Genomic DNA, 56,670 nt, shown 5'->3' on the forward strand with positions numbered 1-56,670 from the left:
CATCGGCGCCGCACACGACGGGCTCGGGGATCGGCAGCGAGCACTGGCCTACTACCGGCAGGCCCTGCCCATCCAGCGTGCGGTCGGCGATCGCGCCGGCGAAGCCGTCACTCTCACCAACATCGGCGCCGCACACGACGGGCTCGGGGATCGGCAGCGAGCACTGGCCTACTACCGGCAGGCCCTGCCCATCCAGCGTGCGGTCGGCGATCGCGCTGTCGAGGCCACCACCCGGTACAACATCGCGATGATCCACTGGGCGGAACGGAATCTCGACCAGGCGGTCGACGAGCTTGAAATCGTCGTCGACCTCCACCGCCAAATCGGCGACCCGGAGCTCGAATCCGACATCGCCGAGCTCGAACAGGTGCGCCGGGAACGAGGAGACATCGGAGAGTGACCTGATCACTCGATCAATCGGTGTGGCCGAGAATCCGAAGGCGCGCTGACCGATCCGGCCATCCGGTGCCGTCCGGCATTCCGGGTCGTTCGCGCCGGGCCGTCAGCTTCGATGCCCGCGCGGTCCGGAGTCTGTCGGGATCCGGCGATCCGCGCCCGTCGATCGGGTCTGCTGGCCGGGCAACCGATCAGCTTGATCGCGGATCGACACAGGGGAGGAACATCGATGCTCAGGAACCTTCGCAGCGGGTTCGCGGCCATGCTGGTGGTGCTCGCCGTCGGGGCCGGCGTCAACGTCGTCGCCGCCGCCCCGGCCGCGGCCGTCGGCGGCTGGTCGTGCTCCGGGCTCGGCGTCGGCTTCGGCCATGACGCCTACTTCGCCGGCGACATCACCATCAGCGGCATCAAGTACGGCGAGTACCGGTGGGGTGTCTCATCGAACGGGGGCTGGGACTCCAGCAACAGCGTCGCGGTGCTCGACACGCGCGCGGACGGCAAGCCGCCGTACGTGTACATCTCCCACAAGGCCGGCATCAACGGCAACATCAACACTCCCCGGCTGCACAACTACCAGGGCGTTGGTGGCGGCTGGGAGTGTCACCAGCGGTCGCTGACCAACGGCAGCTTCCTGAACCCGTACACGGAGATAAGCCTCTGGGCGAGCGTCGACAACGCGCCGTCGGTGCCGAACCTGCGCCTGGCCCGGTGGTACGTGCCCGGCACCTGATCAGTCCCTGATGCTCGGGACCGGCTGCCGACGATGCAAGGTTACTGCGGTGAAACGTCGGCTATCTATGCTGCGCGGATGGACGAGCCGCGGACGGTCGAGGTGCACGGGCACGCTCGCGCCTACCGGTTGCTGGGTACCGGCCCGACCGTCCTGCTGCTCGTGCACGGCATCGGATCCGACGGCGTCACCTGGGACACGGTCGCGCCGGCGTTCGCCGAGCGGTACACGGTGATCGTGCCCGACCTGCTCGGACACGGCCGGTCGGCGAAGCCGCGGGCGGACTACAGCATCGGCGGGTATGCCAACGGCATGCGGGATCTGCTCGACGCGCTCGACATCGACCGGGTGACCGTGATCGGTCACAGCTTCGGCGGCGGCGTAGCGATGCAGTTCGCCTACCAGTTCCCGGAGCGGACCGACCGGCTGGTCGTGGTCGCGGGCGGTGGGCTCGGTTCGCAGGTGAGCGTGGCTTTTCGCGCGCTGACCCTGCCGGGCGCTTCGGTCGTGCTGGGGCTCAGCCACCTGCCGCCGTCCCGCCTGGCCCTCGGCGCGCTGCGCGCGGCCGCCGGGCTGGTCGCGCCGGCCGCGCTCGCGGCCGACCTGAATGAGGCGTACACCGTGCACACCGGACTGCGTGACCCGGCCGCTCGGTCCGCGTTCCTGCATGTCTTGCGGCACGTCGCGGATTGGCGCGGTCAGCTGATCACCGTGCGGGACCGCGCCTACCTGGCGCAGGGTCTGCCAACGCTGGTCGTCTGGGGCGACCAGGATCACGTCCTCCCGGTTGGGCACGCCAAGGCCGCCGCCGAGCTGATGCCCGGGGCGCAGTCGGTGGTTCTGCCCGGCGTCGGGCACTTCCCGCACCGGGAGGCGCCCGGGGAATTCGTCCGGGCGGTGACCGGCTTCGTCGAGGAGACCCAACCGAAGCGCTGGGACGCCCGCCGCTGGCGCCACCTGCTACAGACCCACTCCGGGGCCTCTCGGGCCGTGGCTGCCGAGGGTGCGGTTCAGTAGACCGATCGGCTGGACCTGAGCGAGGACCACCTGATCGGCCATCCGGTGCCGTCCAGCGCGCCGCGCCGGGGAATCACCCGGTTTCCGGGCGCCGGTAGGTGCCGATCAGGAGGACGACGCTCAACAGCAGGACCCACACGGGCATGACGATTTCTGCCCACGGCGCGTAGCTGGAGCCGATCAGCAGGGTCAGTCCGAGGACGAAGCCCAGGAACGCCAGCCAGCGCGGCAACGACGCGGACCGAACCGCGATGGTCGACGTCGAGATCATGAAGACGGCCGCCATCTTCACCGTGTAGATGCTGGTGAGGATGTGTGCCGTGGTCTGGGCGAGAGTGGCGACGTCGTCCCCGACGGTCCCGCTGGAGTAGGTCACGACCAGCGCGGCCGAGATGCCCATCGAGGTGTAGAGCATCGCCAGGAACAGCAGGCCGCTGCCGAGGAACACGGTGGCGAAGAGCCGGTCCTCGCGCTCGCCGACGTTGTCGCGGATCACGCCGATGAACCAGAGGAACGTGATTCCGGCGAACGGCGCCAGGTTCAGCGCGAGCCGTAGCGAGTTCCGCCGGGCCGCGTCGTCCATCCAGGCGACGGAGTCGGCCGATCCCGGGGGCACCGCGAGCCGGATGAGGATGAGCGATGCCCGCGACGGCCGCCGCCCGCGGCGCGGTGAGCGCATGCCGGATCGCCCGGCGCAACCTGGCGTGCGACGCTCGCCGGGCTTCACTCACGTCCGCCACCCTTGATGATCCGTTTTCGCCTCGCCGGAATCCCGCCGAGCTAAGCCAATTGTCGCGGAAGTCGGATAACTCGGGGTCACCATCGGCGGATCAAATGGCTCTATGCTGCGGCGCATCGAACTGCAACGGGGAGGATCGATATGCCAGAGACCCGATGGCGGCTACGTGCCGCGGTGACCCTTGCCGCGGCCGTCGCCGTCTCCGCAACGCTGTCCATGGGCGGCTCGCCGGCGCGGGCCGTCGGCAAGGCCGGCCTGCTCGCCGTCGTCGACGGCACGGTCGTCGAGTACAAGGCGGCCAAGGGGAAGCAGAGCGGGATCACGCTGACCCGTACGGGCAACACGATCACGGTCGACGACCGGGTCGCCATCAAGGTCGGGGCGGGCTGCCGGCGGGTCAAGGGCGACAAGACCAGGGCGCGCTGCACGCCGGCCGCGGCGCCGACCCGGGTGCGTGTCTACGCCTACGACCGTAACGACACGATCACCAACAACACCGACCTTCCGGTCACCGCCGACGGCGGCACCGGCAGCGACAAGCTCACCGGCGGCCCGGGCCACGACCGGCTGTACGGCCGCTCCGGCAACGACGTCCTCAAGGGCCGCGGCGGCAACGACGCCCTCTACGGCGAGGCCGGCAACGACAAGCTCTACGGCTCGGCCGGCGACGACGCGCTCGACGACGGCCCCGGCACGGACGTGGCCTGGGGCGGTACGGGCAGCGACGGCTTCACCAACGGCACCGGCAACGACAGGTTCTACGGCGAGGCCGGCGACGACTACTACAACTCGCGGCAGCACGCGGGCCGGGACGCCGACCGCTACCTGGGCGGCCCGGGCGTCGACTCGGCCGGTTACACCCACTACAAGAGCGCGGTGAGCCTCGACCTCGACGGCCGCAAGGGCGACGACGGCCGCAAGGGCGAGGGCGACACCATCGGTGCCGACGTGGAGAACCTGCTCGGCGGTCTCGGCAAGGACCGGCTGGTCGGCAACGGCAAGGCGAACTACCTCGACGGCCGTGAGGGCAACGACACGCTGCGCGGCGGCGGCGGGAACGACACCCTGCTGGGCCGCCAGGGCGCCGACAAGCTGTACGGCGACGCCGGCAACGACATGATGCTGGGCCACGAGGGCGTCGACAAGATGTACGGCGGCGCCGGCGACGACTGGCTCGACGGCAACTACATTCCCGGCGTCTACGAGGACTACGACGAGGTGACCGACTGGCTCGACGGCGGCACGAACACCGCCGTCGGCGACACCTGCGTCAGGCTCGACCTCCGTTACACCACCACCGGTTGCGAGAACCACTGACGGTTCACGAGGAAGCCTTGGCCTTCGCCCTGCGGTGCAGGGTGAAGGTCATGACCAGCACGATCAGCGCGCCGACGAGCAGGCCGAGGATTGCGCTGGCCGTGGTGTTGACGAGCCAGCCCACGACGCCGCCGGCCGCGTCGTGGGCGGCCTTCTCCAGGTGGTGCACGGCCTCGTACAGGAAGTGCAGCCCGAGGTCGTTGGCGCCGGCCAGCAGGATGTGCCCGCCCACCCACAGCATCGCGGCGGTGCCGACCACCGTGAGCACGGTGAGCACCCGCGGCATCGCCTTCACCAGGCCGCGGCCGAGGACGGCGACGGCGCCCGAGCGCTCCGCCAGGCGCAGCCCGGCGTCGTCCATCTTCACGATGAGGCCCACCACGCCGTACACCAGGACGGTCATGACGACGGCGACGAGCGACAGGATCGCCAGCCGCGACCAGAACGGCTCGTCGATCACCTCGTTCAGCGTGATGACCATGATCTCGGCCGAGAGGATCAGGTCCGTGCGCACCGCCCCGGCGATCAGGACCTTCTCGTCCTTGGCCGCCCCGTCGTCCGCGCCGTGCGCGTCGTGGTGTGCGATCCGGGCCCACACTTTCTCGGCGCCCTCGTAACAGAGGTAGGCGCCGCCGAGCATGAGGATCGGGGTGAGCAGCCAGGGCGCGAACTGGCTGAGCAGCAGGATGGCCGGCAGGATGACCAGGAACTTGTTGCGCAGCGAGCCGATGGCGATGCGCTTGACGATCGGGATCTCACGCTCGGCGGCCAGGCCCCGCACGTACTGCGGCGTGACGGCGGTGTCGTCGATGACGACGCCCGCGGCCTTGGTGCCGGCCTTCGCGGCGGCCGCCCCGACGTCATCGATCGACGCCGCGGCGGCGCGAACCAGCACCGCGACGTCGTCCAGCAGGGCAACGAGTCCACCGGCCAAGGGAGGGTCCTTCCAGGCGTGAGCACAGTTCGTACTTGCTCATTGTCGCCTAGGTGCCTTTCGCGGTCGGCGCTCGGGGAGATGGGTCGCCCTACCAGCCGCGGGGCGTGGGCTGCACGAGACCGGGGCCGCCGAGGTGCGGTGCCGGAACGTGTTCCGAGTGTGCCGGCGGGAGCGCCGCCAGGCACGTCGCGGAGCAGGCGTTGACCAGCATCGGCAGCACGTCGGTGGCGACCGCCAGGGAGATCCATCGCTGGTGCAGCTCACGATCGACCGGGCCGGCGCACACGCCGCAGCTACTCACCGCGTCCGCGCCCCATACCCGCGGATCAAGCCGGGTGAGGTCGGCCTCGGCCGCGGTGGTCACCGGGCGCAGTCTCGGGAACGGCGGCCGGTTCTTGACGTTGCCGTACAGCGCGCGGGTGCTGACCGTGCTGGCCCGCAGCCCTGCGCACCGCGTCAACTCGTACGGGTACCAGTGCAGCCGGTGCGAGGTGTACGGCTCGAACACCTCCAGGCTGGTCATCGCCCCGATCTCCGGTGGCAGCCGTACGAGGTTGGTGCCGTACAGGATGAATTGCCTGACGTGGGTGAGCGTGGCAATCGTCGGCGGCAGGGTGATGATCTGGCGACGCTCATCGGCACTCAGCTCGGCGAAGGGCTTGAAGACGGTCCGGCGGTCGGCCGCCGCCTCGTCGATCAGCGTCAGCAGGCGCTGCCAGCCGCGGCTCGCGGTGTCCTGACGGTCGGCATGGAAGGTCACTCTCGTCGAGCGTTTCACGCACCGGCAGAGGTCCCGGTCCGGCCGGGTGCCCGACGCCGGCCCCACGGCGTCGGCGAACCTGTTCGTGAACACCCGCGGCTTGGCCTGCTCGTCGCCCATGATCCCGGAGGCTACGCCGGATGCTCGCCGGTGACCTAGGGTGCTCGCATGAACGGACTTGCCGTCGCCTGTCGCCGGGTGGTGCACATCTACCGGGCCGAGGCGAGTGACGTCGTCGCGCTCGCCGGCGTCGATCTGTCGATCGCGCCGGGGGAGACGTTGGCGCTGGTCGGGCCGTCCGGCTCCGGCAAGTCGACGCTGATCGCGTTGCTCGCCGGGCTGATGCGGCCGTCGGCCGGGCGGATCAACATCGGCACCTACGACATGGGCAAGCTGTCCGACGGCGAGGTCTCCCGGCTGCGCGGCACCGAGATCGGCGTGGTTCTGCAGGGCGGGGGGCGCAACCTGCTGCCGTACGCCTCGCTGCACCGCAACATCTGGCTCGCGCAGCGACGGGCCGCGCACACCCGGGGCATCAAGCTGGACGATCCGGACCGCATCCTCGACCTCGTCGGCCTGCCCGGCCAGGGCCGCCGGCGCCTCGCCGACCTGACCCCGGGCGGGCGGCAGCGGGCCGCGCTCGCGGTCGGCATCGCCGCCGGGCCCGGGCTGCTGCTGGTCGACGAGCCGACGAGCCGGCTCGACGCGGCCGGTCGCGACGAGGTGCTCGCCGCGATGGAGACGGTGAACGCCGAGCGGCAGACGACGATCGTGGTGGTCACCCACGACGACGAGGTCGGCGCGCGGCTCGGGCGTGCGGTGACGATCCGGGACGGGCGGGTCGGCGCCGAGGGGCGCGATGGGCAGGACTTCGCCGTGGTGGCGGGCGACGGCACGGTGCAGCTGCCGCCGGAGGTGCTGGGCAGCTATCCGCCCGGCACGCTGTTCACCGTGCAGCACCTCGACGGCGAGGTCACGCTGGTGCCCGGCGGTACCGAACACGTCGCCTGACACGACCGTTCAGGGGCGCGCCCAGACCGCCTCGCCGTCGGCCAGGTGCAGCTCGCGGTCGCAGGCGGCGGCCGCCTCCGGGTCGTGGGTGGCGAGGACGACCGCGGCGCCCCGGGTCGCCTCGGCGCGCAGCAGCTCGATCACCCGCTGGCGGTTCGCGGCGTCCAGCTCGCTGGTGATCTCGTCGGCCAGCAGGATGTCGCCGCGCAGCGCCAGCCCCCGGGCGATCGCCGTGCGCTGCTGCTGACCGCCGGAAAGCTCGTCGATCAGCTGGCCGGCCTGGCCGGAGAGGCCCAGTGGCTCCAGCGACTCCGCGGTGCGCCGGCGCGCCTGGGCCGGCGTACCGCCGGTGGCGATCACCGCGACCGAGATGTTCTCGGCCACCGTGAGGATCGCGGCCAGCCCGTTGTCCTGCGGGATCAGCACGACGCCCAGCGACACGGCGTGATCGCGGTCGCCGAGCGGCGTACCGTCGATCAGCACCTGCCCGCTCGCCGGCGGCAGCAGTCCCGCCATCGCGCTGAGCAGCGTGGTCTTGCCCGCGCCGGACGTACCGGTGACGGCCAGGATCTCGCCGGGCCGGGCGCTGACCGAGACGGCCGTGAGCACCGGCCGGTCGCCGTTCCAGGCCAGGTCGGCACCCTCGACGGTCAGCGTCCTCACGATGGTCTCCTCGTGGTCGGGCGGTCGGCGCAACGGCCGCCGCCGGGCGCGGGGTCGATGCGCCGGTGCAGGTCCCAGCCCGTCGCCACGGCCACGGCGACGAGCATGAGGAACACCACCGCGGCCGTGATCAGCACGGTCGCCGGCCGGGGCCAGGCCGGCAGCGGCAGCGGTGGCGGCGCGAGCCCGGCCAGCGGCAGCGCCCAGCCGGTCAGCGCCCACGCCGCCACCGCGATCAGCGTGCCGAGCACGGCCGCGATCGCGACCAGCGCCGGGTACGTCCACAGCGTCGCCCACGCCGCGGCCGGCCGGCGCAGGCCCTGTGCGCGCAGCGCCGACAGGTCCTCGACCCGGCGGCCCCGGTCGACCGCCGCGGCCAGCACCAGCGTGCCCGCGCCGAGCAGCACGGACAGGCCGCCGGCCAGGAGGTAGAAGTACAGCGACAGCGCCGGGCCCTGCCCCGCGAGCCGCTGCCGCACCTGCTCGGACCGGGTGTCGCCGACGACCGTGAGCCCCTGGTCGGCCAGCCGGTCCAGGATGTCCGCGGGCGCGTGCGCGTTGAGCCAGACCTGCGGTTCGACGGCCAGGGACGCGTCGGCCGCGAGCCGGTCGGCGTAGTCGAGGTCGACCAGCGTGGCGTGCGTGCCGAGCCGCGGCACGGCCGGCAGGCGATCGGTGAGGCGTACCGGAAGCGTCGTGCCGTCGAGGCCGGTGACCGTGCCGGCGGCGGGCGGGGTCCCGGCGTGCGCGGCGGGCAGCGGCGAGGGCGCGGCCACCGGCCGGACCAGGATTCCACGCGGGAGGCCCGCCGGGGCGGTCGCGTCGATCATCAGCCCGGCCGGCGAGGCCGAAAGCCTGCCGAGGTCGCCGATCCGCCAGCGGGCGGCGTCGGTGAGGCCGGCGGTCGTCCGCGCCGGGCCGACCGAATTGATCTCCACGCGGCCGGTCACGCCGGCGCCCCTGGTCGGGTCGGTGACCTCGATGCCGTTGAGGCGGCAGCGTTGCCGGCAAGCCGACACCCGCTGCTGGTACCTCGATCGGCCGTCGCGCAGTATGCCGAGGTCGACCCGCTGGTCGCCGAGGCCCGCGAGCGAGGAGACCACGGCCACGAGCCGGAGCTCCCGGCCCTTGGTCATGCCGCTGACCGTGGCCTCGATCGCGAGGTCCTGCCCGTCGAGGACGACCGGGTCGGCGGCCGCGGGGTGCAGCCGGGCCGCCACCTCGCGGGCGCCGGGGCCGCCGCCGGGCCAGTAGGCCACCGTGGCGAGCCGGCTGGTGTCGACGGCGAGGCCGGGCACGTCGCCGGCCGACGACTGAGGCAGGCGCGCGACCGCCATCGCGAACCTGCCCTGCGGGTCGACCTGCGAGACGGCGTGCAGCAGCCGGCTGCGGTGCACCGGGCCGACCGAGAGCACCCGTTCGGCGCCGGTGCCGAGCCCGGCCTGCACGTCGCGTCCCCGCGACGCCACGTCGACGGCGCAGGCCGCGTACCCGGCCACCGCGACGGTCGCCACCAGCAGCGCGAAGAGGCGTTGCGCCCCGGCGCGGCGGGAGAGCTGGAATCCGGCGAGCGCCGGGCCGAGCCGGCCGGCCCGCAGCGCCCGGGTGGCGTAGCGGGTGACGGCCGGGAGCAGTGCCCGGGCCGCGAGCAGGGACATGGCGAGGATGCCGAACGCGGGCGCGAGCAGACCGATGCCGGCCAGCGCGCCGCCGGAGACCGCGAGCTGGACGCCGCTGACCACCGCGAGCAGCACGACGACGGCCTCGAGGGCCCGCGTACGGGAGCCGCCCGCCGGCTCGGGGTTGCGGTGCAGCAGGGTGGCGACCGGGCTGATCAGCTGGCGGCGTTGGGCGAGCACGGCCGCGGCGAGGGCGGCCAGCGCGGCGACCGGGGCGTAGCGCAGCGACGACCAGCCGGCGGGCACGCCGACGTGCGGGAACCAGAGGGCCGCCACGGCGTCGACGAGCAGCCGGCCGACGACGCATCCGGCGGCGGCGCCGGCCAGGATCGCGATCAGGCTCTCCCCGGTCGCCAGCCACCAGCGGGTCCACCAGCGGGTGCCGCGTAGCGCGACGATCGCGAGCTCGGGCCGGCGGCCCTGCGCGCCGTAGCCGACCGCGAGGAAGATGCAGAAGCAGGCGAGCAGCACGAGCGGCACGGCCATCACGGGCACCAGCAGGCGGGCGTCGGAGCGGCCGGTCCCGATCCGGTCCAGCAGGTTCGGCAGGTCGGTGTTGACCTGCACCGACGGGCCGATCTGACGCGCGCCGACGGTGAGCGCCTCGAGATCGGCGCGCAGCGTCGGCAGGCGGTCGATGTCCAGGGCGCCCGGGCCGGCGGTACCGTCGATGGCCAGCTCGGTGCGGCCGCGGTCGATGGCGGCGAACGTGGCCGAGCCGGCGAAGACGGGCTCGCCGGGCGCGTACGCGGGCACCGCGGTGAAGTAGCCGTGCGTGCCCCAGTACGGCTCGCTGGGCTGCGGCACGGTGTAGACGCCGGCCACGATCAGCCGCTCGGGGTCGCCGTCGGGCAGCCACAGCGGGTTGTCGTCGTCGTTGTTGTTCCTGGCGAACCCCAGCGTGATCGCCTCGCCGGCGGCGAGGTGGAGCCGCTCGGCGGTCCGGCTCCCGATGATCACCTCTCCCGCGCCGATGAGGCAACGGCCCGCGACGATCCGCAGGTGCGCGCAGGCGTCCTGACGGAAGACGACCCGCGAGGCGTTCACATTGTCGGCCTCGATGCCGACGGCGGGGAATTCGGCGGAGTACAGGTAGTGGAAGCCCGGCAGGTCGGCCAGGGCGGCGCCGACGTTGCTGAACTCCGGGTTGCCGTTGTTGCCGACCCGCATTCCTGCGCGGCGCTGATCACGATGCCGCGCTCGGCGGGCGTTGCGGTGGCGATCTGCTCGGCGGCGACGGCCCGGTCGGCGGCGGCCAGGTAGGCCGGCGAGGCGACGGCGGCGGACACCGCGAGCAGCGCCAGCAGGGCGAGCGTCAGCGCCTGCCCGCGCCGGGTCCACACCATCGCGAGCACCAGCGAGATCATGCCGCCGGCCCCCGTCGCAGGCCCCGGGCCAGCGACAGCACCGCGAGCCAGCCCGTCACGCCGAGCAGGACCAGCGCGATCAGCCCGGCGAACGCGAGGGCGGGCAGGCCGAGGGCGCCGGGCCGCGGGAGCACCTCCCAGCCGTCGGTGAAGGCGGGGACGGTGATCCCGACCAGCGGCCGCGCCAGCGCGGCCGCCGACAGGCCGGCGAGCAGGCCGACGAGAACGAGTGCGGCGGTCCCCGCGTACGCCGTGCCGACCGCGACCCGCGCGGGCAGGCCCTGCACGCGGAGCGCGCGCAGTTGTTCGAGCCGTGGCCGGCGGTCCACCGCGCCGGCGACCCCGAGCGCGGCCGCCGCCAGCAGCAGCGCCACCGCGCCGGCGAGCAGCGAGAAGCGGGTCACCGCGGCGGGCGCCTGATCGTCGAGTTCGCGGGCCCGGGCGGCGACGGACTCCTCGGCGCCGACCGTCAGGCCCGCCCTGGTGAGCGCGGCGACGATGCCAGGCCGGGCGTCCGCGCCGAGCCACACCTGGAACCGGCCCGGGGACGCGGCTTCGCCGATCGCCCGCCGGGTGGCGTCGAGGTCGACGAGCACGCCCCGGCCGCCGAGGACGGGCAGCGCGGTCGCGGCGGCGACGACCCGCACCGGGGTCGGCTCGCCGCCGAAGGCGAGCAGGGTGGGCTCGGTGAACTGCCACTCCGGTGGGGCGGCGCCGGCCAGCACCACCGGCAGCGGCAGGGCCGTGTCCACGGCGTACGCGGATATGCCGGCCCGGTCGGTCGAGAGGGTCAGCGCGCCGGCCGTCGCCGTCAGTTCGAGCGCGTCGCCCGCGGTGCCGGCCCGCCACAGCGCGATGTCGCCGAGCCGGGCCGGGTCGAGCACGACGCCGGAAGGCTCGAGCTGGTCGAGCCCCCGTACGGAGAGCGTGGCACCGGTCAGCTCCCAGCGCAGGATGCGGCAGCCCGGCGGTTCGGCGCAGCCGGCCGCGTCCGCCTCGAGGGTCCGCTCGCCCGGCGCGACCTCGCCGAACCGCACCGGCACGGGCGCGCCGGTCCCCTCGTGCGCGAGCACCAGCGTGAGCCGCGCCGGCACCCGACCCGGGTTCGCGACGCGGACGGCGAGCCGCCGGCCGGTGATCGGCGGCAGCCCGGACGGCGCGGACGCGGGTGCGGAAGCGGCCGGCACGGTGTCGAGCGGGCCGTACTCGGGCCGCCACCGCGCGACCGCGCCGAGCCGGCCGCTGTCGACGGCGAGCACCGGCGGGTCGCTTGTCGTATCGACCGCGACCGCCATCGCCTGGTCGCCGGCCGGGTCGGCGGCGCGCACCGCGGCCAGCAGGGCGGTGCGGTTCGCCGCCTGCACGTTCAGCACCCGGGCCGCGCCCAGCTCGGCGGCGCTGCGCTGCGCGCGGGCCGTGCGCTCGCCCGCGTAGCCGCCCACGGCCGTGGCGAACACCGCGACGGCGACCACGACCAGCGCGAACACCCGGTCGATGCCGGGACGGCGGGAGACCTGCACGGCGGTCAGGCCGAGCCGCAGCCGGCCGGCGCGCACCGCGGCGCCGCCACCCCGGTCGGCGACCCGGCCGAGCAGCCGGGCCAGCAGCAGCGCCACGGCCAGGGCCACCAGCGCGGGCGCGGCCAGCGCGAGCCCGGCACCGGCCGACCCGGCCCGGGACTGGTAGATGCCGGCCACCGCGACCGCGAGCAGCAGCACGTCGGCCAGCCCGGAGCGCCAGCCGCCGCGGCCACCGTCGGCCTCGCGCAGCAGGTCGGCGACCGGGCGGCGCAGCGCCACGGCCTCGATCGCGGCAAGCACGGCGAGCCCGCCGACCAGCACGGCACCCGCCGCGGCGATCGACGGAACCAGGGCCTCGGCGGAGGGCGGCGGGCCGGCGAGCAGGCGGGCCAGCGCGTACCCCAGCGGCAGGCCGAGCAGCGCGCCGAGCACCAGCGGCACGAGGTGCTGCCCCCAACCCAGCCCGAGCAGCGCGCCGCGGCCGCCGCCGCGCAGCTTGACCAGGGCCGCGTCGCCCCGCCGGTCGCGCCAGGTGTAGTGCCCGGCCAGCCCGATCGCGAACCAGGCCAGCACCACCACCTGTACGGCCGCGACGAGCACGCCGCGGCCGATCGCGGCGCGGTCGCGGGCGACAGTGTCCAGCAGCGGGCCGGTCGAGTAGACCAGCCGCAGCGAGGCCCGCGCGAGGTCCTGGTCGGCCTGGCGCAGCACCGACGCCAGGTCGTAGCCGTCGTCGCCGCGGATCAGCCGGTCCGGCACCCGCACGTCGTAGCTCACCGCGGGCGAGTCCAGCGGGTCGGCGCGGAAGGTGCCGAGCGCGGTGAAGGCCGGTTCGTGGCCGCCGTCGGCGGCGAACTGCGTGTTGCTCCAGTACGGGCCGTCCGGGTCGTCCAGCGCGTACGTCGCGACGATGCGCAGCGACACGGGCTTCGCGTCCGGCGCCGGGCGCAGGTCGAGCCGGTCGCCGCGGCCGAGGTTGAGCCGCAGGGCGGTGTTCACGCTGATCGCGGCCTCGAACGGCGCGGCCGGGCAGGCGCCGTCGAGCCGCAGGTGGTCGCACATGCCCTGGCGGTAGGCGACCGCCATCGAGGCGTCGTCCGTGACGTACAGCGGCACCACCAGGCCGCCGACCGGGTCGGAGGCGGGCAGCGGGATCATCCCGCGCACATCCGCCGCGAACCGGTCGAGCGTGCCGCCGGGGTCGCCGCCGGTCTCGGTGATCCGGCGAACGGACAGCGTGCGCTCGGCGGCCGGTGCGCTCGCGACGTCAGCCGCCGCGGCCCGGACGCTGCCGGCGGCGGCGAACCACGGGCCCGCCGACGCCACGGCGCTCGCCAGCGCGGTGAGGAACAGGACGGTCAGCACCTGGGCCCGCCGCGCGCGCACCGCGCCCCAGACCAGTGCCAGCATCCGACCCCCCGCCGCGAATAACCCGGCACGTTACGCCAGGCCGCCTCGGCGGGCCACTCAGTCGGGCGGGAGGGCCCAGGACAGTGCGTCGCACAGTCGGTCGCGCCAGTTCACCCAGGTGTGCCCGTCGTTCGACTCGACGTATCGGACCCGCATGCCGACGGATCGGAAGGTCTCCAGCATCGGGGGCTGCCGGACGATCAGCGGCTCGAAGGCGCCGCAGCTGACGAACACCCGGTCCGCCACCCGGGTGGGCCGCCGCCGGTAGTCGTCGACGAACGCGACCACCGGGTCGAACGTCGGGCCGCCACCGTGTGGCGCCCCGTCGGGGCGGGAGGAGACGAACGAACCGGACAGCAGCGCCAGCGACCCGTACGTGCCGGGGTAGCGGCGGGCCATCGACAGCGACGCGACCGCCCCGAAGCTGGAGCCCAGCAGGCACCGGGTCGACGGCGCGCCGGCGAGCGGGAAGTCGTTCTCCAGCAGCGGGAGCAGCTCACGGGTGACGAACTCGGCGTGCTCGGCCGAGTCGGCGTACTCGTTCAGCCGGTCCTTCGGGTGCAGGAACGCGACCACCGTCTCGGCCATCTGCCGCCGGTGGATCAGGTTGTCCAGCACAGTGCGCGCGGCCGCGTACCGGAGGAAGTCGCCGCCGTCGTGCACGACCAGGAGCCGGTAGTTGCCGGTCGGGCAGCAGCCGGCCGGGCGGTACAGCGTCACCGGGTAGTCCCGGGTCAGGGTGTCGCTGTGCACCACCAGATCGTCGAGCTGCCCGGGCGGCGCCTCGGGATCCGGCACCGTCCAGTCGGGAGCGACGTAGCCGGGCCCGAAGCAGACCGACGAGCTGCCGACCGGGCTGTGCGCCAGCTTGGGGTTCAGCGGGTCGTTGTGACACTCGGTCCGGCCGTCCCGGACCACCTCGAGCTGGTATTCGACCCGCGAGTCCGTGGGCATCTCGACGATCACGTACCACAGGTCCGTGCCGGGCAGCCGGTGCATCGGCAGCCGGTCGGGCAGGCCGATGATCCGCTGGGCGAGGCGTACGGCGTCGGCCTCGCCGCGGTAGAGGAACGTGCAGAATCCGCCCTCGACCACCGGCGCGGAGTAGCGGGCCAGGAACCGGTCGACGGTGGCGTCGTCGACCCCGGACTGCCGGCGCAGGCGGTTGATCGCGAGTCCCGGGTCGCCGTGGGCGACGACGCGCACGCTCACCCCGCATGCACGTGGACGGTGCGGCCCACGTCGTCGAGGAGTTCCCGCAGCGTGTCGTAGTCCGGGTGGCGCATCCGGACGTACGCGTTCGCCCAGTAGCCGGCCTCGACCGGCTGGGTGGGTGTGCCGGGCGGCGGCAGGTGCGCGTCGATCACCCACTGCCCGGAGCGGGCCTGCACCTCGTCGACGCCGGAGTAGCCGGTGATGGTGCCGTCGCGGTCCGGGCGCAGCGCGACGATCCCGGTGGCGAACTGCCGGGATGCACCCGTGGCGATGTGCCCGTGCACCACCGCGTTCGCCCACTCGCGGTAGATGTCGAGGTCGTTGCCCGCCGAGTAGAGGTCCCAGGCGCCGACGCCGGGCGGCCGGCAGCCGATCTCGGAGAACCGCAGCCCCTTCGGCCCGAAGAACCACTCCATGTGGGTGGCGCTGGTGCCGATGCCGAGGGCCTCGTTGACGCGGGCGCCGAGCTCGCGCAGCTCGGCGTAGTCCGACGACGGGGAGTCGACCCGGTTGGTGGAGACGAACTGCGGCGAGATCCACCGGGTACGCATCGCCTCCAGGACGTTCGGGTAGTAGTGCGAGACGAAGTCCAGGGCGGGGCGGCCGTCGATCGACACGGTGTCGTAGAAGCCCTCGTGGCCCTCGACGAACTCCTCGACCGCGATCGACGAGACGTCCTGGGCGCCGAAACGGCCGAGCGCCTCGTCCAGCTGCTCCCTGGTGTCGACCCGGATGGTGTCCTGCGCGCCGGCGCCGGTCCGCGGCTTGAGGATCAGCGGGTACCCGACCGCGTCGGCGAAGTCGTGCACCTGCTCGGCGGTCGACGCCGCGGTAGAGGCGGCCGTCGGCACCCCGGCCGAGCGCAGCACCTCCTTCATCGACGGCTTGTCGCGGCACAGCCAGGCCGTGCGCACCGACGTGCCGGGGATCGTGCAGTTCTCCCGTACCTGGGCGGCCGCGAGGGTGTGCGCCTCGATCGTGGCCTCGAGCCGATCGACCCAGACCTTGTCCTGTATCCACCGGACGGCGTCGGTCAGCTGGCCGACGTCGGTCACGTTCGACACCTGGTGGTAGTGCGTCATCCAGCCCTTGAGCTGGTCGTCGAGGGCGTCGCGGTGGCGTTCGCCGACGCCGATCACCGTCGCACCGACCTCCGCGAGGGCGCGGGCGAAGTGGCGCTGCGTCGGGGGGAACGCCGGCTCTACGAGGACGATGTTCACCATGCGGATGCTACCCGTGGCACCCGGTGGTCGCCCGCGGGCGGAAACCGCCGCGGACCGGTAGCGTCCAGTTCGTGGTTGTCGCTGCGTTCGTAGCACCGTTCCTTTTGGAGGCCACTACCCGGTTCGTGGCCACCGCCGCCGCGCTGCCCGGGGTCCGGCTCGCGGTCATCACTTCCGAGCCGGCCGAGCGGCTGCCGCCCGTCCTCAAGGAACGCCTCGACGGACACTGGCGTGTCGACGACGCGTTCGACCCGCGCCAGCTCGCCGAGGCGGTGACCGGTCTCGGCGGTCAGCTGGGACGGGTCGAGCGCCTGGTCGGCGCGCTGGAGCAGCTGCAGGTGCCGCTCGCGCACGTGCGCGAGGCGCTCGGCATCGAGGGCATGGACGTGCGGACCGCGCTCAACGTGCGGGACAAGGACCGGATGAAGTCGGTGCTGCACGCCGCCGGTGTGCCGTGCGCCCGGCACCAGCTGGTGACGACGCCCGCCGAGGCGCTGAGCTTCGCGGACGCGGTCGGCTTCCCGCTGGTGGCCAAGCCGCCGGCCGGCGCGGGCGCGCAGGCGACCTACCGGCTCGACGACCCGTCCGCGCTGCGGAGCTGGCTCGCGGCGCTCACGCCCGGCCCGGGCGAGCCCGGCCTGCTCGAGGAGTTCCTGGTCGGCGAGGAGCACACCTTCGACAGCGTCACGGTCGGCGGGCAGACGATCTGGTCGTCGGTGTCGGACTACCTGCCACCGCCGCTCGAGGTGCTGCGCAATCCCTGGATCCAGTGGACGGTGCTGCTGCCGCGGGAGACGACCGACCCGGCGTACGAGGGGATCTGGTCGGCCGGGCCGGCCGCGCTGCGGGCCCTCGGCGTCCGCGACGCCCTCACCCACCTGGAGTGGTTCCGCCGCCCGGACGGTTCGGTAGCGATCTCCGAGGTCGGTGCCCGCCCGCCCGGCGCCCAGCTCACGTCGATGCTGGGTTATGTCCACGATGTCGACTTCTATGAGGTCTGGGCGGAGCTGATGCTGCTCGGCCGGTTCCATCCGCCGGAGCGCAGGTTCGCCGCCGGCACGGCCTATCTCCGCGGCCAGGGCCGCGGCCGGGTGCGCGCGGTGCACGGCGCCGAGAAGCTGCAGGCCGAGCTCGGCCACCTCGTCGTGGAGGCCCGGCTGCCGCAGCCCGGCCAGCCGGCGAACACGAGCTACGAGGGCGAGGGGTACGTGATCGTCCGCGACCCGGACACGGAGGTGGTCCGGGACGCGCTGCGCCGCATCGTCTCCGGAATTCGCGTCGAACTCGTGGAGCAGCAATGAACGTCGTGATGCTGTCGCCCGGATACCCGGCCGAGATGGCCTACTTCACCCGGGCGCTGGCCGAGGTCGGCGCGACGGTGATCGGCGTCGGCGACCAGCCGCCGTCCGAGCTGCCGCCGGCGGCCCGGTACGCACTCGCGCACTACGAGCACGTGTCGCTGGCCGACGATGACGCGGTGCTGGCGGCCCTGCACGGCCTCAGCGGGCACGCCCGGATCGAGCAGGTGGAGTGCCTCTGGGAGCCGTACATGCTGCTCGCCGCGCGGATCCGGGAGTCGTTCGGCCTGCCCGGCCTGTCGGTCGCGCAGACCGTGCCGTTTCGGGACAAGGAACGCATGAAGCAGGCGATCGACGCCGCCGGCATCCGCACGCCCCGGCACGCCGCCGCGACCAGCGTCCACGGGGTGTGGGAGGCCGCCGAGCGCATCGGCTACCCGCTGATCGTCAAGCCGATCGCCGGCGCCGGCTCGGCGGACACGTACCGGATCGACGGCCCCGAGGAGCTGTCCACAGTGCTGCCGCTGCTGCGGCACGTGCCCGAGGTCAGCGTGGAGGAGTTCGTCGACGGCGAGGAGTTCACCTACGACACCATCTGCGCGGACGGCGGCGTGCTCTTCGAGCACATGCTCTGGTACCGGCCCCGCCCGCTGCAGATGAAGCAGCACGAGTGGATCAGCCCGGTGTCCATTTCGCTGCGCGACCTGGACGTACCGGACCTGCGGGCGGGGCGGGAGATGGGCGCGGCGGTCATCGCGGCGCTGGGCTTCACCACCGGCTTCACCCACATGGAGTGGTACCGCAAGGACGACGGCGAGGCCGTCTTCGGCGAGATCGGCGCGCGGGTGGCCGGCGCCCGGGTCGCCGACCTGATGAACTTCGCGACCGACGGCGACGTCTACGTCGCCTGGGCCGAGGCGGTCGTGCACGGCCGGCTCTCCCGGCCGCTGGAACGCCGGTACAACGCCGGCGCGGTCTTCAAGCGGGCGCAGGGCGCCGGGGCGATCACCCGCGTCGAGGGACTGGAGAAGCTGCTCGCCGAGTACGGCGACGCGGTGGCGCTGATCGACCTGCTGCCGGTCGGCGCGCAGCGGCGGGACTGGCAGGCCACCGTGGTCAGCGACGGCACGGTCATCGTGCGGCACCCCGAGCTGCAACGGGTGATCGAGATGACCGAGCGGTTCGCCACCGACCTGCAGCTGCACGCCGGCTGAGATGCCGGACCTGCGCGCCGCGGTCGCCCGGGTGCTGCCCGGCGTCCGGGCCGACCTGGAGTCGCTGGTCCGTATCCCGTCCGTCTCGGCCGACCACACCAGATCCGCCGCCATGCGGGCAAGCGCCCGGGCCGTGTCCGGGTTGCTGGCCTCGGCCGGACTGGACGCCGACGTGGTCCGGGCCGAGGGCGGGCAACCGGCGGTGATCGGCCGGCGGCCCGCGCCGGCCGGGGCGCCGACCGTGCTGCTGTACGCCCACCACGACGTACAGCCGGCCGGCGACCCGGCGGACTGGGACAGCGACCCGTTCGAGCCGGTCGAGCGCGGCGGCCGGCTGTACGGAAGGGGCGCGGCCGACGACAAGGCCGGCATCGCGCTGCACCTGGCCGCGCTGCGCGTGCTCGGCGACGACCTGCGCGTCGGGGTGACCGTGCTGGTCGACGGCGAGGAGGAGATCGGCTCGCCGACCCTGGGCCGGATCCTCGACGAGCACCGCGACCGGCTCGCCGCCGACGTCGTCGTGATCGCCGACTCGACCAACTGGCGGGTGGGCGTGCCCGCGCTGACCACCACGCTGCGCGGCGGCGTCGCGGCCGTCGTCGAGGTGCGCACGCTGCGGCACGCGGTCCACAACGGCGTGTACGGCGGCCCGGTGCCGGACGCGCTGACCACCATGGTCCGGCTGCTCGCCACGCTGCACGACGAGCGCGGCGACGTGGCCGTCGCCGGCCTGCACCGGGGCACGGCGGACCCGCTCGACCTGACCGACGAGCGGCTGCGGGCCGACGCGGGCCTGGCCGACGGCGTACGGCTGATCGGCACCGGCGCCCTGACCTCCCGGCTGTGGGCCGGCCCCGCGATCTCGATCGTCGGCATCGACGCGCCGGCCGTCGACTCCGCCGCGCTGACGCTGGTCCCGGTCGCCCGCGCCAAGGTCTCGCTGCGTACCGCACCCGGCGACGACGGCCGGGCGGCGCGCGACGCCCTGGTCGCGCACCTGCGCGCGCACGCGCCCTGGGGCGCCTCGGTCACGGTGACCGCGGGAAACCCGGTCGAGTCGTTCGCGGCCCGCACCGACGGCCCGGCCTACGCGGCGGCGCGGGCGGCGCTCGCGCAGGCGTGGGGAGTGCCCGCGGTCGAGATCGGCGTCGGCGGGTCGATCTCGTTCGTCACGACGATGGCCGAGGCGTTCCCGGCCGCCGAGATCCTCATCACCGGCGTCGAGGATCCCGACACGCGCGCGCACGGCGCCAACGAGAGCCTGCACCTGGCCGACTTCGAGCGGGCCTGCCTGGCCGAGGCGCTGTTCCTGTCGTCGGTTCAGCAGAACCGCGGCAGGTGGTGAACGAACTGCCGGCGCCACCACGGCCAGTCGTGCGCCACGTCGTGGCCCCACACGTCCAGCTCGTGCGGGATGCCCTTGGCGGCCAGCACCGCGGCGAACGCCCGGGTGCTCTCCAGCGTGCCGGTGGTGTCCTCCCACATGCCCTGCCCGCAGACCAGCGTCAGGGACACCGTGGAGCGCAGCCAGTTCAGGTGGTCTCCGTCCATGTTGGGCACGTAGTCCATCGGGTTGTTGAAGTACGCCGCCTCGCCGCGCTCACCCCAGCCGCCCCAGCGACTCGGGTCGTAGTTGCCGGACAGGCACAGGGCCCGCGACGCGAGGTGGCCGTGCTTGAGGGTGAAGTTCGCCGCGTGGAAAGCGCCCATGCTGCACCCGGTGGTCAGGATGTCGACCGGCCCGCCGCAGTCGCCGTGTATCCACGGCACCACCTGGTCGACCAGCCACGACTCGTACGCGTTGTGCCGACGCGCCCGCTCCTCCATCGGCGCGGCCTTGGCGGACCACGACTGCGAGTCGATGCTGTCCACGCAATAGACCTTCGCCCGCCCGGCGTCGATCAGCTGGGCGACCGCGTCGACCATGCCCCACGACGCGAAGTCGTGCGCCCCTCCCGCCTCGGCCGGGAACACCAGCACCGGCCGTCCCCAGTGCCCGTACGCGATCACGGTCCCGGCGCCGCCGATCGCCGGCGAGTGCAGCTGCTCGACCCGCGTGTCCACGTCCCTAGTCTCCGACAGGTCGGGCGGATCTGCTCGGCCGCCGCATTCCGCCCGACCCGGCGGCCGGCGACGGTTAGCCTGATCATTGGCCACAAATCGCACATAATCCCCGCTAGGAGTGCAGCTCGATGACCACCTACAAGGTCGGATACCTCGTCGGCAGCCTTTCGTCGACGTCCGTCAACCGGGAACTGTCCACGGCGCTGATCCGCCTGGCGCCCGACGACCTGGAGTTCACCGAGATCCCGATCCGGGATCTGCCGCTGTACAGCCCGGACTACGACGCGGACTATCCACCGGAGGGGCGCGCGCTCAAGGACGCGATCGGCCGCTCGCAGGCCATCCTGTTCATCACGCCCGAATACAACCGCTCCATCCCCGGCGCCCTGAAGAACGCCATCGACTGGGCGTCGCGGCCGTGGGGCCAGAACTCCTTCGATCACGTACCCGCGGCGGTGATCGGCGCCTCGATCGGTGACATCCGGACCGCGCTGGCGCAGCAGAGCCTGCGCGCGGTGCTCAGCTTCTGCAACGCCCGGCAGATGACCTCGCCCGAGGCGTACCTCAAGTACACGCCGGAGCTGTTCCCCGGCGACGGCAAGGTCACCGACACGTCGACCGAGGAGTTCCTCGCCAAGTTCCTGCAGGAGTTCCGCGACCACATCGTCCGGGTACTCACCGTGCTGCCCCGGTAGGACGCCGTAGACAATGCCCGCATGACATCGGAGAACCCGGCGATGCCCGACGCAGCGTACTTCGACCAGTGGTACGCGGACATGGCCGGCTCGCAGGCCCGCGACGCCATCATCGCCCGCGCCCTAGGCATATCGCCGGACCTGCGGTTCGCCGGAGTCCTCACCCTGCCGGGCATCGCCGAGCTGACCGGGGAGCTGCGCCTGCCGCAGGACGGTCTGCTGCTCGACATCGCCTGCGGGCGCGGCGGGTACGGCGTCGAGGTCGCCCGGCGTGCCGGTACCCGCCTGATCGGAGTGGACTTCTCCGCCGTCGCCCTCGAACAGGCCACGGAGGTCGCCGTCCGTCGGCTGCCCGCCGGCCGCTCCGAGTTCCGGGTCGGCACGCTGGACGCGACGGGCCTGCCCACGGGCGCCGCGGACGGTCTGATGTGCGTGGACGCCGTGCAGTTCGCCGAGCCGCCGCTCGCCGCGCTGATCGAGTTCCGCCGGCTGCTGACCCGCGGCGGCCGCATCGCCCTCACCTGCTGGGAGTCCGTCGATCCGTCGGACGACCTGGTCCCGCCGCGCATCCGCGCGGTGAACCTCCAGCGAGACCTGCCGAAGGCGGGCTTCGTCGACGTGCAGGTGCGGGACATGCCCGAGTGGCGGCAGGCTGAACGGGAGATCTGGGAGGCGGCGGTCGCCGCGACCGACTCCGACCCGGCGGTCACGTCCCTGCGGGACGAGGGCCGGCGCTCGCTGGACACCTTCGACTCGCTGCGCCGGGTGTTCGCCACCGCCACCGCGCCCTGAGCGAGGGCAATGCCGGCGCGGTCAGCGCACGTCGCCCATGAGCCGCTGGAGGGGGCGGCTGATCAGCCACAGGAGCACGCCGATCGCGATCGCGAGGATGCCGAGCACGCCGAAGTAGACGACCTCGTCATCGGCGCTGTAGTAGCCGGCCAGCGTGCCCGACATGGCGGTGCCCAGGGCGACGGAGAGGAAGAACAGCGCGACCATCTGGGTGCGGAAGGCCGCCGGGGCCAGCTTCGTCGACAGCGACAGCCCGACCGGTGACAGCAGGAGCTCGGCGATCGTGAAGACGAGGATGATGCCGACGAGTCCCAGCAGCGGGACGCCGTTGGCGCCGGTGCCCGCGAACGGCAGGAACAGCAGGAACGCGACACCCATGATGATCGTTCCGGCGGCGAACTTGACCGGTGTCGACGGCTGGCGGTCGCCGAGGCGCATCCAGAGCGCGGCGAAGACTCCGGACAGGATGATGACGAAGACCGGATTGATCGACTGCACCCAGGAGACCGGCATCGTCCAGCCGAAGACGTCGCGGTCCAGGCGCGTGTCGGAGTAGATCGTGACCACCGTGAACTGTTGCTGATACAGCGACCAGAAGGCGGCGCTGGCGATGAACATGGGTATGAAGGCGAGGACCCGGCGGCGCTCGGTGCCGTCGACCCGACGGCTGGCCAGAATCACGGCGAAGTAGGCGAGCGCCGTGAGGATGCTCAGCACGACGACGACGGTGGAGAGCCGGGCGGGGCGCAGCAGGCCGGTCAGCGCGAAGATGCCGACCAGGACGATCGCGGCGACCGCGATCAGGGCGACCAGGGGCCGGCGGTTGCGGGGGAGCGGGTTGGGAACCGCGCGTGCCGCGCCGGTCAGCGCCCGCCGGCCGATCGCGTACTGGATCAGTCCGATCGCCATGCCGACCGCCGCGGCGGCGAAGCCGTAGTGGAAGCCGAGTTCCTCCTGAAGCAGGCCGGTGAGCAGCGGGCCCAGCAGGGCACCCAGGTTGATGCCGAGGTAGAAGATCGAGAAGCCGGCGTCGCGCCGCTGGTCGCCGGGTGCGTAGAGGGTGCCGACGATCGCGGTGGCAGTGGACTTGACGCCGCCGCTGCCGAGCGCGATGAAGATGAGCCCGATGGTGACGCCGGCCAGCTGGGGAATCACGGCGAGTGCGATATGCCCGCACATGACCAGAATCGCGCTGCCGAACAGGACGCGCTCCGGCCCGAACAGCCGGTCGGCCAGCCAGGCCCCGATCACCGTGGCGAGGTACACGGACCCGCCGTACGCGCCGACGATGCTGGTCGCGGTGTGCTGGTCGATGCCGAGGCCACCCTGGTCGGCCTCGTAGTACAGGTAGAGCAGCAGGATGCCCTGCATGCCGTAGAACGAGAACCGCTCCCACAGCTCGACCCCGAACACGTTGGCGAGCACCCGAGGCTGCCCGAAGAAGGTCGGCTCCCGCGTCCGCGTCATGGTCATCATTGAAGGCGATTACCCCGCGTCGCGCCGCGAAACCCGGACATCGGGCCTGTTCGACACACCCGGCTCAGGCGGGACCGCCGCCGAGGTAGCGCTCGGCGACCGCGGGCGGGATCCATTGTCCTGGATGCGTTGGCGGCCCGGACGTGGTACTCCGGTTGCAGGGAGGTGGCCATGGCGGCGACACCGGGAGCGTTCGGCGGCGGCAACGGAATCTTCCGGCGCAAGCCGGTCGGCGACATCGAGGACGAGAGCCGCACGGACCTGACCCGCACGCTGGGGCTGTGGCAGCTGACCGCGATCGGCGTCGGCGGCATCATCGGCGCGGGCATCTTCGCGCTGGCCGGCGCGGTGGCCAACGAGACCGCCGGCCCGGCCGTGCTGATCTCGTTCCTGCTGGCGGGCATCGCCAGCGGCGCCGCCGCGCTGTCCTACGCGGAGTTCGCCGGCATGATCCCGAAGGCCGGCTCGGCATACACCTACGGCTACGTGGTGCTCGGCGAGATCGTCGGCTGGTTCATCGGCTGGGACCTGCTGCTGGAGTACACCGCCATCGTGGCGGTGGTGGCGATCGGCATCTCCGGCTACTTCTCGTTCCTGATGTCGGAGCTCGGCGTCGACCTGCCCGCCTGGATGCTGGGCGCTCCGGGCACCGGCGACGGGCACGTGGTCGACCTGTTCGCGGTGGTGCTGTGCCTGCTGATCGCGTACCTGTTGAATCAGGGCATCCGGGCCGCGGCCCGGGTCGAGACCGCCGTGGTCGCGCTCAAAGTCGCGGTTGTGCTGGTGGTCATCGCGGTCGGCGTCTTCTACATCCGGTCGGAGAATTACCAGCCGTTCTTTCCGTTCGGGTGGAGCGGGGCGATCACCGGCGCCGCGACGGTCTTCTTCGCGGTCTTCGGCTACGACGCGATGAGCACCGCCGCGGAGGAGTCGCGCGACGGCCGCCGGCACCTGCCCAAGGCGATCATCTACTCGCTGGCCGCGTCGATGGTGCTGTACGTCGCCGCCACCCTGGTGCTGACGGGCATGCAGAACTACCGCGACATCGACCCGGAGAGCGGCTTCTCCTCGGCGTTCGCGTCGGTCGGCCTCTCCTGGCTGGCCGACGTCATCGCGGTCGGCGCGATCATCGGCATCCTCACGGTGATGTTCACGTTCATGCTGGGCGTCACTCGCGTCTGGTACGCGATGAGCCGCGACGGGTTGCTGCCGGCCTGGTTCGCCAAGGTGCATCCGGTGCGCCACGTACCCAGCCGGGTGACCTGGATCGCCGGCGGGGTGTCCGCGGTCATCGCCGGGTTCCTGCCGATCCGCGAGGCGGCGGAGCTGACCAACATCGGCATCCTGCTGGCCTTCGTGGTGGTCTGCATCGCGGTGATCGTGCTCCGCTACCGGCGCCCGGACCTGCCGCGTACCTTCCGGCTGCCGGGCATGCCGGTGATACCCGCCCTCGGCGTGATCTTCTCGATCTGGCTTATCACGTTCCTCGCCCCGGCCACCTGGCTGCGCTTCGCGGTGTGGTTCCTGCTCGGCCTGATCATCTACTTCGCGTACAGCCGCCATCACTCGAAGCTGAACTAGCGGCCGGTGCGGTACCGGGGTGACCCCCTCAGCCGGCGCTCAGCCGGCGTCGCGAATGATGCGGGCATGACCACGGTGCTGGAACGTCCGACGATGCTCCTGCTCGCGGTCTCCCGGCCGTGGTTCTGGCCGGTCTCCTGGGTGCCCGCGTACCTCGGCACCGTCCTGGCCGGACACGCCTGGCTGCCGGCCCGGGCCGACGCGCCGCGCGCCGTCGCGGCGCTGCTCGTCCTCGGCCCGCTGATCTGGGGAGCGGTCCTCGCCCAGAACGACCTCCACGACCTGCCCAGCGACCGGATCAACCCGCGCAAGGCCACCGCGCCCCTGGTCACCGGCGCGGTCTCGGCCCGGCGGCTGCGCAGCTGGTACGCGGGGCTAGCACTCGGCAGCGTCGCGGTGGCGCTGTTCGTGGGGCCGCTGTTCGTGCTCGGCGTCGCCGGAGTGCTGCTGCTCGGCTGGGCGTACAGCGTGCCGCCGCTGCGGCTGAAGACCCGGCCGGGCTGGGACGTCGTGGTGAACGCGCTGGTGGTCGGCGTGGTATCGCCTGCCGCGGGCTGGGCGATCACCCGGCCGCCGTGGGGGTTCCCGTGGCAGTTCGCCCTGATCGGCGTCCTGTTCGCCGCCGCGCTGTACGTGCCGACCACGGTGACCGATCTCGCCGCCGACCGCGATGCCGGCTACTCGACCTTCGCGGTGCGCTACGGCCGCCGCCTCACGCACCGCATCGGGGTCGCGCTCTGGGGCACCGCGCTGGTCGTCTCGATCGTGTGCGCCGCGCTCGACGTCCTGGTTCCCCGATCGACGCTCACCGCGCAACTGCTCATGGCGCCGGTGCTGCTGAGCGCGTACGCGATCCTCACCCGCCGTCCGACGATCGCCAAGCTGGCCGTGGTCTCCGTGCTCTTCGGGGTGCCGACCGTCGGCTTCGCGCTCGCCTACATCGGGTGAGGGTCGTTATCGGTTCGTTACATCGGCGGTGAAATCGGCGGGGCGTGCGGCGCGTGTCCGGGGTATTCCAGCACCGCCCCTCGAAGGAGACACCACCCATGCGTTCGTTCGTCTTCGGAGCCCTCGGCCTCGCCACCGTCGCCACGCTGTCGGCGTGCGGCACCAACACCCCGACCGGGCCCTCCGCCGCCGCCCAGCCGACCGCGGCCGCGTCGCCGGCGTCGGCGGAGGGCCGGACCGCCGGGGCGAAGCTGGGCAGCGCCACCGACAAGGCCGTGGCGAAGCCGGCGCAGCCCCGGCAGCCCGCCAAGCCCGCGCAGCCCGCGAAGTCGGACCTCGGCGAGCTCGAGCGGCTCGGCATCGACCTCAACGAGGGCGTGCTCATCGACGTCGCCGACGACGGCGTGGACCGCTGGATGCAGGTCGGCCGCAACGGCGTCGACTTCACCGGCACGACGCGGACCGACTCGACCATGATGTCGCTCAAGGCCGCGCCGGTACGCGAGAAGAATCGGGTGCTGATCCAGCCGCCGTTCTGGAACGAGGAGGTCGGCGCGGGCCACTGCGTCGCGGACACCGCCGGCGCCGCGCTGAGGCTCGAGGTGTGCAAGCGGGGCAAGGCCGCGCAGGTGTGGACGATCGTCCCGGCCGGCGACTCCGGCCAGTTCGAATTGCACGGAAAGTACGGCGTGATCCGGGTCGAGGACGGGAAGATCACCACGGGGGGCTCGGGCCGTACCGGCCTGCAGACCATCCGGTTCGCGAGCTGAGCCTCGCCCCCGAGACGGAGTTCGTCCATACATGCGCGACGCAGAGGACTTTGACACCTTCTACGCGACGTCCTCGCGTCGCGTGCTCGCGCACGTCGCGATGATGGTGGGCAGCCGGGCCGAGGCCGAGGACTCGGTGGCCGAGGCGTACCTGCGCGCCTGGAACCGCTGGCACCGGATCAGCCGGTACGACAACCCCGAGGCCTGGGTGCGCCGGGTCGCCTACCGGCACGCGGTGAGCACCTGGCGCAGGGCCGTCAACCGGTTGCACGCGCACCGGCGCGACGCCGGCGACGGACACGTCGAGGCGCTGAGCCCGGACCACGTCGCGATCGTGGCGGCGCTGCGCCGGATCCCCGCGGACCAGCGCCGGGTGATCGTCCTGCATCATCTCGTCGGGCTGAGCGTCGCCGAGATCAACGCCGAGACCGGCGTTCCGGCCGGCACCGTCACCACCTGGCTGGCCCGCGGGCGCCGGGCCATGGCCGCCCATCTGTCCGACCACGAGACGGGCCGGGAGGACCACGATGTCTGACGATCGCATCCAGCAGGGCCTCGACGCGTACGCCGACCACCTGCAGCGAACCGCCGGCCTGGCGCCGGCCGGGGAGGTCCGCCGCCGCGCCGCCCGGCGCCGGCGCAACCGGGCGGCCGGCGCCGCGTTCGCCGCCGTGCTGATCTCGGCGGTCGGCATCGGCACGGCCCTGGCCCGCGACCCCGGCGGGCCGCCGACCCCGGCCGCCTCGGGCACCCCCGGCCCGTCCGCGTCGGCGATGCCCACGCCCTCCGCCTCCGCCTCCTCCGCGCCGCCGAGGAGCGGCACCCGGTCGTCGAACGTGAGCCAGCTGCGCGAGCTCGGCGTCGACCTGGGGACCGGGGTTCTGATCGACGTCGCGGACGACGGTGTGGACCGCTGGATGCAGGTCGGCGCGGGCGACGTGGTCGACTTCACCGGCGCGGCGAAGGACTCCTCCACCGAGATGTCGCTGGTGCCCGCGCCGGTGACGGCCCGCAACCGGGTGGTGATCGCCCCGCCGGCGCGGCCCGGCTCCTGCGTGGCGGACACTCCGGAGGCGCCGCTGGTCCTGCAGCCGTGCCGTGACGGCGACCCCGCGCAGACCTGGCGGGTGGTGCCGGCCGGCGACTCCGGCCAGTTCAACCTGGAGGGGCAGTACGGCGTCCTGACCGTCGACGAGGTGCTGATCGACGCCGCTCAGAGCGGCCGCACCGGCCTACAGACCATCCCCTTCGACCGCTGACGCCGCGAAGATGCGCCCTAAGGCCGTCGTCGGTGCGCCATCCACTGCCAGATGTGGGTTCGGCCGACGCTCGGATCGTTGCGGGCGACGTAGATCCACGACCAGTGTCCGGGGAACTGATGGCCGTTCCAGACGACGTGGTCGTACAGCGTCAACAGCGAGCCGGGGATGAGGTCGTGCGCGTGCACGGCGTTGGGCTCCGGCGGGACCGTGGTGTCGTCGCGGGAGGCGACGAGCCAGGTCGGCGTCTCGATGCTCCGCAGCTCGGCGTCGGTGATCATGGGCGGGCCGCCCGGGGTCCGGGGCGCGACGACAGGGCAGATCGATACGGACGCGGCGAACAGGCGGGGATAGGTCGTGGTCATCTTCAGGCTCATGTAGCCGCCGTTGCTGGCGCCGGTCACGTAGATCCGGTCACGGTCGATGCGGTGCCGGCGTACGAGATCGCTGACGATCTCGAGGATCAGCGGGGCGAATCGGGGGCCGTCCTCCAGCCAGAACGAGGTGCTCTGCGGCGCGACGACGTAGGCGCCGGAGAAGATCCGCTGCGCCTGCGGGGTGGCGAAGCCGAGCGCGCCGCGGTTGGCGCGCAGCGTGGTCTCGTTGTCGTAGTAGTCGTCCGGCAGCGAAGCGCCCTCACCTCCGCCGTGCAGCCAGACGACGAGGGGCCGCCGGCCCCGGGCGTCGCGGCCGGGCGTGAACAGCCGGTACTTCATGCCCGAGTCGGAGCGGTGGTAGCTGAACGCGTCCACCTCGGGGTCCGACAGCCGGCCCTGTACGAAGCTCGAGATGGTGAGCGAGCCGCCGTCGCGCAGGGCGATCGGTGCGGTCTGCGTGATGGTGTAGACCAGGTCGAGCACCACGTTGCGGCTCCGGCTGACGACGTAGCCCAGGGTGTTGCCGCCGGCCTGGCCCTCGGCGTGGCTCAGTTCGAGCACGATGTTGCCACGGTGGTCGAGCCGGACGGCGGTCACCGCGCGGTCGAGGTCGTACCCGACCTGGTCGCCGGGGGCCAGGGTGATCGGGCTGGTCGCCGTGGCGTGCACGCGGAAGGTGCCGGTCGTCAGGCTCGCCGCGTCGATCCTGCCCAGCCGGGCGGTGAAAACGGTGATCGAGGTGATCTGCTCGCCACCGTCGAGGACCTCCGCGTCCAGCCGGAATCCCACCCGAGTGGACGCGGAGGCATCGGCGGCGGCGCCGGGCAACGACAGGCCGGCGGCGGTGCCCGCCCCGGCGATCAGGAGGGTACGACGGCTGACGGAGGTAGCCATGCGAACTCCTTGATTCGGCCCCGTTCGAAATCGACGCAGTGAAATCGGTCTATCACAGTCCGGGAGAACCCGCGCGGCGGGCGGGTTCTCCCGGGCGCCTCGACATGGATCAGCCGTTGTAGGCGGCGAAGATGCGGCTGAACTCGTACGGCTGCTGCGGGATGTTCGTGCACATGTACAGCGCGCCGGTGCAGGCGTTCTTGTCCCGGCCCAGCTCCCAGAAGCTCAGCATGCCGAGGTGCCGGCCCTGCGCGAAGGCGACCAGCTGCCGGGCGTCCGCCTGGTCGTAGACGCGGCCGTCGTCGTTCACGCCCAGCATCGGGGTCACGCCGACCATCTTCCACAGCTGGGCGTCGGTGCGGCCCGGGTACAGCGACCGCAGCTGGTTGAACGTCGAGTTCGCGGCGTCGACGGCGAAGTCGCCGTAGTCGCCGTTGCGGTAGTAGTCCATCGCCATGACGTTGACCAGGTCGACGTTGACGCCGGCGTCGCGCGCCGAGCGGACCACGTTCAGGCCGTCCGCGGTGAGGCCCTCGGGCAGCACCGGCAGGGTGAACGACACCCGCAGCCCGGGGTTGGCCCGCTGCAGGGCTGCGAGGGCCTGCGAGCGCCGGGCCACCGAGGCGGGCTCCGCGGTCGCGCTGCCCTCGATGTCCAGGTCGATGTACTTCAGCTGGTAGGCGGTGACCACGGCCTGGTACTCGGCCTGCAGCGCGGACACGCTGGTGCACGCCTGCGCCAGCTCGATGCCGGTCGCGCCGCCGAACGAGATCTTCACGTCGCCGCCGCGGGCGCGTACCGCGTCGATCTGGTCGCGGGCCCAGGCCTGTCGCGGGTCGTACGCGTTGAACCACATGGCCTTGCAGGCGGACGCCGTGATGAACGCCAGCGTCACGTGTCTGAGGTTCCCGCTGCTCACCATCGTGGGCAGGCTGGGCGTCGGCCAGGCGCCCATGTCGACGTACGGTGCGTGCGGCAGCCCGGCCGTCGTCGGCGGGGGAGAGGTGGGCGGGGTCGTCGGCGGGGTGGTCGGCGGGGTGGTGGTGTCGCAGGCGCCGAGGTCCTCCCAGAGGGAGGCCGCCGCGACGGGATTCCAGCCGGCGCCGACCGGCGGGGTGTGCGCGACCCGGGCCCGGTAGAGGCGCCCGTTGTAGGTCACCTGGGCGCCGGCCGGGTAGCTGGTGCCCTCGGCCCAGGCGGGTGCCGCGCAGGCCACCATGATCGCGCCGGTCGGCGCGGCGAGGACGGCGGGAGACGTCACGGCTCCCGCGGCGATGGTCAGGGCGGCCACGGCCAGCGCCGCCCAGCGGTGCGAATGCCTCATCGCAGCTCCTTGCTCGAAATTAAATCGAGCGTGATGGATGTTACGACAACTGTCAACACTCCTAATAGTTATTGCCGCCGGGCGCGTACCAGCAGGACGATGCCGATGACCAGGAGCCAGACGTACCAGATGGTGTAGGTCAGGGTGCCGACCGTGGCGACCGCGCCGAGGTGCGAGCCGGTGAAGCCGCTCGCCGCGGTGAGCGGCAGCCAGACCGCGGCGAGCGAGGCGCCGGCGGCGCCGAGCCACCGCGGCAGGAGCGTGGAGCGCGCGAGCAGGACGCCGACGCCGACGGCCCAGATGCCCTGCAGCAGCCAGCCGAGGTGTTCGCCGACGGCGCCGCCCGCGTACGCGTTGATGAGGTCGTAGGACGCGCCGACGGCGGCGCGTTCCGCGGAGCCGGGCGCGGCGGCAAGGTAGGCGTCGGCGAGCTGGGGCACGGCCAGCGGCCAGCGGACCCAGCCGAGCAGCTGCGCCAGCGCGCCGGCCACCCCGAGCGCGGTGATCGACCGGACCGCGACCGAGGTGGGGCCGAGCGCGGCCGAGAGGGCGATCGCCACCGGTATCAGCGCCAGGCTGCTGAGCAGGTTGAGGTAGAAGCCGAGCCGGATCGCGGTGGCGTGCGCGGCGAACGCGGGGAGCGCGTCGGCGGCGCCGAGGTCGAGGCTGGCGGGCCAGTCGAAGGACTCGCCCAGGATCGTGCTGCCCGTGGCGGCGAGCACCCCGGCCGCGACCAATAGCAGGCCGGTGACGGGCATTCGGCGGGCGGTGTCGAGAGCTTGCATGGGTCTCCCTTGAGAGCAGTGTTCGCGTCGAGAACAGTGTTCTCGTTCCACTCCGACGTGTCAAGAGCAGTGCTCTCGTTGTGTACGGTGTTCTGCATGACGGGCAAGGGTCTGCGCGAACGCCGCAGGGAGGAACTGCTCGTGGACCTGCGCGACATCGCGCAGCGGCACCTGACGGAGAACGGTGCGGCGGCCCTGTCGCTGCGCGCCGTCGCGCGTGAGGCGGGCATCGCCGTCTCGGCCCTCTACCGCTACTTTCCCGACCGCGACGGGCTGCTCACCGACCTGCTCGTCCGCGCCTTCGACCAGCAGGCCGACGCGGTGGAGCAGGCCGGGGCGGCGGCGGGCGACCCGGCATCCGCGCTGGCGGACGGTATCCACGCGTACCGGCGTTGGTCGGTGGCGCATCCGGCCGAGTTCGGGCTCGCCTACGGGACGCCGGTGCCGGGCTACCGGGCGCCGGGCGAGCAGACCATCCGGGCCGGCGCCCGGGTCGGCGACTTCCTGCATCAGGTGCTCGTCACGGCGTACGAGCAGGATCTGGTGGATCCCGCCGCGCTCGCGCGACGGGAGTCGCGGCTGCGGCCGGCGACGGTCGCGCAGCTGACCGCGCTGCGCGAGCGGCGTGGGTACGGCGGGCCGGTCGCGTTGACGGCGCTGGCGATGGACACGTTCGTGACCGTGCACGGCTTCGTCGCCATGGAGGTCTTCGGGCAGCTGCGCCCGGTCACGCCGGACGCCGCCCGGTACTTCGACGAGGTCGTCGACGGGCAGCTGCGCGCCATCGGTCTCGCCCTGGCGTAGTCCGGGGCAGCGGCGACGCCGGTCCAGCCCCTAGGGTCAGCAGGTCCCTGACTATCCAAGGAGGACATCGTGACCGCTGACACCCGGTACGGCGTCGGGCCGCTGGGCTACTGGCTGGGCTGCTTTCGCAGGTACGCCGCGTTCGCCGGCCGGGCGCGTCGCGCCGAGTACTGGTGGTTCACCCTCATCAACGGGATCATCTTCGCCGCCCTGGTCGGAGTCGGCATCTTCGTCGAGGATTCCGGCGAGAGCAGCCCCGCCCTCGGCCGGCTGATCCTGGTCTTCTTCTTCGCCGGGCTCCTGCCCACCCTGGCGGTCACCTGCCGGCGGCTGCACGACGCCGGGCTGAGCGGCTGGTGGCAGCTGCTCGGCTTCATCCCGCTCGGCAGCCTCGTGGTTCTCATCATGACGGTGCTGGACAGCGACCCCGGCGTCAACAGGTACGGCCCGGATCCGCGCTGACACCGCGTTTCCGGGCCGTACCTGTGTGGTCGGGGTTGGTCAGCTGAGCCAGCGGTTCTTCTGGACGATGGGCAGCTTGGCCCACCAGCGCCCGAGGCCCCAGGTGTGTCCGGCGTAGGTGAGCGCCAGGACGATGCCGACGAGCGCGTAGATGACGTGGTAGTCGATGATCGGGTTGGAGGAGCCGGAGGCCAGCGGCCATTCGGCGGCCCACATGAACGCCATCATGAGAGCCGAAGCCCCCGCGGCGACGCGCAGGCCGATGCCGGCTATGAGGGCGACGCCGATGCCGAGCAGGCCGAGCATGAAGGCCCAGTTGGCCCAGGTGTCGCCGGCGATGCTGTGGAAGAAGTCCTGGAACGGGCCGACCTCGACGCTGGACAGGAAGCCCTTGGTGGGGGAGCCGCCGTTGATCCAGGCCCGTTCGCCGGGGGTGGCGTAGCCGAAGCCGAAGGTCTTGTCGAGGAACGCCCAGAGGAAGACGAATCCGGTGGAGACGCGCAGCACGGCCAGTGCCCTGGCGGCGGCGTCGGTGAGGATCGAGCCGGGGGCCTCGACCTTTTCGAGGTGGGCCGCCGGGCCTCGGCCGATGGTGGTCATCTGCTGCCTCCTTGATTGATGTCTGTGCCTTCGACTCTGCCGGTCCGGCCCGGGCCGGGCTTGAGGCGAAGCGCCCGATCATCGCGGGACCAAAGTCCCGACCTCAGTGGAGCTTCGGGCTACGCCATCGGTGTGCGGCCGGTGAAGCCGGTGGCGAGCCGGACGCGGGCCCGCAGGGAGGAGCCGTTGCCGGCGTAGAGGAACACGTACCCGGTGGACGTCTGCACCGCGGCCAGGTCCGGTCGGCCGTCACGGTTGAAGTCGCCGGCGCCGACGAGGTCGCGCATGCCGTTCCAGCCGCTGGCGCCGATCTGCCGGCGGGCCGCGAAACCGCCGGCCCGACCCGCGTAGAGGTACAGCGCGCCGGTCGCGGTGAGGCGGGCGGCGAAATCCTGGTAGCCGTCCGCGTCGAAGTCACCGACCCCGGCGAGCTCACTCATGGTGTTCCAGCCGCCGTTGCCGACCAGCACCCGTGGCGCGAGTTTCACTCCCGCGGCACCCGGATAGACGTAGAGCTTGCGGTCGCTGGTCTTCGCGGCGAGCAGGTCCGGGTAGCCGTCGCGGTTGAAGTCGCCGATCGCGGTGAGCTCCCGCATGCCGTTCCAGCCGGTGCCGATCCGCTTGCGGGTGCCGAAGCCGGACCCGGTGCCGGGGTAGAACCACAGCTCGCCGGTCGCGCTCGCGCGCGCGACGACGTCCTCGCGCCCGTCGCGGTCCAGATCACCGATGCGGATGATCGCGCTCATCGCGGACCAGCCGCCGCTCAGCGTACGGGCGGCGGTGGTGTCCAGCAGCGTGCCGTTGCCGGGGTAGAGCACCAGGGCGCCGCCGCTCGTCGTGCGCGCCAGCAGGTCCGACCAGCCGTTGCCGTTGAAGTCGGCGAAGGCGGTCCGCGGCAACGGCGCGACGTCCAGGTAGTCGTTGTCGATGTTGATGGTGACCCCGCCCCACGTCTCCTCGTGGTCGCCGCGGTACTGCTTGATCCGCCGGTGCGGCGACCAGTATCCGGCGGGCAGCGCGGCGTCGGTCACGGTGGCGACCTGGTCCCAGCGGGCGAAGTCGAGGTAGTCCGGGCGTACGTAGCCGGCGCGGTTGTACGCGTTCACCTGGTCGGCGACGCCCGAGCTCATGCTGCTGTAGAAGCCGGACAGGTAGTCGTTGTCGTGCAACCGGGCCGTCCAGGCGCTCATGAACGACAGCACGCCCTCGCGGCAGGCGGCGTCGTCGGTGCGGTACGCCTCCATGTCGTAGATCAGCACGCTGTCGGCGGCCAGCCCGAGCGCCCGCGCCTGCGCCACCGCGTCGTCGGCGGTGGCGCGCCCCTGCGCGGCGGCCTGGGCGTTGTCGATGCGGAATCGCTTGTTCGAGGTGGTGCAGGACGCCTGCGGTCCCACGTACAGGGGAATCAGGCGCCACCCGGCGGCCTGCTGCTCCTCGACCCAGGCGGGGGTCAGGTTCGGCTGGGCGCAACCCCGGTTGTTCCCGCCGAAGTAGACGCCGACGGCCCGGTACGGCGAGGAGAGCCAGGCCTGCATGGCGGCGCTCGACGGCGCGGTGCAGGCGTCGAAGCCGTACCCGGTGAAGGTGCCCGGATGCGCGGCCGGCGCCGCGGCCGCGGCCGGCGCCACCCATCCGGCGGAGGCCACCACCAGGACCAGGGCGGACAACACGCTCAGCGGGACACGTCGATCGAGGCGCAAGTCCATGGCGGGCTCCCCATCTGCGGATGTCCTAAGAGCGCAACATCCGAAGAGGGCCCTGACCAGGTCCGAATGGCCAATTTCGGGAAGGCCCACCGGCGGGATTCGTCGAGCCGACGTGGCGGGGTGGTCGGCACGACTCGGCCGCCGATGGGCCGCATCCAGCTTGGCTCCGCGCCACGGCGAAGGTCAGGGCCATTGGTCCCTGGCGCCGCACTTACGGGTGACGTCGGTCCCGCCGACGGGTGTCGTCCGGCCCTGCCTCGTCCCCGTCGGGGCTCCTAGCGTTCGAGGTGACCGACGAAGGAGGTTGGCGATGAGGACCTGGCGGGTGGACGACGTCATGACCAAGGCGGTGGTGACCGTCTCGGCGGGTGCCGCGTACCGGGAGGTGGTGGACCTGCTTGTGGGCCACCGCTTCAGCGCGGTGCCGGTCGTCGACGGGGCCCAGCACGTGACCGGCGTGGTCTCCGAGGCGGACCTGCTCCGCAAGATCGAGTACGCCGGTGACGAGGAGCCCCGGCTCTTCGAGGGCCGCCGCCGCCGTGGCGACCGTGGCAAGGCGTCGGCGCGCACGGCGGCCGAGTTGATGAGCGCGCCGCCGGTCGTGGTGGCCGCGGGCGCCTCGTTGGCCGCGGCGGCGCGGCTGATGGACGCCGAGGGCGTCAAGCGGCTTCCGGTCGTCGACGACCTCGGCCGGCTGGTCGGCATCGTGTCGCGAGGCGACCTGCTCAAGGTGCATCTGCGCCCCGACGACGAGATCCGCGCCGACGTGGAGTCGGGAGTGCTGCGTACGGCTCTGGTGGAGCAGGCCGAGCGGGTGCGGGTGGCCGTGGAGGACGGTCTGGTGACCCTGACCGGGCGCGTCGACAGGTTCTCCACGAGAGACGTCGCCGACCGGCTGATCCGGCAGGTCCCGGGGGTGGTCGCCGTCGCCGACGAGCTCGAGTACGACTACGACGACCGCGACATCCTCGGCACCGGACTGGCCTACGGCATCGCCTGAACGGGCTACCCGGCATGCCGGGCCGGGACCAACGGCACTGCCCGCGCCGGTCGCGGCCTGACAGGTTGAGGGGACACGAAGATCGGATGCCTCCGCCGTGAACGCTCTTGTTCGCGCCGAAGCGCGCGCGGCCCTCGAATCGGCCGCCCGGTCCGCCCTGCGCGCGCCGTCGGTGTTCAACACCCAGCCGTGGAAGTGGCACATCGCCGGCGATCAGCCGTCGGCGCACCGACCGCCGGTCAGCGAGGCCGTCGAGGTGGCCTGACCGCGGCGGCTGCCCGACGCCGTCGAGCCGTTCCTGATCGTGCGGCTCGGCTACGCCGACTCCGACGAGGCAGTGCCGTTGTCACCGCGGCGCGAGGCACACGACATCATCCAGGTCGAGGACAACTAGCCGGACCCGCGTTATCTCGCCAGGTCGTGGTACTTCGGTGGTACCTGTCGAACAGCGGGGCGACCTCGGCGGCGGCGATACCCCCCAGCGTGTCGAACACCCGGCGGTAGGACGCTCTGTCGTCTGGTCGCTTCGTCACCGCCTGGGATATCGGTAGCCGTGGCGAGGCGCTCGGCAGGCGCTACCTGCCCTTCGGGACGTCGCAGAGCTGGCCGGCGGCTGGAAACGGTACCTCTGCCTACCTAAGATTGTTAGCGCGATGAAGAATACTGCGTTCGTTCTGCTTCGCCATCATTGTCTACAAGCGATCAGAGGTTGACTGATGGTGAGGATGATTGCATTCGCCGTCAGGTGCGTCAAATTGTCCGTCCTTGACTCCCATGATGAAGCAATACCATTCATGTGCTGTGAAAGTCAGGACCGCGCCGGCTCTATCTCTCGTGTTTCGCACCTGCACGTCGCCGTCGTCCAAGAAGGCGGTCTCAACGCACCCGCTCGAGCAGGTGAATGAGCTCGTAAAGAATTGACCGCGCTGCATTTCGCCGCCTCCACATGCATGCAGAATCGATATTGATTATATTGAAGAGTATCAGTATACTGCGAAAGTGTCAATACTTAGAGTAATCGATCAGTCGCGTTCCGCTTGGATGGCAGGTCGTAGGCAATGCGGCGCCATGGTTGAAGACTTATGCCCCCTGAAAGGTGGAACGCTATGGTATTCGACAAGCCCGACCAGTACGAGACCATAGTTGCTCCACGGTACGAGGCTATCGCGGCTGGGCTGATGCTTAGGATGAAGCCCAAAGCAGGTGAGGCGGTGCTGGAGGTAGGTGCCGGAACGGGCTTGCTGACAAGGTCGCTCGTTCTTAGCCAAGCAGTCGTGACAGCTACCGACATAAACCTTTCTATGCTGAATGAGGCTAGCCGGAGCCTCAAGCGACTCGATTTGTCAGCACCGCCTCTACTGGCGGCTGATATGGCGAACCTGCCATTCCGGAGTCATTCCTTTGATCTGGTGGCGGCGAATCTGACTCCGATGCAAGACAGCATGACGTTCCTATTGGAAGCACGCAGAGTGCTTCGCATGGGCGGGCGGCTCGCATTGTCCATGTGGGGATCCAGCTATTCCGAGTTGCGAGTTGTCAACAATGCAAGACGCGCGGCTGGCAAAGGCCATGTGCCATATGGTGCTCCTCGGCGCGCTACGGATCGGCTGCGCCGACTCGGCTTCGAAGTCGAGCGGACTGATTGCAATTTCAGGGTCTCCCACAGTAATGCGGGTGCCTATCTCGCTTATCAGAGGGCCTTCGGCGATCCGCCCGGATGGAACGGCGGGGAGGTGGCTGCATATTTCGAGGCGATAGAACGCATCCTTACGAGGAGATTTGGCAATAAAACTGTCCAACTAGATTGGAACGTTTCCTATCTGGTTGCAGTCCTGCCAATTTAGGTGTCGTCCTTCGTTGGCATCTAACAATTACACTTGCTACCAACGAGATCTCGGGGTGCGGTTCCAAGCCTGATCGAAGAATTCGAAGGGGTCGGAGTTGAGCGAGAACGAGCGTATGCGGCGCAGCATTATTAGTGCGGTTGCTGGTGCGGTCATCCTGGCCGTCATCGTCCTGTCGCCGCTGGTATTGCTCGCCTTGGGAAGTTTAGGGCCTGAAAACTGGAGTCGACTGAGCGATATTGGTCAGGCTTATGGGTTTACCTCCGCACTGTTATCGGCGATTGCGCTGGCTTTCGTCTCGATCACCATGGCGCACCAGTTCAAGCAGAACCGAGTCGCCCACCTTCAAGCTTTCAGGGGAATGCAGGCCGATATCATGGGCCTACTGACGAGCGACCCGGATGCCTATATGCCTTGCTATGGTGCCAGGACTGCAGAAGAGATGCTCGCCACGCGCCAGGCTATATTCTGTTCACTTAGAAGCCGATATATGTTGGCCGGCATGGAGCTCGGAGAGTGGGATGAATATCTGATACGGAATGAGTTCGCCCCTGAAGTCTATGGAAACGAAATATCTAGGCGCTGGTGGAGCGCGGCGAGCATTCACTACAAACGAAAGGCTGCGTCGAGAACCGAGAAGACGCTGGCCCGTATCCTTGACGAAGAAGTGGCCGGATACCTGGCGAAATCGATGGGCGGCGAGTCAACCGGGCGCGACGCAGACCGTGTAATGCTTGAAATTATCAGGGAGGATATCCTCAAGGGGCGGAGCGGCCGCGAGTCGACAAGCAGTTCAGTTACTCCATGCGATGAGCGGATCGCCGATCCCAGCAAAGAATAAGGTCGACTAGTGCCGTTTATTAATTGTGGTCGGCAGCGGTCCGCGGTCAGCTGACGACCGCGGAGCGTCGGTTCGGGGACGTGGTGCCGCACTCGCGGGCGTATAGGCGGACCAGGGCGGGTAGCTCGTAGCGGATGCTGCGGGCGGTGACCGTCGGTTCCGGGGACAGCAGGGCGCCGGTGTCCACCAGGGACTCCAGGCGGCGGCGGGCCTCGTCCGGTGGGCAGGAGAGGGTCGTTGCCGCGTCCTGCAGGGTCAGGGACGGGGCCGGTAGGGCGGCCAGCTGGCTGACGTCGGTGCGGTGCGCGCGGGACATGCCGTACCAGCTGTCGGCGATGCGGGGCCGCACCGCGAGGTCGCCGGCGACGAGCTCGTCCAGCACCGTACGGGAGCTCGCCAGCCGTTCCGCGAATTCCCGCAGCGGCAGCAGGCGCATCGCCGCCAGCTTCAGGCCGCCGATGCGGACCGCCAGCGGCAGCCGGCCGATGGCGGTGACGACCGCGTTCGCCGCCGACGGGTCCGCGGTGGTGCGGTCGCGGCCGATGATCTGGGCGAGCAGTTCCACCGCCTCGGGGCAGGTCAGGCTCGGCACGTCGATGCGGTGCGCGTCGGCCAGGCCGGTCATCCGGCGGCGCGAGGTGACCACGACGGTGGCGGCGCCGGAGGCGTGCACCAGGGGGCGGACGGCGGTCTCGTCGGGGGCGTCGTCGAGCATGAGCAGCATCCGGCGCTCGCCGAGCCAGGCGCGCCAGTGGAAGCTGTCCTGGTCCGGGTGGCCGGTCATCCGGTCGCTCAGGCCGGTCAGGGCGGCGAGCTCGGCCAGCAGGTCGACCGTCGTGCGGGGCGTGCCGTCCGGCTCGCGCATGCGCAGCAGGATCCGGCCGCCGGGGAAGTCGTGCTGCAGGGTGTGTGCGAGCCTGACCGCGAGGGTGGTCTTTCCGATGCCGGCCGGGCCGGTCACCACGATCACCTGCCGGGTGCTGTGCCGCACCACGTCGGTCATCTCGCCGAGCTGCTCGGTGCGGCCGACGAAGTCCGGCAGGTCCTGGGGCAGGGACTGCGGCGCTGCCGCCGGGCGGGGGTGCCCGCGCTGCTCGGCGAGGATCGAGCGGTAGAGCTTCTCCAGGGCGGGGGTCGGCTGGAGCCCGTACGCGGCGGCGAGCTGCCGGCGCACGTCCTCGAAGACCTGCAGGGCCTCGGCCTGGCGGCCGCTGCGGAACAGCGCGGTCATCTGCGCCGCCCGCAGGCGCTCGCGCTGCGGGTGGCGTTCGGCATGCTCGGTGAGCGCGTCGGCGACCGCGGCGTAGTTGCCGATCTCCAGTTCGGTCTCCGCCCACTCCTCGAGGACCTGCAGGTGCTGGCCCTCGAGCCGGCGGGCCTCGGCGGCGAGGGGGTGCGAGCGGTGCAGGCCGGCGAACGGCGCGCCCCGCCACAGGCGCAGCGCGTGCCGGAAGTGCTGGGCCGCGGGCAGTGCCGCGCCGCGGTGGTGTGCCTGGCGGGCGGCCCGGACCAGCGCGCGGAACTGCAGCGAGTCGAGTTCGTCCGCGTCGACGCGCAGGCGGTAGCCGCCGGCCTCGTGGACCAGCCGGTCGGCCCGGTCGTCCAGGAGGCGGCGCAGATTGCTGATGTACACCTGCAGGTTCTTGCGGGCGGTGCGGGGCGCCGCGGCCTCGGTCCACACCGCCTCGCACAGGGTCTCGACCGGTACGAACGTGTCCGGCCGGGCGAGCAGCATGGCGAGGGTGAGCCGCTGCTTGAGCGGGCCCAGCTCGACCGGACCGCTGTGTGCGACGGTGAGCGGCCCGAGCACAAGGAATCGCAGTTGTGTCACGCTCATCATGGTGGCGGTCGCGCTGGACGTCGCGCTGGAGCGGTCACTGGAGCGGGTCGGGAATCTCCGCGCGCAGCAGCCCGTAGATGAGCATGTCCTGCCAGAAGCCGTGCCGGAACCGCCCCTGGCGCAGCACTCCCTCGCGGCGGAAACCGATGCGTTCCAGCGCGCGCTGCTCGGCGATGTTGGCGGCGTCGGTCTGCGCCTCCAGCCGGTTCGCGAGCGTGTACTGGAACAGGTAGGTGATCAGCATGCGCTGGGCGAGCGTGCCCCAGCCGTTGCCGCGGTGTTCCGGCAGCAGCGCACACCCGATCTCGTAGCAGCCGCCGATCGGGCCGCCCCGGGTCCGGGCCTCCCAGCTGACGATGCCGATGACGACGTCGTCCGGCCCGACGACCGCGAGGGCGGTGGACTGTGCGCCGACGTAGCCGTCGGTCTCCCACCGCCGCCGGCGGGAGCGGGCGTCGACGAAGCCGGCCCATACGAACGGGCCGAGCGCGTCGGGGTCGACGGTGAGCCGTCGCAGGAAGGGTTCGTCGGCGTCGATGAAGCAACGCAGCGAAATCTTGTCACTCATGGGCACCTCGGGGGGAAGACGCGAATTCAGCGCGGGGCGCCGGCCGGCAGCGCGAGCGTGAGGGCGAGGTCGCCGTCGAGGAACATCAGGCCGCGGCGGGCGTACTCGATGAGGGTCTGCTGGATCGCCTCGGCCGGGAGCCGGCCGTCCAGGCGCCGGTACGCGGCGGCCGCGGTCAGCGGCCGGTCGCTGCACGCGGCGTACAGGTCGGCGACGGGCCCTTCGAAGGTGTAGGTGCCCTCGGCGCCGGCGTGCCGTCCGTCGTAGATCTGCACGAAGCCCGGCGCCGCCCAGTAGCGCAGGACGCTCTTGTGTTCCTCGTCGCCGGCGGCCCGCCAGCGTGCCGCACCGGCGCCGAGCGCCTCGTACGTGGCGTCGGGCAGCGCATCGGGCAGGTCGTACTCGAAGAAGTAGGCGACCTTGGCCAGCTCGACCGAGGGCGGGTAGATGTAGCGGTAGCTGTGCTCCGGCACCTTGCCGGGTGAGCCGCGGTACAGCGGGCTGAACCGCTCGAGCCAGAGGCGCCCGGTGCCGCTCGGCGCCTGCAGGTGCGCCAGGTGCGGGAGCAGGGCCGCCTGCTCGGCGTAGTCCTGCTCGGTCTCGCCGGGGAAACCCCAGATGATGTTCCAGGACACGTCGATGCCGTAGTACCGGGCCCAGCGCAGCAGGTTGATGTTCTGCGCCGCGCGGACACCCTTGTTCATCAGGGCCAGCACCCGCGAGCTGAGCGACTCGATGCCGGGCTGGATGGCGGAGACCCCGGCGTGCGCGAGGGTGCGCACCTGGTCGCGGCTCAGGTTCGCCTTGACCTCGTAGAAGAGCTCGAAACCGGTCTCCTGCTCGATGAACGCGGGAAAGAGCTGCTTGAGGTACGACATGTCGAGGATGTTGTCGACCGCCTCGAACCGGAACGTGCGGTACCGGCGGGCCTGGGTCACCAGCTCACCGGCGACGCGTTCGGGGGACTTGGCGCGGAACTGCATCGTGCCGCCGTTGAGGCCGCAGAACGTGCAGTGATGCTTGGCACCCCACCAGCAGCCGCGGGCGGACTCGAACGGCAGGCGAACCCGGGTGGGTCCGGCGGGCAGCAGGCCGAGGCGCGCCGCGCGGTCGAAGAACTCGTCGTAGTCGGGGTGCGGCGACTCGTCGAGGCGGGCGAGCGCGGCGTCCGGTGCGGTGGCGACGACCGCGCCGTCCACCCGGCAGGCGATGCCGGGAATGCCCGCCGGCCCGGCGCCGGTCGCCAGGGCGTGCATCAGCCGGGGCAGGGCGACGTCGCCCTCGCCGACCACCGCGACGTCGACGCAGTCGACGGCGCGGATCCACTCCGGACCCATCTCGCCGTCGAAGTTCGCGCCGCCGAAGACGGTGACGATCTGCGGGAAGCGCTGCTTGAGCCGGCGGGCGAGGGCGAACGACGCCGTGTTCTGCTGGAACGTGGAGCTGAATCCGACGACGCGGACCTGGTCCCAGTCGTAGCCGTCGACGAGCGCGTCGAGGTAGGCGGGTACGTCCTCGTCGCGCATCCGCAGCAGCGTCTCGCGCGGGAGCTCGGCGTCGCCGAGGTAGGCCAGGTCGTCGGCGAAGTCCTCGAGCAGCCGGCCGTCGTGGTCGGGTGCCTCCGCGCCGAACGCGGCGACGGAGAACAGCCAGTCGGCCACCATGCGGCCGCGCCGCTCGCCGAGGCGGTGATACCGCTCCGGGCCGAGACGAGCGGCGAAGTCGAGGTTGGCGTGCAGGGTGTGTGCCGGGAACCCGTGCTCGCGCAGGATCGCCGCGAGCAGCCCGAGCTGGATCGACGGCCGGTCGGCGTCCATGAACGGCATGGTGACCAGCACCACGGGCCATTGTGCCCGTAGCCGCGGCTCGGCCTCGGGCCGCTGGGCAGCGGCCGCGCTCAGCAGGGGCAACGAGTACGCCGGCACGGCGTCAGACCACGCGGACGACGATGGCCGTCCCGCTGCCGGCGAATTCGACCGCGCCGGGCGTGAAGGCCGTGCCGAACTGCCGGTTGACGAAGGACGGTGCGTCGGCGGCCGGAGCGGCCGGCCGGCCCTTGGACGCCGCATGGAGCATGGCCCCGGTGGCGAGCACGGCCCCGGCGGCCCGCCCGTTCGGGTGGAGAGAGGTACGCGGGTCAGACATAGTGGATCCCTTCGATGGTGGAGGACGAGGGCGGTTCTGCCAGCCAGGCGGACAGCTGCTCGCCGAGCGGGTGGCCCAGCTCGTCGAGGATGGTGCGGGCCTGCAGCCAGAGCTTGCGGGCCGCCTGGAGATCGCCGGTGGCGTGCTGCGCGTTGCCCATGCGCAGGGTGGTGGTGGCGACCTCGTACCGGTCGCCGAGCTCGCGCCACAGCCCGAGCGCCTTCTCGTAGCAGGCCATCGCGGCGTCGCTGTTGCCGAGGTGGTGGTTGGCGAAGCCCAGCGTGTCCCACGTGTCGGCCTGCCGCGGGTCGTCGCCGAGCCGGCGATGCAGGTCGAGGGACTGGTGGCAGTAGTCGAGGGCCTGCTGGTGGAAGCCGGACCGGCTGTGGAACCAGCCGACCCAGTTGAGCGCGTCCGCCTCGCCGCTCGGCTCGCCGGCCGCCCGGAACAGCTCGAGCGCCAGTTCGGCGTGTTCGAGCCCGGCGACGAGGTCGCCCTGGCGTTCCAGCACCCGGCTGTAGTCGAGGTGCAGACGGGCCTGCCCTTCCCGGTCGCCGAGCTCGTCGAACAGGTCGAGCGCCAGCTTGGCCTGCGCCTCCGCGTCGGTCAGCAGGCCCTGCAGCAGGCAGGCCAGGCTGAGCAGCCGGTGGGTCTCCGCCTGGCCGTCGACGTCGCCGACCTGCCGGGTCGCCGCCAGGGCGATCCGGAGCACGACCGCCCAGTCGTGCCACTTGCCCTGGTAGTTGAGGAACGCCGTGATGCACCAGGTCAGCCGGCTGGCGTGCCACGGGAAGTCCTCGGCCTCGGCCTGCTCCACCGCGGCGAGCAGGGTGGCGTGCTCGCCCATGAACCAGACCAGCGCCTCGGCGGCCCCGTCGATCCGCGGCACCACTGTGGCCAGATCGGCCGGCTCCACGTGAATCGGCTGCCGGTACGGATACAGCGTGCGGTCGGCCAGCCATGCCGTGTGCAGGTAGTGATCGAGCAGGCGGAGCACGGCCGCGCGCCGTTCGGCGTCGCTGTCGGTCTCCAGGGTCTGCTCCTTCGCGTACGCCCGGAGCAGGTCGTGGAACCCGAACCGGCCCGGGGTGACCTCCTCGACCAGGTGCGCGCTGGTCAGCTCGCGCAGCAGGCGCCGGGCCTCGGACACGGTCACGCCGGCGAGGCTGGCCGCGGCGGCGGTCGCGATGTCCGGCCGGCGATGCAGGCCCAGCAGGCGGAACAGCCGGGCGGCGGCCGGGCCGAGCCGGTGGTACGACCAGGACAGGACCGCCCGGGCGTCGTTTGCCGCGTTCTCGCCGACGAACGCGTCGAGACCGCCGGCCGCCTCACGCAGGTCGGTGGCGAGCGCGGTGAGGCTCTGCTCTGGATAGACGGCAGCCCGCGCCGCCACGATCGCCAGCGCCAGCGGCAGCCGGGCGCAGGCGGCGACGATGGCGTCGAACGCGACGGGCTCGGCCGCCACCCGCGCCGTACCGACCCGGCGGCTGAACAACTCGCGGGCCTCGCCCGGCGCCAGCAGGTCCAGCGACAGGACGTCGGCTCCGGCGGCCGCCACGCCGGCGAGCCGCCGCCGGCTGGTGACGACGACGGCGCAGCCCGGCGCGCCCGGCAGCAGCGGCCCGATCTGCTCGGAGTCCCGCGCGTTGTCGAGGACCACCAGGATCCGGCGCCCGGCCAGCAGGCTGCGGTAGAGGGCCGCCTGATCCTCCAGCCGGGCCGGCACCTGCGCGTTGGGGACCGCGAACGCGTCGAAGAAGCCCCGCAGCGCGTCGCCGGGCTCGACCGCGGAGCCGTGTGCGTCGAAGCCGCGCAGGTTGACGTAGAGCTGACCGTCGGGGAACCGCTCGCTGACCCGGTGCGCCCAGTGCACGGCCAGCGAGGTCTTGCCCACCCCGGCCGTACCGATGATCATGGCGATCGGGGTGGCGTCCTCCCGGCCGAGCAGCTCGTCCAGCCGGGCCAGCTGGCGCTGGCGCCCGGTGAAGTCGGCCATGCCGTGCGGCAGCTGCGCCGGCGTCGGCGGGCGGTGCGCCGGCACGGTCCGCTGAGCCGTCGCCGCCGGGGCGGCCGGCGCGGGCGCGTTCAGCTCCGGGTCGCCGTCCAGCAGCCGGCGGTGCAGCTGCTGCAGCTCGGCGCCGGGACCGACCCCGAGCTCGGCGTAGAGGTAGTCGTGGGTCTCCCGGTACGCCGCGAGCGCGTCGGCCCGCTGGCCGCTGCGGTGCAGCGCCTGCATGAGCAGCCCGCGCAGTCGTTCCCGCAGCGGATGCTCCGCCACCAGCCGGCGCAGCTCGGCGACCAGGTCGCGGTTCTCGCCGAGGGCGAGGTCGATCTCGATGCGGTCCTCGATCGCGCCGATCCGGCGTTCGGCGAGGCGGTCGCGCTCGGCGTCGAGCAGCGGGCCGGCCAGGCCGTCCAGCAGCGGGCCGCGCCACAGCCGCAGGGCGGTGTGCAGCGCGCGGGACGCCGTCGGCAGGTCACCCGTCGCGCGCGCCGCGCCGGCCCGGGCCAGCTCCCGGTCGAAGTCGGCCAGGTCCAGGCCGCCGTCCGGCAGGGTGAGCCGGTATCCGGCGTCGCTCCAGGTCAGCACGCGGGACTTGCCGTCGGCCGGGCGCACGGGTTCCAGGCTGCGTCGCAGCGCGGAGACGTTCTTCTGCAACAGGTTGACGGCGTACGCCGGGGGCTCCTCGCCCCAGACCGCCTCGATCAGCTGTTCGCGGCCGAGGGAGCGGTTCGCGTGCAATGCCAGGATCCCGAGCACCACCCGCTGCTGCACCGGGCCGAGCCTCGTCGCCTCGTTGCCGCGCCAGGCGAGCAACGGCCCCAGCACCTCCAGCCGGATCCGTATGTCGCACGGATCGGTCACTGCCGGCCCTCCCGATGCATCCGCACTGTTGCTCCCCCGTCGACATGGCGTAACGGAGTATAGGAGGCGGGGGCGAGCCCTTTGATGCGGAATGGGCCGCCACGAGACAGTCGGGAAACCGACAGCCTTCGATCCGGCTGTCGGCCTCTCGACGTCGCAAAGCAGCGTCATGTTCAGAAGACCAGGACCGTGTTGTCGTGCTGTAGAAGGCGATCCTCGCAGTGCCAGCGAACGGCCCGGGCGAGCACCGTACGCTCCACGTCCGCGCCGAGCCGGGCCAGCGCCGCGGCGTCGTCGCGGTGCGACGCGCGGACGACGTCCTGCTCGATGATCGGCCCTTCGTCCAGCTCGGCGGTCACGTAGTGTGCGGTCGCGCCGATCAGTTTGACGCCGCGGTCGCGGGCCCGCTGGTACGGCGCGGCCCCCGGGAAAGACGGGAGGAAGGAATGATGAATATTGATGACCGGCACGCCGATCTTGTCGAGGAAGGCGCCGCTGAGGATCTGCATGTAGCGGGCCAGGACCGCCACGTCGCAGCGGCCCTCCAGTAGATCGGCCAGCTCCGCCTCGGCGGCCGCCTTGCCGGCGGCCGGCATCGGCACGTGATGGAACGGCACGCCGAACCACTCCACAGTCGAGCGCAGGTCGGCGTGGTTGCTCGCCACCATCGTGATCTCCGCCGCGAGCTCGCCGCGGCGCTGGCGCCACAGCAGGTCGACGAGGCAGTGGTCGGCGCGGGAGGCCAGCACGGCGATCCGCTTGCGGTGCTGCGAGTCGATGACGCGCCAGGTCATCCGGTACGGCGCGGCGACCGTCAGCCCGAACGCCTCGAGCAGGTCGCGCCGCTCGTCGGGCAGGACGAACTCCATGCGCAGGAAGAACGTCCCGCCCCGCGGGTCAGAGGTGTGCTGATCGGAGCGGACGATGTTGGCGCCGCGCTCGTGCAGGAACCGGGCGACGGCGGCGATGATGCCGGGCCGGTCGGGGCAGGACACGAGCAGGCGCAACGGTGCGGAGCCGGGCACTACGCCTCTCCCTTCAGATCAGCAGGTCGGATTGGCCGGCACAGGTGAGTTCCCGCAGCACCCCGAGGACGGGTTGCGGGTCGGCGCTGAGGTAGAAGTGGCCGCCGGGCGCCCAACGGGTGTCGAGCGGCAGGCTCGTCTCGCCGGCCCAGCCGGCCACCCGGGCGGCGGTCACGTGGTTGTCGCCGACGCCGTTGATCAGCGTGATGCCGATCGGCAGCGGCGCGGCGTGCCGGTAGCGGTAGCCGGCGACCAGCCGGAAGTCGGCCTGCACGCCGGGCAGGAGGAGATCGTGCAGCTCCTCCGCCGCCACCACCTCGGCCGGCAGGCCGCCGAAGGCGCCGACCGCCTCCGCGAACGCGCGGCCCTGCAGGGCCGCGGCCCGGACCACCCGCTCGGAGGGCATCAGCTCCGGCGCCGCGGCCCCGGAGGCGACCAGGCGCAGCAGCCGGTGATCGTCGCGGAGCCGGCGGGCGACCTCGAACGCCACGACGGCGCCGAGGCTGTGCCCGAACAGGACGAACGGCCCGTCGGCATGCGCCGCGATGGCCTCGGCCGCCCCGTCCGCGAACGCGTCGATCGTCGGGGGCGCCTGCTCGGCGTAGCGGTGGCCGCGTCCCGCCATCGTCACGGTCGTCACCTGCGCGGCCCCGGCCAGCGCCGGCTGCCAGCGCAGGTATTCGGCGGTGTTGCCGCCGGCGTGGGTGAAGCAGTAGACCCGGGGCAGGCCGGGTGCCGCCTCCGCCGCGCTGCGGAACCAGGCAGCTGTGCTCACGGCGTACTCCTCGTGGTCGGGACCGCCCGGATCGCCTCGGCGATCGAGGCGACGGTGGGCAGGCGCAGGCAGTCGTGATGTCCGGCGGCGACGTGCAGGCTGCGCACGCCGCCGCCGAAGAGGCGGGCCCAGTCGGCCGTCGAGTCCGGTGAGCCGGCCGCGTGCACCAGCACGGCGGCCGCGTCGAGCGGCCCGGTCGGCCGGTAGCCGGCCAGGGCCGTCGTGTGCGCGACGAACGTGGCGTGCCGGCGGGCCAGCTCGCCGGCGAGCAGGGCCCGCTCGGACCGCTCGTCCGCCAGCCGCTCGGCAACCAGCTCCAGCTGGCGGGCCACCGGCGCGGTGGGATCCGGTGCGGTCGCCTCGTGCCCGGCGTTGCGCAGGGCCTCGGCGACGAACAGGGCGGCGAGGCCCTCCTCGGAGTCGGCGTACCGGTCCACGGGCCGGCACGGCGCGTCGATCAGTGCCACCAGCTCCACCCGGCCGCCGGCCCCGGCCAGCCGGCGGGCCGTCTCGTACGCCAGCACGCCGCCCATCGACCAGCCGACCAGCCGGTACGGGCCGTCCGGGTGCGCGCCCCGGATCAGGCCCGCGTACCGGTCGGCCAGCACGGCGAGATCGGCGACCGGCACGTCGCGCGCGGCCGCGATCCCGGACACCCGGTAGGTGCCGTCGAGCTCGCGGGCCAGCGCGCCGTACTCGTGGACGGTGCCGCTGACCGCGTGCACCGCGAAGGCGGGCGCGCCCTCGCGGCCCAGCTGGACCACCGGGCCGGCCGCCGTGTCAGCGCGCCCGGACCGGTTCTGCCGGAGCCGGGCGGCCAGGGCCGCCCGCTGCGCGTCGGTCAACATCGTCGTTCTCCCGTTCAGCTCAGGACCGCGTCGAGGTCCTCGTCGCCCAGATCGATGTCGTCCAGGCCGAACTTGTCGCGGAGCAGCACGGTGAGCTGCGCCGGCGTCGGGGCCAGGAAGACGGCGGTCACGTCGGCGTCCACGGCCAGGTCGGTCCGGAGCCTGGTGATCAGCCGCATCGCCTGCAGCGAGTTGCCGCCGAGATCGAAGAAGCTGTCCTCGACGCTGACCCGCTCGAGCTTGAGCAGGTTCGCGTACATGTCGGTCACGGCCGTCTCGATCAGCGTGCGGGGCGCCACGAACGCGGTGTCCGCCTCGGTGACGTCCGGGTCCGGCAGCGCGGCCCGGTCGATCTTCCCGCTGGCGTTCAGCGGGAGCGCGTCGAGCACCAGGATGTGCGTGGGGATCATGTACGCGGGCAGCATCTGGGACAGGTGCTGGCGCAGGTCCGGGATGCTCAGCGCCGGCCCGCCGGGTGCCACCCGCGCGTAGCCGACCAGCTGCTTGTCGCCCGCGGCGTCGTCGCGCACCACGACCGCGGCCTGCAGGACCGCCTCGTGCGTCGCCATCGCCGTCTCGATCTCGCCGAGCTCGACGCGCAGGCCACGGATCTTGATCTGCCCGTCGATCCGGCCGAGGAAGACCAGGTTGCCGTCGGGCCGGCGGCGGACCAGGTCGCCGGTGCGGTACATCCGGGCGCCCGCCTCGTCGACGAACGGGTCCTTGACGAACTTCTCGGCGGTCAGCTCCGGCCGGTTCAGGTAGCCGCGGGCCACGCCGGGTCCGCCCAGGTGCAGCTCGCCGGCGACACCGACCGGCACCGGGTGCAGGTGGCTGTCGAGCACGTACGCCCGGTAGTTGGGCTTGGGCAACCCGATCGGCGGCGCCGCGACGTCCTCGGGACCCAGCTCCATGATGGTCGCGCCGATGGTCACCTCGGTCGGGCCGTAGCCGTTGCACAGCCGCAGGCCGGGCCGCAGCCAGCTGCGGACCAACTCGCCGGAGAGCTCCTCGCCGGCGGAGATCAGCACCCGCTGGTCGGGCAGCTCCGCCCCGCTGATCAGGTTGAGGACCGCCGGCGGCAGGCAGGCGAAGGTCACCCGCTCGTCGCGCATCAGGGCGATCAGCCGCGGCGGCGACATGAGCGTCTCCCGGCTGCCGAAGATCGCCGCGCCGCCCGAGCCGAGCGCGAGGAACATGTCCATCACCGACACGTCGAAGTTGAGCGACGCGAACTGCAGGAAGCGGTCGTGCTCGTCGAGGCCCCACTGCGCGACCACGCCCTGCACGAAGTTCGAGACCTGCCGGTGCTCGACGATCACGCCCTTGGGCCGGCCGGTGGAGCCGGAGGTGTAGATCACGTACGCGGCGTTGACGGGTTCGAGCGCGACGTCCAGGTCGGTGTCGGCGACCTCGCCGTCGTCCGGCCAGTCCCGGGCCGGCACGATGACCGTCGCGCCGAAGTCGCGGCCGCCGGCGTCGGCGAGGATCACCCGGACGTCCGCGTCTTCGATCATGAACTCGAGCCGGTCGGCCGGGTAGTCCGGGTCCAGCGGCACCCACGCGCCGCCGGCCTTGAGGATCGCGAGGATGCCGGCGAATCGCTCGATCGACGGGCGCATGTGCACGCCGACCAGCGACTCCGGGCCGACGCCTGCCGCGCGCAGGCGCCGGGCGCCGCGGTTGGCGGCGGCGTTGAGCTGCGCGTACGTGAGCGCCCGGCCGTCCATCACCGCGGCCTGCGCGTCCGGCACCCGGGCGGTCTGCCGCTGGACCAGCTCGTGCAGCAGCGCCGGGGGCAGGTCCATGGTGTTGGAGTTCCAGCCGACCAGCTCCTGGTGCAGGGCGTGCTCGGTCAGCACGGGCAGGTCGGACAGCCGCCGGGACGGGTCCGCGACGATGCCGCGGAACAGCACCTCCAGCGAGTCGAGCATCCGGGCGACGGTGGCGGCGTCGTAGAGCGCGGTCGCGTACGCCACCTCGACGACCAGGTCGCCGTGCGCCTGCATGAAGAAGTTCAGGTCGAACTTGGCGGTCGGCGCGTCGATCGGCTCGACCGAGACGGTGACGCCGCCGGCCTCGATCCGGTCCGGCTCGTCCTCGTTGATGGTGAAGCCGATCTGGAACAGCGGCGCCCGGCTGGCGTCCCGCTCCACCTTCAGCGCCTCGACCAGCCGCGGGAACGGCAGCTCCTGGTGCGCGTACGCGCCGAGGACGGTCTCCTTGACCCGGCCCAGCAGCTCGGTGAAGGTCGGGTCGCCGGAGGTGTCGGTGCGGATCGGCAGCGTGTTCACCAGGTAGCCGATCAGCTGCGCCAGCTCGCCGCGGCCGCGGTTGGCGCTGGCGGTGCCCACGACGATGTCGTCCTGGCCGCTGTAGCGGTGCAGCAGCACCTGCAGCGCGCTGAGCAGCGTCACGAAGGTGGTGGTGCCCTCGGCCCGGCCCAGCTCCCGCAGCCCGGCGAGCACGTCGGCGCCCATCGCCTTGCGGGCGATCGCGCCGTCGAAGGACTGCAGCACCGGCCGGGGCCGGTCGGTCGGCAGCTGCACGGAGGCGGCGCCGTGCAGCGCCTCCTTCCAGTACGCGACCAGCTCGTCGACGCCCGCGCCGTCCAGCCGGGCGCGTTCCCACAGGGCGTAGTCGGCGAACTGGATCGGCAGCTCCGGCAGTCCGGCGGGAGTGCCGGCGACCTCGGCGGCGTACAGCGCGGCCAGCTCCCGGACGCAGACGGCGAAGGACCAGCCGTCGAACGCGCTGTGATGCACGTTGAGGTGCAGGGCGTGGTGGCGCGGCGTCAGGCGGACCAGCTCGGTCCGGATCAGCGGGCCCTTCGCGAGGTCGAACGGCAGCAGCCCGAACGCGATCGACTCGGCGGCGAACGTGGACAGTCGCTCCGCCTCGGACAGCCCGGAGAGGTCGCGCACGGTCAGGTTGACCGGGTCCGGCGGCGCGTCGACGACCTGCACCGGCCGTCCGTCGACGGTGTCGATCCGGGTGCGCAGGATCTCGTGCCGGGCGACCAGGGCGTCGAAGGCCCGGCCCAGCGCGGGAGCGTCGAGGTCACCCTCGAGGTTCAGCGTGCCGGCGACGTTGTAGGTGGGCAGCCCCGGCGCGAACTGGTCGATGAACCACAGCTGCTCCTGGCCGCTGGAGAGCGGCAGCTCGGCGAGGTTCGGGTCGCGGCGCGGGATCGTGGTCGTGCCGCGCCCCTGGCGCAGGCGGGCGGCCAGGGCCGCGCGCTGGGAGTCGGACAGCATCAGATTTCTCCTCGGAAAGGTGGTGGGTCAGGCCGCGGGGACGGGCGTGGGTTCGGCCGGGGCGGGCGCGACCAGCGGGTCGTCCGGCCCGCTGGGCAGCGTCGGCAGCCGGAAGACGGGGGAGAAGAACGTCCAGGCGATCGGTGCGGTCAGCAGCACCACCGTGATCACCATGGCCGGGCGCAGCCCGAGGTACTGCGCGAGCGTGCCGCCCAGCAGGGCGCCCAGCGGGATCGTGCCGAACAGCACCATCCGGTAGCTCGCGTTCATCCGGGCCAGCAGCCGGTTCGGGGTGACCACCTGGCGCAGCGAGACGGTGTTGATGTTGTAGATCATCAGCATGAAGCCGGCCGTGCCGTACGCCCCGGTGAGCAGCGCGACCGAGACGGTGTCGCTGCCCCGCGCGAGCAGGAACGTCAGCGGCGCCAGCGCGGCGACGATGGTAGCCAGGCGCAGCGAGCGGCCGTACCCGACGGCGCGGGTGATCCGGGTGGCCAGCAGCCCGCCGGCCAGCGCGCCGAGCGAACCGATGCCCAGCACCAGCCCGAGCTCCCCGGCGGTCAGCCCGAGATAGCGCACCGTGTAGATCACGAAGACCGTCATCATGGCGTTCTGCGCGAGGTTGAACGTGGCGGACTGGCTGAGCAGGTTGCGCAGCACCCGGTTGCCGAACACGGCGTGCAGCCCCTCGGCGATGGACGCCCGCACTCCTGGCCGGTCGGCCGGTGCCTGCGGCTCGGGCTCGCGGACGGTCAGCAGCAACATCATGACCACGCTGAAGGCGTACGAGGCAGCGTTGACGCTCAGCGTCAGCGGGGCGCCCAGCGCGGTGACCAGGAAGCCGCCGACGCCGGGTCCCACGATCATGGCCGCCGAGAACGACGTCTGCAGCCGGCCGTTGGCGTCCGGCAGCTGCGGGCGCTCGACCAGGTTCGGCACCAGCGACAGCGAGCCGACGTCGAAGATCACGGTGAACGTGCCCAGCACCAGCGCGACGGCGCCCAGGGTCCACATGGTCAGGCCGCCGACGGACGCCAGCAGCGGCACGAGCCCGATGCAGACGCACCGGACGACGTTGCTGCCGATGAGGACCGGCAGCCGGCGGCGCCGGTCCAGCCAGATGCCGGCGAACAGCGACACGACCACGATCGGCACGTAGCGCAGCGCGTTGATCACGCCGACCTCGAACGCCGACGCGCCCAGGGTGAGCACGGCGACGAGCGGCAGCACGAAGCGGGTCACCTCGGAGCCGAACAGCGACACCGTCTCGCCGATCCAGAATTTGCGGAAGTCCGGGTTGCGCAGGGCGCCCGGCACGGCTTCGGCCATCATTTCTCTCCGGTTCAGCGACGGGTCAGGATTGTCTGAGCACGCAGTCGAGGCCCCGACCGCGCAGGAACGTCAGGCAGCGGGCGGCCGCGGCCGGGTCCGGCAGCGCCCGGTGCAGGCCGGCCGGGGTCGACCCGGCGAGGATCTCCAGGACGCCGTAGGCGAGCGGCAGGGAGACGGCCCGGGCCATCGCCGTCTCGTCGTCGTCGCCGACGGCGTCGAGCAGGTAGCGGCCGGACCAGTTCCCGGCGCCGGTCGCGACCTCGAGCTCGACCGCGAGCACCACCCGGTCGCGGTCGCCGGGACGCATCGGGTACCGGGCGGCGAGCTCGGCGGCCAGCGCGTCCAGGTCGGCCGGGTCGCCGTCGCGGACGACGGCGAACACGTCGCGCCAGGCCTCGCGCCAGCCGCCGAGGCGCAGGGTGCCCCGCACGAACCGATCCGGTCGCCAGCCCTCCGGGAATTCGTACTGGGCCAGGAACGGCACGCTGTCGCGGTTGGGGTAGACCTCGAACACCTCGCCGTCCAGGTCGTACTCCGAGACCGCCTCCCAGGGACGGTCGACGGTGCGCGGCCGGCCCCGCTCGATCGAGCGCGCGGGGGAGCCCAGCGCCGACAGCACGCCCCGCGGCGCCCAGCTGAACCGGTAGCGGAAGTCGTTGGGCTCGGCCGGCACGCCGCCGCAGAAGGACGTGAACCGTACCGATGCCGGGCCGTCGCCCACCGCCTTGCGGGCGCGCGCCACCAGGTCGTGCGCGAACAGGTGGTCGATGCCCGGATCCAGGCCCGCCTCGGTGAGCACCACCAGCCCGCCGGCGCGGGCCGCGGCGTCGGCGGCGGCGAGCTCGGGCGAGACGTAGCTGGTGCAGGCGAAGTGCGCGCCCCGGTCCAGGCAGAGCCGCAGCAGCCCGGCGTGCTCGGTGGCCGGCAGCATGGAGACCACGACGTCGCCGGGCCCGACCGCGGCCGCCAGCCCGGCGATGTCCGCGACCGCCACCTTGCCGGACAGCCCGAGGTCGGCGAGGCGGCGCTCGGCCTTGGCCACGGTGCGGCCCCAGAGCGTCACCTGCCGGGCGGCGCCGGCCAGCTCGGCCAGGCCGCTGCCGGTGGACAGGCCGGCACCGGCCCAGTGCACGTTTCCGCTCGCGGCGATCGGCTCAGACATCGGCGGTCCTGTTCTGCTGGGCGAGCTGGAACTCGCCGGCGGCGCGCTGCCAGACCGGGTCGGCGGGATCGTCGAGCCGGGCCAGCAGCGGGGTGAGCTGCGCGGAGAAGGCGATGCTCGCCTCCTCCGGCAGCAGGGAGGGCAGGTTGTCGATCGCGATCAGGTCCAGCGGCTGAGCGCCGCCGCGCAGCCGGACCACCGGCTCCGGCCACGACGTGACCCGCTGATAGATCGGCAGCGTGTTGCAGTCGGAGGTGACGTCGCAGCTGACGTCGCAGATCAGCGACAGCCGGCGCGGGCTGTCGAGGTCCACGTGGGTGACGAACGGCGGCACCGGCTCGTGCACCAGCACCGTGTTGATCAGCACGTCGTGGTCGAGCAGCGCGGCCTTGTCCAGCTCCCGGGTCTCGGCGAGGTCCCAGCAGGTGGCGCCGAGACCCGCCGCGGCCAGCGCGTCCCGCGCGCCCTGCCCGCAGCGGCCCTGCGCGCCGATCACCAGCACCCGGGGGTCCGGCTCGCCGGGCCGCGGCGCCAGGGCCGCGGCGAGCTCACCTTTCGTGTACGGCTGCAGCGGCGTCGTCAGCCGCCCGCGGTGCCGCAGGATCGTCAGCGCGGCGCCCAGATAGCCGGCCCAGTAGCCGAACGAGGCCAGCCGCCGGCCGGACTCGTCGGTCAGGTACTCGGCGTCCAGCAGCGTGCCGCCGCCGGCCGCGAACCGGCGCAGCAGCTCGGGGGCGCCCTCCTGGTTCTTGTAGGCGTGGCCGAAGTAGACGTGCCGGTGCCGCAGCGCGGCCGGCAGCACGGGCAGCTCCTTGAGCCCCACGACGACCACGTCGTCGGGTGCGTCGAACCAGCTGGCCGCGGGCACGATCCGGCAGCCGGCCGCGCGGTACCGGTCGATCTCGACGACCCGCTGCGGCGACTCCTCGACGGTGACGGTCGCGCCGCCCTGGACGAGGCGCCCCGCGTCGGCCGCGGTGATGGCGGTGCGGCGCTCGGTCTGCCGCGTCTCGTGTCGTAACCATAGGTGGGGCAAGGTGGGCTCCTTCGGCGAGGGCGGACGGCTACAACGCGGGAATGCGCGCGTTCGCCAATGGCAGGTAGGTGACCGGTCCGGCGGCGGCCGGTGCGGCGCCGGCGGAGAGCAGCGCGTCGACGACCGCGGCGGCGATCGTGGTGGCGATCTGCCGGCCGGGGCAGCCGTGCGCCCCGGCGCCGAAGGTGAACACCGCGGGATCGGCCCGGTCGGTGCGGAACTCGGCCGGCGCCTCGTTGACCGCCGGGTCCCGGTTCGCCGCGGCCAGCACGACCAGGATCGCGTCGCCGGCGGCCAGCTCGGCGCCGGCGACCACGACCGGCTCGGCCGCGAAGCGCCGGGTGTTCTGGATCGGCGCGTCGTGGCGGGCGACCTCGGCGACGACGGCCCGCATTCCCGCGGACCCCCGCAGCGAGGCGTCCCGGGCGAGGGCGACCAGCGTGTTGCCGATCAGCCCCGCGGTGGCGTCGAAGGTCTGCGACAGCAGCCCGAGACCGTTGGCGAGCACCGCCGCCGGCTCGGCGTCCGGGCCGGCCGCGCGGACCAGCTCGGCCAGCAGGCCGTCGCCGCGGGCGTCGAGCGCCGGGCCGAGCAGGTCGCGCAGCGCGGCGGCGGCCGTCGCCGCCCGGGCGTTCTGCTCCGGCGTAGCGGTGGCCGGAATGCACTGCACGAAGTCGGCGATCAGCGCGCTCGCCTCGTCGGCGGCCGGGTCGTCCAGTCCGCTGAGGACGGCGACGACCTGCGCCGGCACCCCGAACATGAGGTCGCGGTGCGACGCCTGACGCTTGATCGCGTACGCGGTGCGCTCGGCGGTCAGCGCGGCGACCCGGTCCGCGTCGGCCGTGCCGAGCGCCGCGACCACGGCACGCTTCAGGCGCCGCTGCGGCTCGCCGTCGGTCATCCGGACCAGCCGGCCGAACACCTCACCGGCGGGCGTGCCGACGATGCCGGCGGGCACCGGCGCGGCCGGCGGGCGTACCCGAAGGGCGGGCTCGCCGAGCACCGCCGAGACGGACGCGGCGTCCGCGGCCACCCACAGGCCCAGGTCCTCGTCGCGGCCGAACGGGCGGTCGGCGACCAGGGCGGCGTAGTACGGGT

General features: G+C 72.4%; 51 protein-coding genes (1 of these 51 only partly in view). 21 read left to right on the plus strand and 30 right to left on the minus strand.

All coding sequences use genetic code 11. The features are described from left to right. The 3 genes from ACIBSW_RS17700 to ACIBSW_RS17710 form a co-directional block, all read left to right on the plus strand. The coding region (locus ACIBSW_RS17700) for a tetratricopeptide repeat protein (protein WP_404799369.1) at positions 1-400 on the plus strand (400 nt) is incomplete at its 5' end. Positions 401-625: 225 nt separating this feature from the next. After that, positions 626-1,126 (plus strand): hypothetical protein, encoded by a 501-nt coding sequence (locus tag ACIBSW_RS17705; protein WP_354720718.1) that lies wholly within the window; start codon positions 626-628, stop codon positions 1,124-1,126. A gap of 78 nt (positions 1,127-1,204) precedes the next feature. Continuing rightward, entirely contained in the window at positions 1,205-2,143 is a 939-nt protein-coding gene (locus ACIBSW_RS17710) for an alpha/beta hydrolase (RefSeq protein WP_354720716.1), read from the plus strand. Between the two features lie 73 nt (positions 2,144-2,216). On the opposite strand, the gene ACIBSW_RS17715 is transcribed toward ACIBSW_RS17710, so the two are convergent. Beyond that, entirely contained in the window at positions 2,217-2,822 is a 606-nt protein-coding gene (locus ACIBSW_RS17715) for a hypothetical protein (RefSeq protein WP_354720714.1), read from the minus strand. Positions 2,823-3,023: 201 nt separating this feature from the next. Between ACIBSW_RS17715 and ACIBSW_RS17720 the strand changes: the two genes are divergently transcribed. Continuing rightward, positions 3,024-4,199 carry a calcium-binding protein gene (locus tag ACIBSW_RS17720; protein ID WP_354720713.1) on the plus strand — a complete coding sequence of 392 codons (1,176 nt, stop codon included), beginning with the start codon at positions 3,024-3,026 and terminating at the stop codon, positions 4,197-4,199. 4 nt (positions 4,200-4,203) lie between these two features. Here the strand turns inward: ACIBSW_RS17720 and ACIBSW_RS17725 are convergent, their stop codons facing one another. Then, positions 4,204-5,133: a DUF808 domain-containing protein gene (locus ACIBSW_RS17725; protein WP_354720711.1), complete on the minus strand. Its 930-nt coding sequence runs from the start codon at positions 5,131-5,133 to the stop codon at positions 4,204-4,206. 91 nt (positions 5,134-5,224) lie between these two features. Continuing rightward, on the minus strand, positions 5,225-6,016 hold the full coding sequence (locus ACIBSW_RS17730; RefSeq protein WP_354720709.1) for a leucine-rich repeat domain-containing protein: 792 nt from the start codon (positions 6,014-6,016) through the stop codon (positions 5,225-5,227). A gap of 48 nt (positions 6,017-6,064) precedes the next feature. Here ACIBSW_RS17730 and ACIBSW_RS17735 point away from each other — a divergent pair, with 48 nt between their 5' ends. After that, positions 6,065-6,907 carry an ATP-binding cassette domain-containing protein gene (locus ACIBSW_RS17735; RefSeq protein ID WP_354720707.1) on the plus strand — a complete coding sequence of 281 codons (843 nt, stop codon included), beginning with the start codon at positions 6,065-6,067 and terminating at the stop codon, positions 6,905-6,907. Between the two features lie 9 nt (positions 6,908-6,916). On the opposite strand, the gene ACIBSW_RS17740 is transcribed toward ACIBSW_RS17735, so the two are convergent. From ACIBSW_RS17740 to ACIBSW_RS17765, 6 genes are all read right to left on the minus strand, one after another. Next, positions 6,917-7,570, minus strand: coding sequence for an ATP-binding cassette domain-containing protein (locus ACIBSW_RS17740; protein ID WP_354720705.1), 654 nt, complete (start codon positions 7,568-7,570; stop codon positions 6,917-6,919). Continuing rightward, on the minus strand, positions 7,567-9,735 hold the full coding sequence (locus tag ACIBSW_RS17745) for an FtsX-like permease family protein (RefSeq protein WP_354720824.1): 2,169 nt from the start codon (positions 9,733-9,735) through the stop codon (positions 7,567-7,569). The genes ACIBSW_RS17740 and ACIBSW_RS17745 overlap by 4 nt, the downstream gene beginning before the upstream one ends. 557 nt (positions 9,736-10,292) lie before the next feature. After that, positions 10,293-10,616 carry a hypothetical protein gene (locus tag ACIBSW_RS17750; protein WP_354720703.1) on the minus strand — a complete coding sequence of 108 codons (324 nt, stop codon included), beginning with the start codon at positions 10,614-10,616 and terminating at the stop codon, positions 10,293-10,295. Continuing rightward, positions 10,613-13,546, minus strand: coding sequence for an ABC transporter permease (locus tag ACIBSW_RS17755; RefSeq protein WP_354720701.1), 2,934 nt, complete (start codon positions 13,544-13,546; stop codon positions 10,613-10,615). The genes ACIBSW_RS17750 and ACIBSW_RS17755 overlap by 4 nt, the downstream gene beginning before the upstream one ends. Positions 13,547-13,603: 57 nt before the next feature. Beyond that, positions 13,604-14,752, minus strand: coding sequence for an alpha/beta hydrolase-fold protein (locus tag ACIBSW_RS17760; protein ID WP_354720699.1), 1,149 nt, complete (start codon positions 14,750-14,752; stop codon positions 13,604-13,606). Between the two features lie 2 nt (positions 14,753-14,754). Continuing rightward, a complete protein-coding gene (locus ACIBSW_RS17765; protein ID WP_404799370.1) occupies positions 14,755-15,984 on the minus strand; it encodes a hypothetical protein in 1,230 nt (409 codons plus the stop codon). 125 nt (positions 15,985-16,109) lie between these two features. On the opposite strand from ACIBSW_RS17765, the gene ACIBSW_RS17770 reads away from it, so the two are divergent. Genes ACIBSW_RS17770 through ACIBSW_RS17780 form a run of 3 tightly spaced genes read left to right on the plus strand, consistent with a single transcriptional unit; the run spans position 16,110 to position 19,841 of the window. After that, complete coding sequence (locus tag ACIBSW_RS17770; protein WP_404799371.1) at positions 16,110-17,285, plus strand: hypothetical protein; 1,176 nt, start codon at positions 16,110-16,112, stop codon at positions 17,283-17,285. Next, the gene (locus ACIBSW_RS17775; protein ID WP_354720694.1) at positions 17,282-18,496 is read left to right on the plus strand and encodes a hypothetical protein; all 1,215 of its coding nucleotides are present in this window, start codon (positions 17,282-17,284) and stop codon (positions 18,494-18,496) included. Before ACIBSW_RS17770 ends, ACIBSW_RS17775 begins: the two co-directional genes overlap by 4 nt. Before the next feature lies 1 nt (position 18,497). Beyond that, positions 18,498-19,841, plus strand: a complete 1,344-nt coding sequence (locus ACIBSW_RS17780; RefSeq protein WP_354720692.1) for a dipeptidase — start codon at positions 18,498-18,500, stop codon at positions 19,839-19,841. On the opposite strand, the gene ACIBSW_RS17785 is transcribed toward ACIBSW_RS17780, so the two are convergent. Continuing rightward, positions 19,817-20,560 carry an alpha/beta hydrolase-fold protein gene (locus tag ACIBSW_RS17785; protein WP_354720690.1) on the minus strand — a complete coding sequence of 248 codons (744 nt, stop codon included), beginning with the start codon at positions 20,558-20,560 and terminating at the stop codon, positions 19,817-19,819. The two genes, ACIBSW_RS17780 and ACIBSW_RS17785, sit on opposite strands and share 25 nt — an antisense overlap. 128 nt (positions 20,561-20,688) lie before the next feature. Between ACIBSW_RS17785 and ACIBSW_RS17790 the strand changes: the two genes are divergently transcribed. After that, positions 20,689-21,255, plus strand: a complete 567-nt coding sequence (locus tag ACIBSW_RS17790; RefSeq protein ID WP_354720688.1) for an NADPH-dependent FMN reductase — start codon at positions 20,689-20,691, stop codon at positions 21,253-21,255. Between the two features lie 21 nt (positions 21,256-21,276). Further along, entirely contained in the window at positions 21,277-22,047 is a 771-nt protein-coding gene (locus tag ACIBSW_RS17795; protein ID WP_354720687.1) for a class I SAM-dependent methyltransferase, read from the plus strand. Between the two features lie 21 nt (positions 22,048-22,068). Here the strand turns inward: ACIBSW_RS17795 and ACIBSW_RS17800 are convergent, their stop codons facing one another. After that, positions 22,069-23,514, minus strand: a complete 1,446-nt coding sequence (locus tag ACIBSW_RS17800; protein ID WP_354720685.1) for a peptide MFS transporter — start codon at positions 23,512-23,514, stop codon at positions 22,069-22,071. Between the two features lie 180 nt (positions 23,515-23,694). Here ACIBSW_RS17800 and ACIBSW_RS17805 point away from each other — a divergent pair, with 180 nt between their 5' ends. From ACIBSW_RS17805 to ACIBSW_RS17825, 5 genes are all read left to right on the plus strand, one after another. Beyond that, entirely contained in the window at positions 23,695-25,104 is a 1,410-nt protein-coding gene (locus ACIBSW_RS17805; protein WP_354720683.1) for an amino acid permease, read from the plus strand. 66 nt (positions 25,105-25,170) lie between these two features. Then, positions 25,171-26,052 carry a UbiA prenyltransferase family protein gene (locus ACIBSW_RS17810; protein WP_354720681.1) on the plus strand — a complete coding sequence of 294 codons (882 nt, stop codon included), beginning with the start codon at positions 25,171-25,173 and terminating at the stop codon, positions 26,050-26,052. Positions 26,053-26,150: 98 nt separating this feature from the next. Then, a complete protein-coding gene (locus ACIBSW_RS17815; protein ID WP_354720679.1) occupies positions 26,151-26,822 on the plus strand; it encodes a hypothetical protein in 672 nt (223 codons plus the stop codon). 31 nt (positions 26,823-26,853) lie between these two features. Beyond that, entirely contained in the window at positions 26,854-27,357 is a 504-nt protein-coding gene (locus ACIBSW_RS17820) for a SigE family RNA polymerase sigma factor (protein ID WP_354720677.1), read from the plus strand. Then, a complete protein-coding gene (locus tag ACIBSW_RS17825; RefSeq protein WP_354720675.1) occupies positions 27,350-28,081 on the plus strand; it encodes a hypothetical protein in 732 nt (243 codons plus the stop codon). Before ACIBSW_RS17820 ends, ACIBSW_RS17825 begins: the two co-directional genes overlap by 8 nt. A gap of 17 nt (positions 28,082-28,098) precedes the next feature. Here ACIBSW_RS17825 and ACIBSW_RS17830 read toward each other — a convergent pair whose 3' ends face one another. From ACIBSW_RS17830 to ACIBSW_RS17840, 3 genes are all read right to left on the minus strand, one after another. Beyond that, positions 28,099-29,352, minus strand: a complete 1,254-nt coding sequence (locus ACIBSW_RS17830) for a prolyl oligopeptidase family serine peptidase (protein ID WP_354720674.1) — start codon at positions 29,350-29,352, stop codon at positions 28,099-28,101. 109 nt (positions 29,353-29,461) lie between these two features. Continuing rightward, positions 29,462-30,676 (minus strand): carbohydrate-binding protein, encoded by a 1,215-nt coding sequence (locus ACIBSW_RS17835; RefSeq protein ID WP_354720672.1) that lies wholly within the window; start codon positions 30,674-30,676, stop codon positions 29,462-29,464. A gap of 68 nt (positions 30,677-30,744) precedes the next feature. Beyond that, on the minus strand, positions 30,745-31,461 hold the full coding sequence (locus ACIBSW_RS17840; protein ID WP_354720670.1) for a DUF4386 family protein: 717 nt from the start codon (positions 31,459-31,461) through the stop codon (positions 30,745-30,747). A gap of 96 nt (positions 31,462-31,557) precedes the next feature. Here ACIBSW_RS17840 and ACIBSW_RS17845 point away from each other — a divergent pair, with 96 nt between their 5' ends. Then, positions 31,558-32,265, plus strand: coding sequence for a TetR/AcrR family transcriptional regulator (locus ACIBSW_RS17845; RefSeq protein WP_354720669.1), 708 nt, complete (start codon positions 31,558-31,560; stop codon positions 32,263-32,265). 69 nt (positions 32,266-32,334) lie between these two features. Beyond that, a complete protein-coding gene (locus tag ACIBSW_RS17850; RefSeq protein ID WP_354720667.1) occupies positions 32,335-32,727 on the plus strand; it encodes a DUF805 domain-containing protein in 393 nt (130 codons plus the stop codon). Between the two features lie 39 nt (positions 32,728-32,766). Here the strand turns inward: ACIBSW_RS17850 and ACIBSW_RS17855 are convergent, their stop codons facing one another. Together ACIBSW_RS17855 and ACIBSW_RS17860 are read right to left on the minus strand one after the other, a co-directional pair. After that, positions 32,767-33,327: a hypothetical protein gene (locus ACIBSW_RS17855; protein WP_404799372.1), complete on the minus strand. Its 561-nt coding sequence runs from the start codon at positions 33,325-33,327 to the stop codon at positions 32,767-32,769. 119 nt (positions 33,328-33,446) lie between these two features. Further along, positions 33,447-35,033: a glycoside hydrolase domain-containing protein gene (locus ACIBSW_RS17860; protein ID WP_354730327.1), complete on the minus strand. Its 1,587-nt coding sequence runs from the start codon at positions 35,031-35,033 to the stop codon at positions 33,447-33,449. 310 nt (positions 35,034-35,343) lie between these two features. Here ACIBSW_RS17860 and ACIBSW_RS17865 point away from each other — a divergent pair, with 310 nt between their 5' ends. Together ACIBSW_RS17865 and ACIBSW_RS17870 are read left to right on the plus strand one after the other, a co-directional pair. Continuing rightward, positions 35,344-36,033, plus strand: a complete 690-nt coding sequence (locus ACIBSW_RS17865; RefSeq protein ID WP_354730329.1) for a CBS domain-containing protein — start codon at positions 35,344-35,346, stop codon at positions 36,031-36,033. A 97-nt stretch (positions 36,034-36,130) separates the two neighbouring features. Beyond that, entirely contained in the window at positions 36,131-36,298 is a 168-nt protein-coding gene (locus ACIBSW_RS17870; protein WP_354730331.1) for a hypothetical protein, read from the plus strand. A gap of 427 nt (positions 36,299-36,725) precedes the next feature. Here ACIBSW_RS17870 and ACIBSW_RS17875 read toward each other — a convergent pair whose 3' ends face one another. Beyond that, positions 36,726-36,965 (minus strand): DUF397 domain-containing protein, encoded by a 240-nt coding sequence (locus ACIBSW_RS17875; RefSeq protein WP_354730333.1) that lies wholly within the window; start codon positions 36,963-36,965, stop codon positions 36,726-36,728. 174 nt (positions 36,966-37,139) lie between these two features. Here ACIBSW_RS17875 and ACIBSW_RS17880 point away from each other — a divergent pair, with 174 nt between their 5' ends. Beyond that, positions 37,140-37,877, plus strand: a complete 738-nt coding sequence (locus tag ACIBSW_RS17880) for a methyltransferase domain-containing protein (RefSeq protein WP_354730335.1) — start codon at positions 37,140-37,142, stop codon at positions 37,875-37,877. 97 nt (positions 37,878-37,974) lie between these two features. Beyond that, positions 37,975-38,718 carry a DUF6082 family protein gene (locus ACIBSW_RS17885; RefSeq protein ID WP_354730337.1) on the plus strand — a complete coding sequence of 248 codons (744 nt, stop codon included), beginning with the start codon at positions 37,975-37,977 and terminating at the stop codon, positions 38,716-38,718. A gap of 46 nt (positions 38,719-38,764) precedes the next feature. Here ACIBSW_RS17885 and ACIBSW_RS17890 read toward each other — a convergent pair whose 3' ends face one another. The 13 genes from ACIBSW_RS17890 to ACIBSW_RS17950 all read right to left on the minus strand — a co-directional run. Next, complete coding sequence (locus ACIBSW_RS17890) at positions 38,765-40,549, minus strand: transcriptional regulator (protein ID WP_354730339.1); 1,785 nt, start codon at positions 40,547-40,549, stop codon at positions 38,765-38,767. Positions 40,550-40,592: 43 nt separating this feature from the next. Further along, the gene (locus tag ACIBSW_RS17895; protein ID WP_354730341.1) at positions 40,593-41,126 is read right to left on the minus strand and encodes a GNAT family protein; all 534 of its coding nucleotides are present in this window, start codon (positions 41,124-41,126) and stop codon (positions 40,593-40,595) included. A gap of 26 nt (positions 41,127-41,152) precedes the next feature. Further along, the gene (locus ACIBSW_RS17900; RefSeq protein WP_404799373.1) at positions 41,153-43,051 is read right to left on the minus strand and encodes a RiPP maturation radical SAM C-methyltransferase; all 1,899 of its coding nucleotides are present in this window, start codon (positions 43,049-43,051) and stop codon (positions 41,153-41,155) included. A gap of 4 nt (positions 43,052-43,055) precedes the next feature. Then, positions 43,056-43,271, minus strand: coding sequence for a hypothetical protein (locus tag ACIBSW_RS17905; protein ID WP_354729939.1), 216 nt, complete (start codon positions 43,269-43,271; stop codon positions 43,056-43,058). Next, positions 43,264-46,137, minus strand: coding sequence for a BTAD domain-containing putative transcriptional regulator (locus ACIBSW_RS17910; RefSeq protein ID WP_354729937.1), 2,874 nt, complete (start codon positions 46,135-46,137; stop codon positions 43,264-43,266). The genes ACIBSW_RS17905 and ACIBSW_RS17910 overlap by 8 nt, the downstream gene beginning before the upstream one ends. 173 nt (positions 46,138-46,310) lie before the next feature. Then, positions 46,311-47,162, minus strand: coding sequence for a formyltetrahydrofolate deformylase (gene purU, locus ACIBSW_RS17915; protein ID WP_354729935.1), 852 nt, complete (start codon positions 47,160-47,162; stop codon positions 46,311-46,313). Positions 47,163-47,175: 13 nt separating this feature from the next. Next, positions 47,176-47,937 (minus strand): alpha/beta fold hydrolase, encoded by a 762-nt coding sequence (locus ACIBSW_RS17920; RefSeq protein WP_354729933.1) that lies wholly within the window; start codon positions 47,935-47,937, stop codon positions 47,176-47,178. After that, positions 47,934-48,785, minus strand: a complete 852-nt coding sequence (locus ACIBSW_RS17925; protein WP_354729931.1) for a thioesterase domain-containing protein — start codon at positions 48,783-48,785, stop codon at positions 47,934-47,936. The genes ACIBSW_RS17920 and ACIBSW_RS17925 overlap by 4 nt, the downstream gene beginning before the upstream one ends. 14 nt (positions 48,786-48,799) lie before the next feature. Next, positions 48,800-52,042, minus strand: a complete 3,243-nt coding sequence (locus tag ACIBSW_RS17930; RefSeq protein ID WP_354729929.1) for an amino acid adenylation domain-containing protein — start codon at positions 52,040-52,042, stop codon at positions 48,800-48,802. Between the two features lie 27 nt (positions 52,043-52,069). Next, positions 52,070-53,371 carry an MFS transporter gene (locus ACIBSW_RS17935; protein ID WP_354729927.1) on the minus strand — a complete coding sequence of 434 codons (1,302 nt, stop codon included), beginning with the start codon at positions 53,369-53,371 and terminating at the stop codon, positions 52,070-52,072. 25 nt (positions 53,372-53,396) lie between these two features. Continuing rightward, positions 53,397-54,536, minus strand: a complete 1,140-nt coding sequence (locus tag ACIBSW_RS17940; RefSeq protein WP_354729925.1) for a saccharopine dehydrogenase family protein — start codon at positions 54,534-54,536, stop codon at positions 53,397-53,399. Then, entirely contained in the window at positions 54,529-55,572 is a 1,044-nt protein-coding gene (locus ACIBSW_RS17945) for a saccharopine dehydrogenase (RefSeq protein ID WP_404799374.1), read from the minus strand. Before ACIBSW_RS17945 ends, ACIBSW_RS17940 begins: the two co-directional genes overlap by 8 nt. Positions 55,573-55,600: 28 nt before the next feature. Continuing rightward, positions 55,601-56,670, minus strand: partial view of a cytochrome P450 gene (locus tag ACIBSW_RS17950; RefSeq protein ID WP_354725982.1) — the 3' portion only. The gene runs 61 nt beyond the window's last position; the window shows 1,070 of its 1,131 coding nt (coding positions 62-1,131); its start codon lies beyond the right edge, outside the window — the gene reads right to left on this strand; it ends in the stop codon at positions 55,601-55,603.

The organism is Actinoplanes sp. NPDC049668, from assembly GCF_044465445.1.
GTDB lineage: Bacteria > Actinomycetota > Actinomycetes > Mycobacteriales > Micromonosporaceae > Actinoplanes.

Coding starts and splice junctions, on each gene's coding strand:
- ACIBSW_RS17705 (WP_354720718.1), top strand. CDS start 626: ATGCTCAGGAACCTTCGCAGCGGGTTCGCGGCCATGCTGGTGGTGCTC.
- ACIBSW_RS17710 (WP_354720716.1), top strand. CDS start 1,205: ATGGACGAGCCGCGGACGGTCGAGGTGCACGGGCACGCTCGCGCCTAC.
- ACIBSW_RS17715 (WP_354720714.1), bottom strand. CDS start 2,822: ATGCGCTCACCGCGCCGCGGGCGGCGGCCGTCGCGGGCATCGCTCATC.
- ACIBSW_RS17720 (WP_354720713.1), top strand. CDS start 3,024: ATGCCAGAGACCCGATGGCGGCTACGTGCCGCGGTGACCCTTGCCGCG.
- ACIBSW_RS17730 (WP_354720709.1), bottom strand. CDS start 6,016: ATGGGCGACGAGCAGGCCAAGCCGCGGGTGTTCACGAACAGGTTCGCC.
- ACIBSW_RS17735 (WP_354720707.1), top strand. CDS start 6,065: ATGAACGGACTTGCCGTCGCCTGTCGCCGGGTGGTGCACATCTACCGG.
- ACIBSW_RS17745 (WP_354720824.1), bottom strand. CDS start 9,735: ATGGCCGTGCCGCTCGTGCTGCTCGCCTGCTTCTGCATCTTCCTCGCG.
- ACIBSW_RS17750 (WP_354720703.1), bottom strand. CDS start 10,616: ATGATCTCGCTGGTGCTCGCGATGGTGTGGACCCGGCGCGGGCAGGCG.
- ACIBSW_RS17755 (WP_354720701.1), bottom strand. CDS start 13,546: ATGCTGGCACTGGTCTGGGGCGCGGTGCGCGCGCGGCGGGCCCAGGTG.
- ACIBSW_RS17765 (WP_404799370.1), bottom strand. CDS start 15,984: ATGGTGAACATCGTCCTCGTAGAGCCGGCGTTCCCCCCGACGCAGCGC.
- ACIBSW_RS17775 (WP_354720694.1), top strand. CDS start 17,282: ATGAACGTCGTGATGCTGTCGCCCGGATACCCGGCCGAGATGGCCTAC.
- ACIBSW_RS17780 (WP_354720692.1), top strand. CDS start 18,498: ATGCCGGACCTGCGCGCCGCGGTCGCCCGGGTGCTGCCCGGCGTCCGG.
- ACIBSW_RS17790 (WP_354720688.1), top strand. CDS start 20,689: ATGACCACCTACAAGGTCGGATACCTCGTCGGCAGCCTTTCGTCGACG.
- ACIBSW_RS17795 (WP_354720687.1), top strand. CDS start 21,277: ATGACATCGGAGAACCCGGCGATGCCCGACGCAGCGTACTTCGACCAG.
- ACIBSW_RS17800 (WP_354720685.1), bottom strand. CDS start 23,514: ATGACGCGGACGCGGGAGCCGACCTTCTTCGGGCAGCCTCGGGTGCTC.
- ACIBSW_RS17805 (WP_354720683.1), top strand. CDS start 23,695: ATGGCGGCGACACCGGGAGCGTTCGGCGGCGGCAACGGAATCTTCCGG.
- ACIBSW_RS17810 (WP_354720681.1), top strand. CDS start 25,171: ATGACCACGGTGCTGGAACGTCCGACGATGCTCCTGCTCGCGGTCTCC.
- ACIBSW_RS17815 (WP_354720679.1), top strand. CDS start 26,151: ATGCGTTCGTTCGTCTTCGGAGCCCTCGGCCTCGCCACCGTCGCCACG.
- ACIBSW_RS17820 (WP_354720677.1), top strand. CDS start 26,854: ATGCGCGACGCAGAGGACTTTGACACCTTCTACGCGACGTCCTCGCGT.
- ACIBSW_RS17825 (WP_354720675.1), top strand. CDS start 27,350: ATGTCTGACGATCGCATCCAGCAGGGCCTCGACGCGTACGCCGACCAC.
- ACIBSW_RS17830 (WP_354720674.1), bottom strand. CDS start 29,352: ATGGCTACCTCCGTCAGCCGTCGTACCCTCCTGATCGCCGGGGCGGGC.
- ACIBSW_RS17835 (WP_354720672.1), bottom strand. CDS start 30,676: ATGAGGCATTCGCACCGCTGGGCGGCGCTGGCCGTGGCCGCCCTGACC.
- ACIBSW_RS17840 (WP_354720670.1), bottom strand. CDS start 31,461: ATGCAAGCTCTCGACACCGCCCGCCGAATGCCCGTCACCGGCCTGCTA.
- ACIBSW_RS17845 (WP_354720669.1), top strand. CDS start 31,558: ATGACGGGCAAGGGTCTGCGCGAACGCCGCAGGGAGGAACTGCTCGTG.
- ACIBSW_RS17855 (WP_404799372.1), bottom strand. CDS start 33,327: ATGACCACCATCGGCCGAGGCCCGGCGGCCCACCTCGAAAAGGTCGAG.
- ACIBSW_RS17860 (WP_354730327.1), bottom strand. CDS start 35,033: ATGGACTTGCGCCTCGATCGACGTGTCCCGCTGAGCGTGTTGTCCGCC.
- ACIBSW_RS17865 (WP_354730329.1), top strand. CDS start 35,344: ATGAGGACCTGGCGGGTGGACGACGTCATGACCAAGGCGGTGGTGACC.
- ACIBSW_RS17875 (WP_354730333.1), bottom strand. CDS start 36,965: ATGCAGCGCGGTCAATTCTTTACGAGCTCATTCACCTGCTCGAGCGGG.
- ACIBSW_RS17880 (WP_354730335.1), top strand. CDS start 37,140: ATGGTATTCGACAAGCCCGACCAGTACGAGACCATAGTTGCTCCACGG.
- ACIBSW_RS17895 (WP_354730341.1), bottom strand. CDS start 41,126: ATGAGTGACAAGATTTCGCTGCGTTGCTTCATCGACGCCGACGAACCC.
- ACIBSW_RS17905 (WP_354729939.1), bottom strand. CDS start 43,271: ATGTCTGACCCGCGTACCTCTCTCCACCCGAACGGGCGGGCCGCCGGG.
- ACIBSW_RS17925 (WP_354729931.1), bottom strand. CDS start 48,785: ATGTTGACCGACGCGCAGCGGGCGGCCCTGGCCGCCCGGCTCCGGCAG.
- ACIBSW_RS17930 (WP_354729929.1), bottom strand. CDS start 52,042: ATGCTGTCCGACTCCCAGCGCGCGGCCCTGGCCGCCCGCCTGCGCCAG.
- ACIBSW_RS17935 (WP_354729927.1), bottom strand. CDS start 53,371: ATGGCCGAAGCCGTGCCGGGCGCCCTGCGCAACCCGGACTTCCGCAAA.
- ACIBSW_RS17940 (WP_354729925.1), bottom strand. CDS start 54,536: ATGTCTGAGCCGATCGCCGCGAGCGGAAACGTGCACTGGGCCGGTGCC.